The 55,916-nt window shown below is 65.5% G+C and carries 55 protein-coding genes and 1 pseudogene (1 of these 56 running past the window's edge); 27 read left to right on the top strand and 29 right to left on the bottom strand.

Annotated features, from left to right (window positions below; translation table 11 throughout):
• Both trpA and accD read left to right on the top strand, forming a co-directional pair.
• On the top strand, nt 1-613 hold the 3' portion of the coding sequence (gene trpA, locus DTS01S_RS05200) for a tryptophan synthase subunit alpha (protein ID WP_016447770.1). It extends 197 nt beyond the left edge of the window; 613 of the gene's 810 nt are visible here — the last part of the coding sequence; the start codon falls outside the window, past its left edge; its stop codon occupies nt 611-613.
• A gap of 65 nt (nt 614-678) precedes the next feature.
• Nucleotides 679-1,554 carry an acetyl-CoA carboxylase, carboxyltransferase subunit beta gene (gene accD, locus DTS01S_RS05195; RefSeq protein WP_016447771.1) on the top strand — a complete coding sequence of 292 codons (876 nt, stop codon included), beginning with the start codon at nt 679-681 and terminating at the stop codon, nt 1,552-1,554.
• 77 nt (nt 1,555-1,631) lie between these two features.
• Here the strand turns inward: accD and DTS01S_RS05190 are convergent, their stop codons facing one another.
• Nucleotides 1,632-2,189 (bottom strand): YggT family protein, encoded by a 558-nt coding sequence (locus DTS01S_RS05190; RefSeq protein ID WP_061287419.1) that lies wholly within the window; start codon nt 2,187-2,189, stop codon nt 1,632-1,634.
• Nucleotides 2,190-2,279: 90 nt separating this feature from the next.
• On the opposite strand from DTS01S_RS05190, the gene DTS01S_RS05185 reads away from it, so the two are divergent.
• The 5 genes from DTS01S_RS05185 to DTS01S_RS05165 all read left to right on the top strand — a co-directional run bounded on the left by DTS01S_RS05185 (nt 2,280) and on the right by DTS01S_RS05165 (nt 7,838).
• Nucleotides 2,280-2,954 carry an LON peptidase substrate-binding domain-containing protein gene (locus DTS01S_RS05185; RefSeq protein WP_017405349.1) on the top strand — a complete coding sequence of 225 codons (675 nt, stop codon included), beginning with the start codon at nt 2,280-2,282 and terminating at the stop codon, nt 2,952-2,954.
• 246 nt (nt 2,955-3,200) lie between these two features.
• Nucleotides 3,201-4,760 carry a lysine--tRNA ligase gene (gene lysS / locus DTS01S_RS05180; protein WP_016447774.1) on the top strand — a complete coding sequence of 520 codons (1,560 nt, stop codon included), beginning with the start codon at nt 3,201-3,203 and terminating at the stop codon, nt 4,758-4,760.
• Between the two features lie 91 nt (nt 4,761-4,851).
• Complete coding sequence (locus DTS01S_RS05175; protein WP_017405348.1) at nt 4,852-5,868, top strand: hypothetical protein; 1,017 nt, start codon at nt 4,852-4,854, stop codon at nt 5,866-5,868.
• A 119-nt stretch (nt 5,869-5,987) separates the two neighbouring features.
• Nucleotides 5,988-7,061: a GGDEF domain-containing response regulator gene (locus DTS01S_RS05170; protein ID WP_016447776.1), complete on the top strand. Its 1,074-nt coding sequence runs from the start codon at nt 5,988-5,990 to the stop codon at nt 7,059-7,061.
• Between the two features lie 108 nt (nt 7,062-7,169).
• Entirely contained in the window at nt 7,170-7,838 is a 669-nt protein-coding gene (locus DTS01S_RS05165; RefSeq protein ID WP_174538860.1) for a mechanosensitive ion channel family protein, read from the top strand.
• 67 nt (nt 7,839-7,905) lie between these two features.
• On the opposite strand, the gene purT is transcribed toward DTS01S_RS05165, so the two are convergent.
• The 24 genes from purT to DTS01S_RS05045 all read right to left on the bottom strand — a co-directional run bounded on the left by purT (nt 7,906) and on the right by DTS01S_RS05045 (nt 30,554).
• Nucleotides 7,906-9,123 carry a formate-dependent phosphoribosylglycinamide formyltransferase gene (gene purT / locus DTS01S_RS05160; RefSeq protein ID WP_016447778.1) on the bottom strand — a complete coding sequence of 406 codons (1,218 nt, stop codon included), beginning with the start codon at nt 9,121-9,123 and terminating at the stop codon, nt 7,906-7,908.
• Between the two features lie 110 nt (nt 9,124-9,233).
• Nucleotides 9,234-9,896 carry an HD domain-containing protein gene (locus tag DTS01S_RS05155; protein WP_061287418.1) on the bottom strand — a complete coding sequence of 221 codons (663 nt, stop codon included), beginning with the start codon at nt 9,894-9,896 and terminating at the stop codon, nt 9,234-9,236.
• Nucleotides 9,897-9,914: 18 nt separating this feature from the next.
• Nucleotides 9,915-10,574: a DUF1294 domain-containing protein gene (locus DTS01S_RS05150; protein ID WP_017405345.1), complete on the bottom strand. Its 660-nt coding sequence runs from the start codon at nt 10,572-10,574 to the stop codon at nt 9,915-9,917.
• A 7-nt stretch (nt 10,575-10,581) separates the two neighbouring features.
• Nucleotides 10,582-11,688: a 6-phosphofructokinase gene (locus DTS01S_RS05145; RefSeq protein ID WP_017405344.1), complete on the bottom strand. Its 1,107-nt coding sequence runs from the start codon at nt 11,686-11,688 to the stop codon at nt 10,582-10,584.
• Between the two features lie 109 nt (nt 11,689-11,797).
• Complete coding sequence (nagZ, locus tag DTS01S_RS05140; RefSeq protein WP_016447782.1) at nt 11,798-12,889, bottom strand: beta-N-acetylhexosaminidase; 1,092 nt, start codon at nt 12,887-12,889, stop codon at nt 11,798-11,800.
• Between the two features lie 49 nt (nt 12,890-12,938).
• Nucleotides 12,939-13,334 carry a holo-ACP synthase gene (acpS, locus tag DTS01S_RS05135; protein ID WP_016447783.1) on the bottom strand — a complete coding sequence of 132 codons (396 nt, stop codon included), beginning with the start codon at nt 13,332-13,334 and terminating at the stop codon, nt 12,939-12,941.
• Between the two features lie 20 nt (nt 13,335-13,354).
• Nucleotides 13,355-14,128: a pyridoxine 5'-phosphate synthase gene (locus DTS01S_RS05130; protein WP_017405343.1), complete on the bottom strand. Its 774-nt coding sequence runs from the start codon at nt 14,126-14,128 to the stop codon at nt 13,355-13,357.
• The gene (recO, locus tag DTS01S_RS05125; RefSeq protein WP_016451180.1) at nt 14,125-14,895 is read right to left on the bottom strand and encodes a DNA repair protein RecO; all 771 of its coding nucleotides are present in this window, start codon (nt 14,893-14,895) and stop codon (nt 14,125-14,127) included. Before recO ends, DTS01S_RS05130 begins: the two co-directional genes overlap by 4 nt.
• A 27-nt stretch (nt 14,896-14,922) precedes the next feature.
• Entirely contained in the window at nt 14,923-15,957 is a 1,035-nt protein-coding gene (gene era / locus DTS01S_RS05120; RefSeq protein WP_017405342.1) for a GTPase Era, read from the bottom strand.
• The gene (gene rnc / locus DTS01S_RS05115) at nt 15,954-16,637 is read right to left on the bottom strand and encodes a ribonuclease III (RefSeq protein WP_012207060.1); all 684 of its coding nucleotides are present in this window, start codon (nt 16,635-16,637) and stop codon (nt 15,954-15,956) included. The genes era and rnc overlap by 4 nt, the downstream gene beginning before the upstream one ends.
• Nucleotides 16,638-17,000, bottom strand: coding sequence for a DUF4845 domain-containing protein (locus tag DTS01S_RS05110; protein ID WP_016451179.1), 363 nt, complete (start codon nt 16,998-17,000; stop codon nt 16,638-16,640).
• 70 nt (nt 17,001-17,070) lie between these two features.
• Nucleotides 17,071-18,048 carry a signal peptidase I gene (gene lepB, locus DTS01S_RS05105; protein ID WP_016451178.1) on the bottom strand — a complete coding sequence of 326 codons (978 nt, stop codon included), beginning with the start codon at nt 18,046-18,048 and terminating at the stop codon, nt 17,071-17,073.
• Entirely contained in the window at nt 18,048-19,856 is a 1,809-nt protein-coding gene (lepA, locus tag DTS01S_RS05100) for a translation elongation factor 4 (RefSeq protein ID WP_016447789.1), read from the bottom strand. Before lepA ends, lepB begins: the two co-directional genes overlap by 1 nt.
• Nucleotides 19,857-20,285: 429 nt before the next feature.
• Nucleotides 20,286-21,755, bottom strand: a complete 1,470-nt coding sequence (locus DTS01S_RS05095) for a DegQ family serine endoprotease (protein WP_026062374.1) — start codon at nt 21,753-21,755, stop codon at nt 20,286-20,288.
• Nucleotides 21,756-22,060: 305 nt separating this feature from the next.
• Entirely contained in the window at nt 22,061-22,774 is a 714-nt protein-coding gene (locus DTS01S_RS05090) for a sigma-E factor negative regulatory protein (protein ID WP_016447791.1), read from the bottom strand.
• A gap of 73 nt (nt 22,775-22,847) precedes the next feature.
• Nucleotides 22,848-23,477 carry an RNA polymerase sigma factor RpoE gene (rpoE, locus tag DTS01S_RS05085; protein WP_016447792.1) on the bottom strand — a complete coding sequence of 210 codons (630 nt, stop codon included), beginning with the start codon at nt 23,475-23,477 and terminating at the stop codon, nt 22,848-22,850.
• A 644-nt stretch (nt 23,478-24,121) separates the two neighbouring features.
• Nucleotides 24,122-25,366, bottom strand: a complete 1,245-nt coding sequence (gene fabF, locus DTS01S_RS05080; RefSeq protein WP_061287417.1) for a beta-ketoacyl-ACP synthase II — start codon at nt 25,364-25,366, stop codon at nt 24,122-24,124.
• 39 nt (nt 25,367-25,405) lie between these two features.
• Nucleotides 25,406-25,645 carry an acyl carrier protein gene (gene acpP / locus DTS01S_RS05075; protein WP_003058049.1) on the bottom strand — a complete coding sequence of 80 codons (240 nt, stop codon included), beginning with the start codon at nt 25,643-25,645 and terminating at the stop codon, nt 25,406-25,408.
• Nucleotides 25,646-25,794: 149 nt separating this feature from the next.
• Entirely contained in the window at nt 25,795-26,541 is a 747-nt protein-coding gene (gene fabG, locus DTS01S_RS05070; RefSeq protein ID WP_016447794.1) for a 3-oxoacyl-ACP reductase FabG, read from the bottom strand.
• Entirely contained in the window at nt 26,538-27,482 is a 945-nt protein-coding gene (gene fabD, locus DTS01S_RS05065) for an ACP S-malonyltransferase (protein WP_026062373.1), read from the bottom strand. Before fabD ends, fabG begins: the two co-directional genes overlap by 4 nt.
• A 57-nt stretch (nt 27,483-27,539) precedes the next feature.
• On the bottom strand, nt 27,540-28,517 hold the full coding sequence (locus tag DTS01S_RS05060; protein WP_016447796.1) for a beta-ketoacyl-ACP synthase III: 978 nt from the start codon (nt 28,515-28,517) through the stop codon (nt 27,540-27,542).
• Between the two features lie 5 nt (nt 28,518-28,522).
• Nucleotides 28,523-29,563 (bottom strand): phosphate acyltransferase PlsX, encoded by a 1,041-nt coding sequence (gene plsX / locus DTS01S_RS05055; protein WP_016451174.1) that lies wholly within the window; start codon nt 29,561-29,563, stop codon nt 28,523-28,525.
• Between the two features lie 113 nt (nt 29,564-29,676).
• Nucleotides 29,677-29,859, bottom strand: a complete 183-nt coding sequence (gene rpmF, locus DTS01S_RS05050) for a 50S ribosomal protein L32 (RefSeq protein ID WP_012207072.1) — start codon at nt 29,857-29,859, stop codon at nt 29,677-29,679.
• 137 nt (nt 29,860-29,996) lie between these two features.
• Nucleotides 29,997-30,554 (bottom strand): YceD family protein, encoded by a 558-nt coding sequence (locus DTS01S_RS05045; RefSeq protein WP_016447798.1) that lies wholly within the window; start codon nt 30,552-30,554, stop codon nt 29,997-29,999.
• Between the two features lie 25 nt (nt 30,555-30,579).
• Between DTS01S_RS05045 and DTS01S_RS05040 the strand changes: the two genes are divergently transcribed.
• Together DTS01S_RS05040 and DTS01S_RS05035 are read left to right on the top strand one after the other, a co-directional pair.
• Nucleotides 30,580-31,200 (top strand): Maf family nucleotide pyrophosphatase, encoded by a 621-nt coding sequence (locus DTS01S_RS05040; RefSeq protein WP_026062372.1) that lies wholly within the window; start codon nt 30,580-30,582, stop codon nt 31,198-31,200.
• Nucleotides 31,197-31,988: an SAM-dependent methyltransferase gene (locus DTS01S_RS05035; protein WP_017405336.1), complete on the top strand. Its 792-nt coding sequence runs from the start codon at nt 31,197-31,199 to the stop codon at nt 31,986-31,988. The genes DTS01S_RS05040 and DTS01S_RS05035 overlap by 4 nt, the downstream gene beginning before the upstream one ends.
• An 80-nt stretch (nt 31,989-32,068) precedes the next feature.
• On the opposite strand, the gene DTS01S_RS05030 is transcribed toward DTS01S_RS05035, so the two are convergent.
• From DTS01S_RS05030 to DTS01S_RS05015, 4 genes are read right to left on the bottom strand one after another with little or no spacing between them, the layout of a single operon-like run.
• Complete coding sequence (locus tag DTS01S_RS05030) at nt 32,069-33,115, bottom strand: S49 family peptidase (RefSeq protein ID WP_061287416.1); 1,047 nt, start codon at nt 33,113-33,115, stop codon at nt 32,069-32,071.
• Between the two features lies 1 nt (nt 33,116).
• Nucleotides 33,117-33,485: a Rieske (2Fe-2S) protein gene (locus tag DTS01S_RS05025; protein ID WP_016451170.1), complete on the bottom strand. Its 369-nt coding sequence runs from the start codon at nt 33,483-33,485 to the stop codon at nt 33,117-33,119.
• 49 nt (nt 33,486-33,534) lie between these two features.
• Nucleotides 33,535-34,221, bottom strand: coding sequence for an HAD family hydrolase (locus DTS01S_RS05020; RefSeq protein ID WP_016451169.1), 687 nt, complete (start codon nt 34,219-34,221; stop codon nt 33,535-33,537).
• A gap of 24 nt (nt 34,222-34,245) precedes the next feature.
• Nucleotides 34,246-35,307, bottom strand: a complete 1,062-nt coding sequence (locus DTS01S_RS05015) for an RluA family pseudouridine synthase (protein ID WP_026062977.1) — start codon at nt 35,305-35,307, stop codon at nt 34,246-34,248.
• A gap of 535 nt (nt 35,308-35,842) precedes the next feature.
• On the opposite strand from DTS01S_RS05015, the gene DTS01S_RS05005 reads away from it, so the two are divergent.
• The 18 genes and pseudogenes from DTS01S_RS05005 to DTS01S_RS04915 all read left to right on the top strand — a co-directional run.
• Nucleotides 35,843-38,965, top strand: a complete 3,123-nt coding sequence (locus DTS01S_RS05005) for an Rne/Rng family ribonuclease (RefSeq protein ID WP_061287415.1) — start codon at nt 35,843-35,845, stop codon at nt 38,963-38,965.
• Nucleotides 38,966-39,072: 107 nt separating this feature from the next.
• Complete coding sequence (gene yaaA, locus DTS01S_RS05000; protein ID WP_016447806.1) at nt 39,073-39,858, top strand: peroxide stress protein YaaA; 786 nt, start codon at nt 39,073-39,075, stop codon at nt 39,856-39,858.
• A 78-nt stretch (nt 39,859-39,936) separates the two neighbouring features.
• Complete coding sequence (locus DTS01S_RS04995) at nt 39,937-40,821, top strand: 2OG-Fe(II) oxygenase (protein ID WP_016447807.1); 885 nt, start codon at nt 39,937-39,939, stop codon at nt 40,819-40,821.
• 155 nt (nt 40,822-40,976) lie between these two features.
• Nucleotides 40,977-41,825 (top strand): NADPH-dependent 7-cyano-7-deazaguanine reductase QueF, encoded by an 849-nt coding sequence (gene queF / locus DTS01S_RS04990; protein ID WP_016451166.1) that lies wholly within the window; start codon nt 40,977-40,979, stop codon nt 41,823-41,825.
• 748 nt (nt 41,826-42,573) lie between these two features.
• Nucleotides 42,574-42,840: a Flp family type IVb pilin gene (locus tag DTS01S_RS04980; RefSeq protein ID WP_016447810.1), complete on the top strand. Its 267-nt coding sequence runs from the start codon at nt 42,574-42,576 to the stop codon at nt 42,838-42,840.
• A gap of 12 nt (nt 42,841-42,852) precedes the next feature.
• The gene (locus DTS01S_RS04975) at nt 42,853-44,340 is read left to right on the top strand and encodes a pilus assembly protein TadG-related protein (RefSeq protein WP_061287414.1); all 1,488 of its coding nucleotides are present in this window, start codon (nt 42,853-42,855) and stop codon (nt 44,338-44,340) included.
• On the top strand, nt 44,337-45,149 hold the full coding sequence (locus tag DTS01S_RS04970) for a S24/S26 family peptidase (RefSeq protein ID WP_061287413.1): 813 nt from the start codon (nt 44,337-44,339) through the stop codon (nt 45,147-45,149). The genes DTS01S_RS04975 and DTS01S_RS04970 overlap by 4 nt, the downstream gene beginning before the upstream one ends.
• A gap of 14 nt (nt 45,150-45,163) precedes the next feature.
• Complete coding sequence (locus tag DTS01S_RS04965) at nt 45,164-45,895, top strand: hypothetical protein (protein ID WP_254787843.1); 732 nt, start codon at nt 45,164-45,166, stop codon at nt 45,893-45,895.
• Nucleotides 45,892-46,071, top strand: a complete 180-nt coding sequence (locus tag DTS01S_RS04960; RefSeq protein ID WP_061287411.1) for a hypothetical protein — start codon at nt 45,892-45,894, stop codon at nt 46,069-46,071. Before DTS01S_RS04965 ends, DTS01S_RS04960 begins: the two co-directional genes overlap by 4 nt.
• A gap of 10 nt (nt 46,072-46,081) precedes the next feature.
• Entirely contained in the window at nt 46,082-47,098 is a 1,017-nt protein-coding gene (gene cpaB / locus DTS01S_RS04955; RefSeq protein ID WP_061287410.1) for a Flp pilus assembly protein CpaB, read from the top strand.
• A 51-nt stretch (nt 47,099-47,149) separates the two neighbouring features.
• Nucleotides 47,150-49,378, top strand: coding sequence for a pilus assembly protein N-terminal domain-containing protein (locus DTS01S_RS04950; protein WP_254787841.1), 2,229 nt, complete (start codon nt 47,150-47,152; stop codon nt 49,376-49,378).
• Nucleotides 49,375-51,114 (top strand): ATPase, T2SS/T4P/T4SS family, encoded by a 1,740-nt coding sequence (locus tag DTS01S_RS04945; protein WP_061287408.1) that lies wholly within the window; start codon nt 49,375-49,377, stop codon nt 51,112-51,114. Before DTS01S_RS04950 ends, DTS01S_RS04945 begins: the two co-directional genes overlap by 4 nt.
• Entirely contained in the window at nt 51,111-51,980 is an 870-nt protein-coding gene (locus DTS01S_RS04940) for a type II secretion system F family protein (RefSeq protein ID WP_016447818.1), read from the top strand. Before DTS01S_RS04945 ends, DTS01S_RS04940 begins: the two co-directional genes overlap by 4 nt.
• A gap of 10 nt (nt 51,981-51,990) precedes the next feature.
• Nucleotides 51,991-52,923, top strand: a complete 933-nt coding sequence (locus DTS01S_RS04935) for a type II secretion system F family protein (RefSeq protein WP_061287407.1) — start codon at nt 51,991-51,993, stop codon at nt 52,921-52,923.
• A 5-nt stretch (nt 52,924-52,928) separates the two neighbouring features.
• Complete coding sequence (locus DTS01S_RS04930; protein WP_223275333.1) at nt 52,929-53,309, top strand: DUF192 domain-containing protein; 381 nt, start codon at nt 52,929-52,931, stop codon at nt 53,307-53,309.
• Nucleotides 53,310-53,466: 157 nt separating this feature from the next.
• Entirely contained in the window at nt 53,467-54,630 is a 1,164-nt protein-coding gene (locus DTS01S_RS04925) for a hypothetical protein (protein WP_016447821.1), read from the top strand.
• Nucleotides 54,631-54,689: 59 nt separating this feature from the next.
• Nucleotides 54,690-55,610, top strand: a complete 921-nt coding sequence (locus tag DTS01S_RS04920) for a TadE/TadG family type IV pilus assembly protein (protein WP_061287406.1) — start codon at nt 54,690-54,692, stop codon at nt 55,608-55,610.
• Nucleotides 55,610-55,916, top strand: a pseudogene (locus DTS01S_RS04915) (hypothetical protein); the annotation flags it as partial. The gene DTS01S_RS04920 and the pseudogene DTS01S_RS04915, both read left to right, overlap by 1 nt.

The raw sequence follows: 55,916 nt of genomic DNA, 5'->3' as shown, positions 1-55,916 counted from the left end.
GGCTGGCGACCGTGCCATCGCCAACGGCGTGGGCCTGGTGCAGGTGCTGGCCTATGTGCGCGAGTTCCGCCAGAAAAACCAGACCACGCCCGTGGTGCTGATGGGCTATGCCAACCCGGTGGAGCGCTACGACCAGATCCACGGCAAGGACCGCTTCGTGGACGATGCGGCCGAAGCCGGCGTCGACGGCCTGCTCATCGTGGACTACCCGCCCGAGGAGTGCGAGGCATTCGCCGCGCAACTGCGTGCGCGCGACATGGATCTCATCTTCCTGCTGGCACCCACGTCCACCACCGAGCGCATGCAGCAGGTGGCGCGCGTGGCCAGCGGCTATGTCTACTACGTCTCGCTCAAGGGCGTGACCGGCTCGGGCGCGCTCGACACGGCAGCCGTGGAAGCCATGCTGCCGCGCATCCGCGAGCATGTGAGCATTCCCGTGGGCGTGGGCTTCGGCATCCGCGACGCGGCCACGGCACAGGCCATCGGCCGCGTGGCCGATGCGGTGGTGATCGGCAGCCGCATCATCGAGATGCTGGACGGCCAGCCCCACGAAAAGATCGTCCCCCTGACCATCGACTTCCTGCGCGGCGTGCGCAAGGCACTCGACGCGTAGGTCGCATAATGCAGCCCTTGCATGCGGCCCGGTGCCGCATGCCCTGCGCCTGAAAAGGAAACACCATGTCCTGGCTTGAAAAACTCCTGCCTGCCAAAATCCAGCAAACCAACCCTACGGATCGCCTCCAGCAGATCCCCGAAGGTCTGTGGATCAAGTGCCCGAGCTGCGAGACCGTGCTCTACAAGGCCGATCTGGAGAAAAACCAGAACGTCTGCCCCAGCTGCAGCCACCATCACCGCATCGGCGCGCGCGCCCGCCTGAACCATTTCCTGGATGCCGAAGGCCGCTATGAGATCGGCCAGGAAGTCATTCCTGTCGACGCCCTGAAGTTCAAGGACAGCCGCAAGTACCCCGAGCGCCTCAAGGAAGCGCTGGAGAACACCGGCGAGACCGATGCCCTGGTCGTCATGGGCGGCGCCATCAAGAGCGTCAATGTGGTCGCAGCCTGCTTCGAGTTCGAATTCATGGGCGGCTCCATGGGCTCCGTGGTCGGCGAGCGCTTCGTGCGTGGCGTCGAGACCGCCATCGAGCAGAAGGTCCCCTTCATCTGCTTCACCGCCACCGGCGGCGCGCGCATGCAGGAAGGCCTGCTGAGCCTGATGCAGATGGCCAAGGCCAATGCAGCGCTCACGCGCCTGGCCAAGAAGGGCCTGCCCTACGTCTCGGTGCTGACCGACCCCACCTTCGGCGGCGTCTCCGCCAGCTTCGCCTTCGTAGGAGACATCGTCATTGCCGAGCCCAAGACCCTGGTCGGCTTCGCCGGCCCGCGCGTGATCGAGACCACCGTGCGCGTGAAGCTGCCCGAAGGCTTCCAGCGCGCCGAGTTCCTGCAGGACAAGGGCGCCGTGGACATGATCGTGGACCGCCGCGAGCTGCGCGACCGCATCGCCGCATCGCTTGCCATGCTGCAGCGCCTGCCGGCCGACGCTGTTCAGTAAAGCCTCGCGCAGACACAAAAAAGCCGCCGCAGGTGGGTGCCTGCGGCGGCTTTTTCACGTCCGGGAAACTGGGGAAATCAGGCCAGCAACATCAGGCCCGAGCCCTGGATATAGCCCAGCACCATCAGCGCAATCTGCAGCAGCACCAGGGCCACCAGTGCCGACAGATCGATACCGCCGATCAGGGGCACGATGCGGCGAATGGGCCGCAGCATGGGCTCGGACAGGCGCTGCAGCACGCCGTACATCGGCGACTGCGGCTGCACCCACGACAAGATGACATAGATCAGCAGCACGCCCACCATGCCCGACAGCGCCACGCGCACCAGGCCGCACAGGGCCAGCCACGGCAGGGCGACCACATTGGACTGCCCGCCCATCAGCAGCCACAGCAGCACGAACTGCAGCATCTGCAGCAGGAAGGCCGCGATCAGGCTGGACATGTCCCAGCGCCCGGCCGGCTTGATGACGCGGCGCAGCGGCATCACGATCCAGTCGGACAGCGCAAACACCAGTTGGCCGACCGGGTTGCCGAAGGGAATGCGCTGGGCCTGCATGTACATGCGCAACAGGCAGACGCCGGTCAGCAGGCCAACGACCACGTCGAGCAAAAAGGAAACGATCTGAAAAAGCATGGCGTTGTAGGACTGCGAGAGGAAGATCGGACCACGGCCAGCCGGCCTTGGCACAGCATGGGATGATAGCTGCCGCATCCCGCCCATCACATGACCGCCCATACCGCACTGCACTCCCTGCCGCTTTTCCCCCTGGGCAGCGTCCTTTTTCCCCAAGGCCTGCTGAGCCTTCGCGTCTTCGAGGTCCGCTACCTCGACATGATCCGCAAGTGCGAGCGCACGGGAGCCCCCTTCGGCGTGGTGGCATTGCAGGCCGGCAGCGAAGTGCGCAAGGCCGGTGCGGCCGCCGAGCAGCTGCATGCCGTGGGCACGCTGGCACGCATCGTCCAGCTGCAGCAGCCCCAGCCCGGCCTGCTGCACCTGCAGTGCGAGGGCACGCAGCGCTTTCGCATGCAGGATCACCGGCAGCTGCCCCACGGCCTGTGGGTGGCCGATGTGCAGTTGCTGCCTGCCGACACCGCCGTCCCCGTCCCCGATCACCTGCTCGCCACGGCCCAGGCCCTGGCCCAGGTGCTGATGCAGCTGCACGCACGATCCACCGACGCCGACCATGCCCGGCTGCCCAGCGCCGAACAGATGGGCGACTGCGGCTGGGTGGCCAACCGCTGGACCGAGCTGCTGCCCCTGCCCGTGTCCATCAAGCAGCAACTGATGGCCTTGGACAGCCCGCTGGTGCGGCTGGAGCTGGTGGCGGATGTGCTGGAACGCAGCGGCATAGGCAATTCGCAGGGGACGGCGCCCGGCCCCCCGCCCGCCGCGCACTGACGAATTGGCGGTCCTGCGGCGTCATACCGCAGCAAGGTCCGGCACATTGACGGCACCACGCACCGAAAGCGCGGCAAAAAACTTAAAATCGCGGATTCAGCCCGCCAGCTGCGGGGCCTGCCGGTGGCATTTGCTGCTGCCGCTGCATTTTCCAGCCCTTCCCGCCTGGCTTTTTTTCGGCTTTCCCCGATTTTCCCCTCCGGCTTTTTTCCGGCCCCTCGGCGTTTTGCGCTGGCGCTCATTGTCATGACCGAACACAACACACCATCTGCAGCGGACCAGACCGCTCCCCAGGACGAAAACCAACTCATCGCCGAGCGCCGCGAAAAACTCAAGGCCCTGCGCGAACAGGTGCGTGAACAGGGCGGCGTGGCCTTCCCCAACGACTTCAAGCCGGCCGACCGCGCCGAGGCCCTGCAGCAGGCCCATGCCGACAAGAGCGCCGAGCAGCTCGACGCCGAATCCGTGCAGGTCAGCCTGGGCGGCCGCATGATGCTCAAGCGCGTCATGGGCAAGGCCAGCTTCGCCACCATCCAGGACGGATCGCTGGGCCCCACGCACGGCCGCATCCAGCTGTACATCACGCGCGACACCGTGGGCGAGGAGGTCTATGCGGCCTTCAAGCGCTGGGACCTGGGCGACATCCTGGGCGCCGAAGGCACGCTGATGAAGACCAAGACCGGCGAGCTGTCGGTCAAGGTGCAGACGCTGCGCCTGCTCACCAAGAGCCTGCGCCCCATGCCCGACAAGTTCCACGGCATGGCCGATCTGGAGCAGAAGGTGCGCCAGCGCTACGTGGACCTGATGATGGACGAGCAGGCCCGCCGCCGCTTCATCGCGCGCAGCAAGGCCGTCTCGGGCATCCGCGAATTCATGGTGGAGCATGGCTTCCTGGAAGTGGAGACGCCCATGCTGCATCCCATTCCCGGCGGCGCCAACGCCAAGCCCTTCGTCACCCACCACAACGCGCTGGACCAGGAGATGTACCTGCGCATCGCGCCCGAGCTGTACCTCAAGCGCCTGGTGGTCGGCGGCTTCGAGCGCGTGTTCGAAATCAACCGCAACTTCCGCAACGAAGGCATCTCGGTGCGCCATAACCCCGAGTTCACCATGATGGAGTTCTACGCGGCCTACTGGAACTACCGCGACCTGATGGACTACACCGAGGCACTGGTGCGCGACGCCGCGCAAAAGGCCGTGGGCACGCTGCAGCTGACCTACGGCGGCAAGCCCGTGGACCTGTCCCAGCCCTTCCAGCGCCTGACCATTCCCGAGGCCATCGTCAAGTTCACCGAAGCCGGTGACAAGGTGGCCGACCGCGAATGGCTGACCAATGCCCTGCGCAAGCTGGGCATGACGGAAGAAAAGGACCGCCTGTCCACCCGTACCCTGGCCAGCCTGCAGGTGCTGTACTTCGAGGAAGTGGTCGAGGAAAAGCTCTGGCAGCCCACCTTCATCATGGAGCACCCCACCGAGATCTCGCCGCTGGCACGCGCCAATGACGAGCGCCCCGAAGTCACCGAGCGCTTCGAGCTGTACATCACGGGCCGTGAATTCGGCAACGGCTTCTCCGAACTCAACGACGCCGAGGACCAGGCCGCGCGCTTCAACGCCCAGGTCCAGGCCAAGGACGGTGGCGACGACGAAGCCATGTACTTCGACCACGACTTCGTGCGTGCCCTCGAGTACGGCATGCCCCCCACGGGCGGCTGCGGCATCGGCATCGACCGCCTGATGATGCTGCTGACCGACAGCGCCAGCATCCGCGACGTGATCCTGTTCCCCGCCCTGCGCCGCGAACAGTAACCCCCCGGCATCCAGCGCCTGCGCGCATGGCCAACTGAAGCCGCCTGCGTTCCCTTGGGAGCCAGGCGGCTTTTCCCTATACTGGCTCGCCATGCACATCCCCACCTACTGGGCGCAGGCGCGCCTGCGGCATGAAAGCCGCCCCACCCACGGCATCACCGTCCAGCGCTGGGGATGGTCCGACACCAGCCAGGAGGCTGCCCAGGCCCACGCCCAGGAGCGTGCCGCCAAGGCCCTGCAAGACGCCCGCAATGCGGCGCTGCCCCCAGGCGAGCCGCGCATGGAATGGAAGAACGAGTACGCGCTCGACGGCTTCAGCACCCCCATACGCGAAGAAGTCCTGCAGCGGCGCGACGGCACGGTGATGACGCGCAACAGCTACGGCGCCCACTGCCTGAACACCGAGCGCGTGGCCATCGCCGATATCGACCTGCCCGAGCCGCCCAGCGCTGTGCGCTTTCCCGTCGTGACCCTGCTTTTGTTGGCTTCGGCCGCCACCTGGCTGGCCCGGCTGGCACCGCACAAGAACAATTCGAGGATGGTGGCCACAGCGCTGGTCGTGCTGCTGCTGTTCCTGGCCATGCGGCGCGTGCAGCGCTGGTGGGAGGCGCGGCAGGCGCGCCGGCGCGCGGCCACGGACTCGCCGTCCGCACGCGCCATGGAGCGCGTGCAGGCCTTCCACCAAAGCCATGCCGACTGGGGGCTGCGCGTCTATGAAACGCCCAAGGGCCTGCGTGTCATCGTCACGCATACCGATTTCGCACCCGACGACCCTGCCGTCACGCAGCTGTTCGACGCCTTGCAGGTGGACCCGCTCTATGCCCTGCTGTGCGAGCGCCAGCAGTGCTTTCGCGCCCGCGTATCGGGCAAGCCCTGGCGCATGGGCCTGACCGGACTGTCCACCTCGCTGCGCCGCTGGCCCCAGCCCGAGCAGACGCGGCAAGAGCGCCGCCAGTGGGCGCTTGCCTATGACGAAAAAGCCCAGGGCTTTGCAGCTTGCAGGCTGCTGCAGCAACTGGGCAACCCACGCCTGTGTGCGGCCGCCGACGCCTTCGTGCAATGGCACGACGAAGCCAGCCGGGCCCGCACGGACCTGCCCCTGGCCTGAAGAAAGCCGGGCATCCACAATCGCACACGAATACAACGACCGACTTACACTGGCGCCACCCCCATGCCGCGTACTGCGCAGCCCCCTGACCCATTTCTGGTCTCACAACCCTGAAGGCCATGCCCGCTGCCCCACCACCTTCGCCCACCGACAGCACCGACTCTCCCGCCATCGAGCCCACCGGAGCGCGCTTCGCCAAGCCGACGGACGAGGCATCGCCGTTTTGCGTGCTGGTCGTGGAAGACCAGGCCTCGGTACGCACCAGTCTGGTCAGCGAGCTGCTGCATGCGGGCGTGACCCGCGTGCTGGAGGCTGCCGATGGCCCCAGCGCCCTGGCACTGTTCCGCGAGCAGCGCCCCGACCTCGTGCTGCTCGACATCCGTCTGCCGGGCGAGGACGGCTACTGGGTGGCCCGCCAGCTGCGCGAGGCCGAGCCCGGCGAGTGGACGCCCGTCATCTTCCTGTCCGGACTGGACAATGACCTGGACGTGTGGCGCGGCATCGAGGCCGGAGGCGACGACTACCTGGTCAAGCCCGTCAAGCCCATCGTGCTCGTGGCCAAGCTGCGCGCCATGCGCCGCCTGCTGGACATGCGCCGGCGCCTGGTATCGCTGTCGGCCGAGCTGCATGAGGCCAACCAGAAGCTCAACGAAATGGTCGAGCTCGACCAGCTCACGGGCCTGGTCAACCGCCGAGGCTTCGACCGCATCCTGCATGCCGAGATCGCCTCGGCCCGCCGCGAGGGCCAGCCGCTGACGCTGATGCTCTGCGACCTGGACCATTTCAAGCGCTACAACGACACCTATGGCCATGTGCATGGCGATGAATGCCTGAAACAGATAGGCCGCCTGCTGCGCGAGGTCTGCGTGCGCCCGCGTGACGTGGCGGCGCGCTATGGCGGCGAGGAATTCGCGCTCATCCTGCCGCGCACGCCACGCTCGGGGGCCATGACGTTCGCGCGTGCCGTGGGCCAGATGCTGCGCGTGCTGCGCATACGCCACCCCGACTCACCCCATGAATCGGGCCTCACGCTGTCGGGCGGCATCACCACCTGCGTCCCCGACGAATACACCAGCGCCGAAGCCATGCTCATGCGCGCCGACCAGGCCCTGTACGCGGCCAAGGCGCAGGGGCGCGACCGCTTCTTCAGCTTCGAGATGCAGATGGACACGGTGGAGCAGCGCCGCACCTGACTGCCGGGCCTTGCGCCTGCGCTTACGATCGCAGCTCAATGCCGGGCGCGCGCAAGCCGCGCATCCGGGTCCTGAATGCGGATTGCTGTTTCCTGAATGTTTGAAGTTATGCGTCGTTTTCAAGCGCACCTGCCCGCATGGATGCAGGATTGGCTGGAGTTCATCATCCCCGGTGCCCAGATCCTGCTGATCATCGGTGCGGCTTGGCTGCTCAATCGCCTGGTTCGCCGGCTGATCGCACGCGCGGGCAGGCACTACGGCCTGCCGCCGGAGCTGCTGGTGCCGCTGCGCGGCGTGTTCCGCTGGATTCTCATCGCCGCCACCGTGCCGCTGGTACTGGAGCGCCTGGGCGTCTCGGCCACCGTGCTGTGGACGGCCTTCACCGGCTTTGCCACCGTGGGCGCCGTGGCCTTCTTTGCGGCCTGGAGCGTGCTGTCCAACCTGTTCTGCGCCCTGCTCATCGTCATCGTCGGGCCCTTTCGCCTGGGCGACTACATCGAGGTGCTGGACACGGCCGAAAAGCCCGGTGCCAAGGGCCGCGTGATCGACATCAACATGCTCTACACCACCTTGCAGGATGCCCATGCGCCCGATGGCTCGCCCAATCTGCTGCAGATCCCCAACTCGCTGATCTTCCAGCGCGTGGTCCGGCGCTGGAAGGGGGGCCTGGGCGCGGATGGCGAGCATGCCAGCCATGGCGAGGAGGAGCGCGCCATCCGGCTGACCACGCCGCATGATGCCCAGCCCTCGCAGCCTCCCATGCACACGACCAACTAAGGCCGGTACCCCATGAAAAAAGCCGCCGCCCGGCAAAGGGACGGCGGCTTTGTCATTGGGCAGCGCCTCAGGGCTTGCGCGGCCGGACCTTGCTGGCGGCCAGCTTGGCGTTGGTTCGCGCCTGCTCCACATCCTGGGCGCGCGCCAGGGCCACGCCCATGCGGCGCTTGACGAAGCTCTCTGGCTTGCCGAACAGGCGCAAGTCCGTGCCCGGCACGGCCAGGGCCTCGTCCACGCCGTCGAACACCAGGCCTTCGGCATCCTGCCCGCCATAGATCACGGCGCTGGCGCCGGGATTGCGCAGCGAGGCATCCACGGGCAGGCCCAGGATGGCGCGCGCATGCAGCTCGAACTCGCTTTGCCACTGCGTGGCCAGCGTGACCAGCCCCGTGTCGTGCGGGCGCGGCGAGACTTCGCTGAACCAGACCTGCTCGCCCTTGACGAACAGCTCCACGCCAAACAGGCCCAGGCCGCCCAGGTCGTCGGTCACCGCCTTGGCGATGTCGCGCGACTTCTGCAGCGCCGCCGGGTGCATGGGATGGGGCTGCCAGCTTTCCACATAGTCGCCGGACTGCTGGATGTGGCCGATCGGATCGCAGAAATGCGTCTGCACCTGGCCGTCCGCACCCTTGGCGCGCACCGTGAGCTGGGTGATTTCGTAGTCGAAGTCGATGAAGCCTTCGACGATCACACGGCCATGGCTCACGCGGCCGCCGGCCATGGCGTAGTCCCAGGCCTTGGCCACGTCGTCCGGGCCGTCCAGCTTGCTCTGGCCCTTGCCCGAGCTGCTCATCACGGGCTTGACCACGCAGGGAAAGCCGATGGCGGGCTGGCCATCCGTGCCGTCGATGGCAGCCTGCAGTTCCTGCTGCGAATCACAGAAGCGGTAAGGGCTGGTGGCCAGGCCCAGCGTCTCGGCGGCCAGGCGGCGAATGCCTTCGCGGTCCATGGTCAGGCGCGCGGCGCGGGCCGTGGGGATCACGGTGACCACGCCTGCCGCTTCCAGCTCTTCGAGCATGGGCGTGGCAATGGCCTCGATCTCGGGCACGACCAGGTGGGGTTTCTCGGCCTCGATCAAGGCCTTGAGCTGGGCCGGATCGCTCATGGTGATGGTGCGTGCGTGGTGGGCCACCTGCTGACCGGGCGCGTTCTCGTAGCGGTCCACGGCAATGGTTTCCACGCCCAGGCGCTGCAGCGCGATCAGCACTTCCTTGCCGAGTTCGCCGCTGCCCAGCAGCATGACTTTGGTGGCATGGGGGGAGTAAGGGGTTCCAAGGGTGGTCATCTGCGCGTCCGGTGAGCCAGGCAGAGCCTGGGCAAGATAAGAAAGAAAGGGAGGCAGGCCTGCACGGCCCGCAGCAGCCCCCGATCATAGGATGCCGACGCAGGCGCCGCCTACAAACCCAGCGCCTGCGCGAGGTTGCACCGCGCCCGCGCCTCCAGCCGTTGCCGGAACCAGTCAGTGCAGTAGATGGCCTCGCGCTGCATGAAGCCCTGCAGCACCTCGCGGCGCTTGGTGCGGTACAGCGGCAAGGGCACCCATTCGTACTCGGCCCGCACCTGCAACTCGTATTCGGCAAACCGCAGAGGGTCGGCCGCGAGAATGCCCAGGTCGGCATCCACCAGCAGTTGGGCGTCGATCCCGGACGGCTGTGCAGTGTGGCAGGTCGCCATGATCAGGCCGTGCACGCGCCCGGCCACCTCCGCCGGCAGGCCCTGCCCGCGCACCACGGCCACGGCCCAGTCGGCGCTGCGCGCCTCGTTGTCCTTGGCCTGGGTTTCGTAGACGGCATCATGGAACCACAGCGCCAGCGCCACCTCGCCGGGGTGCGCGGCCAGGCCCAGCGCCGGCTGCAGCAGGCCCATGGCCTCGCCCAGATGCTGCAGCGTGTGGTAGTGGCGCTGGGGCTCGCTGTAGCTTTGCAGCAGCTCGGCCAGCACAGGCTGCGGCGCGCTGGCGCCCAGTGCGGACCAGGCATGCTGCCAAGATGCCTGCCAGGTCTGCAGCGATGCATCGTTTGCGCTGGGCATTTCGGCCCCTGGTCCAACCTGGGTCATCGCCTGCTCCTTGGGTCTTCAGAAGATGCCGGGTGCCAGAGCCCGCAACGGCGCACCCGCCGGTGACAGCAGCCAGGCCAGCAGGCAGCAGTTGATCCCCACGGTGATCCAGAACACCAACTGGAACGAGGCCTTGCTGGACTTGTGCCGCAGCAGCCCTTGCGCGAGCAGCGCGCCAGGCCAGCCGCCCAGCAGCGCCAGCAGGTGCAGGCGGCCTTCGCTGGTACGCCAGCGGTCGTGCACGGCGGCGGACTTGTCGAATCCGTAGACCATGAAGGTCACGAAGCTTGCCGCCGCATACAGGCCGACCAGTGCCCAGGGCATGCGGCCAATCCAGGCAACGGCCATCAGCACGCAGAAGAAGGCAGCGGCCAGCCCCACTGCCACCTGGCCTCGCACAGTTGACTGAGGCCGCGAGGACATGCCGGCACGGCGTCGCCGCGCAGGCTGCGGATGGCCGCTACTGGACTCGCCAATGAAGGCGACATCCTGGGCGCGCCATTTCCCTTGGGCGTTGCGGCCGGGTACGTAGCTGACGCGCTCGCCGCCCTCGGGCCTGCGGCGGCGATCGGTGAAGGACTTGATGTGGACAAAGACCGGCGCCCCGCCGCCATCGGGCTCGATGAAGCCGAAGCCCTGCTCGTCCTTCCAGCCGGTGATGCGCCCCTGTTGCCGCATGGCGGGCTCAGTGGCGGCCAGCGCGGCCAGCGGCGGCCGGCGACGCAGCAGGCTTGCGGGGCTCGCCCAGGCAAATGCCTATGTCGCGCGCCATGGTGAGCAGGCCGTGGTCCAGCGGCACGGTGCGCTGGGTGTTGGCCACGCGTGAGATTTCCACGCTGCCGATCTGCCCGCCCTGCAGCGTGACCATGCGCCCAAAGCCGCCGGACAGCACCAGCTGCGCCGCATGGTGGCCGTACTGCGTGGCCAGCACGCGGTCAAAGGGAGTGGGGTCGCCCCCGCGTTGCACATGGCCCAGCACCGTGGTGCGCACCTCGCTCCTGAGATGGGGCTGCAGGCGCTCGCGCAGCACATGGCCGACGCCGCCCAGGCGTACGGGGTCCGGGCTTTGCTCTATGCGCTCACGCACCGTGAGGCTGGCACCGCTTTCCTTGGCGCCCTCGCCGATGCAGATGATGGTGTAGCGCTGGCGCTGCTCGCGCATGCGGCAGAAATCCACGATGGCCTGCAGGTCGTAGTCGATCTCGGGCAGCAGGATGACGTCGGCCGCACCGGCAATGCCGGCCTCCAGCGCCAGCCATCCGGCATGGCGCCCCATGGTCTCGACGATCATCACGCGGTGGTGGCTGTTGGCTGTGCTCTCGATGCGGCGCAGCGCCTCGGTGGCCGTGGCCACGGCGGTGTCGAAACCAAAGCTGCGCTCGCAGTTGGCAATGTCGTTGTCGATGGTCTTGGGCACGCCCACGCAGGTCAGGCCCACCTGTTCGGCCAGGCCATGCGCCAGGCTCATGGTGCCGTCGCCGCCGATGGCCACCACCACGTCCAGTCCCAGCGCCCGGACGTTGCGACCCACATGCTCCAGCGTGGCCTCATCGCGCAGGGGATTGGCGCTGTTGCTGGTGCCCAGGATGGTGCCGCCCACATGCAGGATGCCCGAGACCTCGTCCCAGCCCAGGGGCTTGACGCCGGGCGGGTCGAGCATCAGGCCCTCGAAGCCGTCGGCAATGCCCAGCACCTCGCACTGGCCGTGGTTGATCAGGGACTTGGTGACCGCACGGATCACCGCATTCAGGCCGGGGCAGTCGCCACCTCCGGTCAGCACGCCAACGCGCATGGGAAAACTCTCCTGTGAAAACACTTGGCGTGCGCGTCCTCCATGGCCCGCACAGCCTTTGCAAAGCCCGCCAGGCCTCAGCCGGCCAGCCGCTGCGCTCGTCAATCCATCAAGGCAGCAGGTCCAGCGCCTGGAGGTAGGCCGGCTGGCGCATGAGGTCGTCCCAGGGCTGGGGCACGGTCTCCGGCAGCAGGGCCAGGCGGCGCGATTCGCTGTCGGCATCGGGCTGCCAGCGGCCACTGCGCTGCGCGGCCTCCATGCCGGCCAGCAGCTCGTCCACATGCTCGCCCAGGCCCAGGCTCTGGTTGCACAGCAGCACCATGTCGCAGCCGGCCTCCAGCGCGGCCAGGGCTGCGTCGGTGTAGCCGATGAGTTGCCCGTCGATGCGGCGCGCGCCCTCCATGCTCAGGTCATCGCTGAAGATGGCGCCGTCGTAGCGCAGGCGGCTGCGCAGGATGTCCTTGAGCCACTTGGCGGAAAAACCGGCCGGGCGCCTGTCGACCTTGGGGTAGATCACATGGGCCGGCATCACGGCCGTGAGCACGCTGGACAGCCAGGGATAGGGCGCGGCGTCCTCGCCCAGGATGGCGGTGAGGCTGCGGCCATCGACCGGAATGTCCACATGCGAGTCGGCCTTGACGAAGCCGTGGCCGGGAAAGTGTTTGCCGCAGTTGCCCATGCCGGCCTGCAGCAGGCCGTGCATTAGGCTGCGGGCCAGCGCCGCCACCACGCGCGGGTCGCGGTGGAAGCTGCGGTCGCCGATGACGCTGCTGGCACCGTAGTCAAGGTCCAGCACCGGGGTGAAGCTGAAATCCACGCCGCAGGCACGCAGCTCGGTGCCCAGCACGTAGCCGGCCGCCGTGGCGGCGTTCATGGCGGCCAGGGCGCCACTGCCTTCGCGCTGCTTGCTGCCCTTGCCGTCGTCCATCCACATCTGGCCGAAGGCGCGCATGGGCGGCAGATGCGTGAATCCGTCGGCACGAAAACGCTGCACGCGCCCGCCCTCGTGGTCCACGCAGATCAGCAGGTCGGCTTTGACGCCCTTGATATCGGCGCACAGCTGCACCAGTTGCTCGCGGCTTTCCCAGTTGCGGGCGAAGAGGATGATGCCGCCGACCAGCGGATGCGCCAGGCGCCGGCGGTCCGCGTCGGTGAGCGCCTTGCCGGCGATGTCGATGATCAGGGGTGCGTGCTCGGTCATGCTATGAATCCTGTGGAGTCAAAAAAGCCAGCGCTGCGCCGGCCGGGTGTCAGGCGCGGCGCTCGACCACGCAGAAGCTGGCCGCATAGTCGCTCTCGTCGGTCACGGACAGGTGAACCTGCAGGTTCCGTGCCTCGAACCATTCCTTGAGCGCGCCGTGCAGCACGATGGCTGGCTGGCCACTGGGCAGCTTGACGACCTCGCAGCTGCGCCAGGTCATGGGCATGACCATGCCCATGCCTATGGCCTTGGAAAAGGCCTCCTTGGCGGAAAAGCGCGTGGCGACGAAGCGGATGCCGCGCTCGGGCCAGCGCGCGCGGCGGGCTCGCCAGGTGGACAGTTCGCCTTCGGCCAGCACCTTCTCGGCGAAACGGTCGCCATGGCGCTCCAGGCTGGCGCGGATGCGGCGCACGTCGCAGATGTCGGTACCGATGCCGTAGATCATGGATTCGCTCCGCGAAAGCTTCAGGCGCGCGCCGCCATGCCCTGGTCTATGCACTGCTGGTAGGCGCGCACGGTTTGGGCGTAGCCCAGCTCCAGCGCGTCGGCGATCAGCGCATGGCCGATGGAGACTTCGAGCAGGCCCGGCACGCGCGCCACGAAGGCGGCCAGGTTGTCGCGGCTGAGGTCATGGCCGGCATTGATGCCCAGCCCGGCGTCCAGCGCAGCCTGGGCCGCCGCCGCGTAGGCCTGCAGTTGAACTTCCTGGTCTGCCGTGCCCCAGGCGGCCGCATAGGGCTCGGTGTACAGCTCGACCCGGTCGGCGCCCACGGCGCGCGCAGCGGCCATCTGTGCGGGAACCGGGTCCATGAACAGGCTGACGCGCACGCCGAGTTGGCGGCATTCGGCGATCAGCGGCTTCAGGCGCTCGGCGTCCTGCGGGAAGTTCCAGCCATGGTCGCTGGTGAATTGGTCCTCGCTGTCGGGCACGAAGGTGGCCTGGTGCGGGCGCGTGGCCCGGATGAAGTCCATCAGGTTCTGCGTCGGGTTGCCCTCGATGTTGAACTCCGCCTGCGGCCACTGCTTCATCAGCGCATGCAGTTCATAGACATCTTCGCTGCGGATATGGCGCTGGTCGGGACGCGGATGGATGGTGATGCCCTGGGCACCGGCCTCCAGGCAGATGCGCGCGGCGCGCGTCACGCTGGGAATGCCCAGATGGCGCGTGTTGCGCAGCAGCGCAACCTTGTTGACATTGACCGACAGCGCCGTGCGCTGCGAAGCGTGGGAAAGATTCATAGCGATTGCAGATCCATCATCAGCTGGCGGGTGCGCAGCATGGGACTGCCGCAATGGTATTGCAGCAAGGCCCTCAGTTGGGGCTTGAGGGCCAGCGCCGCCTCGGGCTGGGCCACCACATGCAGTGTGGCGTTGAAGGCCTGCCGTGCCTGCAGCGCGCTTTCAATGGCCTGCCATTGCGCAGCGCCCAGCACGGCGCGCTCGCCCTGCAGCGCCGGGCGCAGGCCGCCTTCGGCCACCAGCGCATAGCGACGCCCCTCGGCCAGCGGAGCCAGCGTGGCGCTTTCCTCATTCAAGGCAGGCAGATGGCCCAGTTCGCGCAGCAGCAGCAGCTCGAAGGTGCGCAGCACGGGCTCGATGGCATCGCCATGCTGGCCTGCCAGCACGCGCACCACGCCGGCATAGATGTCGAACAGCGCCGCGTAGGGATCGTCGCGCGCCAGCAGGCGCATCAGCAGCTCGTTGAGGTACAGGCCCGACAGCAGGGCGTCACCCTGGGGCATGACATGCCCGCCCACCCACTCTGCGCCCTTGAGGGTATGGATCTCGCCATTGCCCTCGCCGCCCAGGCTGTAGCTCAGGCTCAGCGGCTGCAGCGGCAGCAGCACGGGGCGAAAGTTCGAGGTCGGCCGCTTGACGCCCTTGGCCGCCAGCGCCACGCGGCCCCGGTGACGCGTGAAGACCTCAAGGATCAGGCTGGACTCGCTCCAGTCGTAGCTGTGCAGGACGAAGGCCGGCTCGTCCGAGACACGCTTGGCGCTAGCCATGGACGCAGGGCCTTGCGGTAAGGGTGCTCACTCGTAGCCGAACGAACGCACGCGGGCTTCGTCGTCGGCCCAGCCGGAGCGGACCTTGACCCAGACTTCGAGGAAGACCTTGGCATCCATGAGCTTCTCCAGCTCCTGGCGCGCCTCGGTGCTGATGCGCTTGAGGCGCTCGCCCTTCTCTCCGATGATCATGGCCTTGTGGCCGTCGCGCTCGACCACGATGGTGGCCGCCACGCGGATGAAACGCTTGTGCTGCTTGCTGGCCTCTTCCTCGAACTTGTCGACGACCACCGTGGAGGTGTAGGGCAGCTCGTCGCCCGTGAATCGGAACAGCTTCTCGCGCACGGTCTCCGAGGCGAGGAACTTCTCGCTGCGGTCGGTCAGCTCGTCGGCGGCGTACATCCAGTCCTGCTCGGGCAGGTACTTCTCGCAGATGCCGAACAGGCGCTCGATGTCTCCCTTGTTCTTGGCCGACATGGGCACGAACTCGGCGAACGGATGGCGCTCCTGCATGCCCTTGAGCCAGGGGGCGATCTCGGCACGGCGGCCCACGGTGTCCAGCTTGTTGGCAATCAGCAGCGTGGGGATGCCAGGCTTGAACAGCGACAGCACCTTGGCATCGGCCAGCGTGAACTGGCCGGCTTCCACGACGAACAGGATCAGGTCCACGTCGCCGATGGCGCCCATCACGGTCTTGTTGAGCGACTTGTTCAGTGCCGTGCTGTGCTTGGTCTGGAAACCCGGCGTATCGACAAAGATGAATTGCGTCGCGGCGCGCGTGCGAATGCCCGTGATGCGGTGGCGCGTGGTCTGCGCCTTGCGCGAGGTGATGCTGATCTTCTGGCCCACCAGCGCATTCATCAGCGTGGACTTGCCCACATTGGGCTTGCCGACGATGGCGATCAGGCCGCAGCGCTGCGGGCCGGTCGGCACCTCGGGTGCCGGGGTGTCATCAGCAGCGGATGCCGTGCGAGCTGCGCCAGCGCCGGGCTTGGCCGCAGCCAGCAGGGCATCGAGTTCGGCGGCGGTCTGTGCCGGCGCCGGGGGTTTGTCTTGGTTCATGCGTGTCTTGCTTTCAATAGTTCCAGCATGGCTGTGGCAGCCGTCTGCTCGGCGGCCCTGCGCGAGGCACCCGTTCCCCGGGCCTGCAGTTGCAACTCGGCAATCGCGCAGGCCACCTCGAAGGTCTGGCGATGGGCGGCGCCCGTGGTGGCAACCACTTCGTACTGCGGCAGCTTCATGCGCCGCCCCTGCAGCCATTCCTGCAGGGCCGTCTTCGCATCCTTTTCGGCTGCGCGCATGTGGGGGTTGATGTCCACGCCCTCGAAGAGATGGTGTACCACCTTCTCGCCCGCAGCGTAGCCGGCGTCCAGATACACTGCGCCGATCAGGGCCTCGACCGCATCGGCCAGGATGGAGGGGCGTTGCTTGCCGCCCGACTTGGATTCGCCTTCGCCCAGGCGCAGCAGATCGGGCAACTGCAGCCTCAGCGCGATCTGGTGCAGCGTGCCTTCCTTGACCAGGTTGGCGCGCACGCGGGACAGATCGCCCTCGGGCATGGAACTGAGCCGCTGGTAGAGCAGGCTGGAAATGGCAAGATTCAGCACCGAGTCGCCGAGGAATTCCAGGCGCTCGTTGTTGTCTGCCGAGAAGCTGCGGTGCGTGACGGCACGCTGCAGCAATGCAGGCTCGGCAAATTGATGCTGCAGCCTCAGCTGCAGCGCATTCAGTAAGGGAGGCACCTATTGGGTCTGCTTCTTAAAACGGTAAGTCAGGTAGGCGGGGCCCACGAGATGGATCTCGCGCGAATATTCGAACCCCACCACCACACGGTCATTGATTTTGGTCACCTCGAGGTCTGCGCCCTTCACGGATGTGAAGTCATCAATGGCGGCGGAACGCTCGAAGCTGGCCTTGACCTCGGCCACGGAATTGCCTTCGCGGGCCGCCTTGTTGGCGGCCTTGACGATGGCCTGGTACTCCAGGAAGACCGGCACTGATTGTGCGCCCACGGCCACCACACCCACGCCCAGGGCAATCACAAACACCAGTCCCAGAAAGGACAGACCGCGCTGGCGCGAACGCCGGTTGTTCGATGTCAACATGCTTTTTCCTCCTCCGATGTGAATCCCTCGCGCATGCCTGGGGGCATCTGGCCCTCAGGCATGCATGTGATCAATGGAAGCCGCCGATGCGCTTGAAATCCCCGAAGTTCATCCAGACGAAGAAGGCCCGGCCAACGATGTTCTTGTCGGGCACAAAGCCCCAGTATCGGGAATCCAGCGAATTGTCGCGGTTGTCTCCCATCATGAAGTACTGGCCCTCGGGCACCTTGCAGGTGATGCCTTCGACGCTGTAGCGGCAGTTCTCGCGGAACTCGAAGCCGCTGGCACCCTGGATGAATGCGGGCACGTCCTGGTTCACGATCATGCGGTGCGGCTTGTCGCCCAGCGACTCCTCGTACTGCTTGAAGTAGCGCATCGCGTCCTTGTCGAAGAAGTCCGGCAGTTCGCTGACCGGGACTTCCTTGCCATTGACCGTCAGCCGCTTGTTCAGATAGGAGATCTCGTCACCCGGCAGGCCCACCACGCGCTTGATGTAGTCCAGGCTGGGTTGCGGAGGATAGCGGAACACCACCACATCGCCGCGCTGCAGCGGCTGGCCCTGGGTGATCTTGGTGTTGATCACCGGCAGGCGCACGCCGTAGGTGAACTTGTTCACCAGGATCAGGTCGCCCACGAGCAGCGTGGGAATCATGGAGCCCGAGGGAATCTTGAACGGCTCGAACAGGAACGAGCGCAGGACAAAGACGATGGCGATCACGGGGAACAGGCCCGCGGTCCAGTCAAGCCACCAGGGCTGCATGAGGATGCGGCCCTTGGCCTCTTCCGACACCTCGATGTCGGTCTTGGCGATGCCCATGCGGTCGAGTTCTGCGCGGCGCGCCACGGCAGCCTCCTCGATGGCCACGGCGGCGCGGCGGCGGCGGGGCAGGAAATACAGCCGTTCGGCCACCCAGTACAGGCCAGTGACCACGGTGGCCAGGAACAGCAGCAACGCGAAGTTGCCCTCGATGAAGCCCGTGTACCAGGCGCCGATATAGCCCACGAAAGCCGCCAGCACGACGGCCGTAATCCATTGCATGGCTTGCATCAATCCTCCACTTGCAAGATGGCCAGGAAGGCCTCCTGAGGCACTTCCACCGAACCGATCTGCTTCATGCGCTTCTTGCCGGCCTTTTGCTTCTCCAGCAGCTTGCGCTTGCGGGTGATGTCGCCGCCATAGCACTTGGCCAGCACGTTCTTGCGCATGGCCTTGACGGTTTCCCGAGCAATGATGTTGGCGCCGATGGCGGCCTGGATGGCCACGTCGAACATCTGGCGGCTGATGATCTCGCGCATCTTCGCCACCACGGCCCGGCCGCGGTACGTGGCCTGGGAGCGGTGCACGATGATGGACAGCGCATCGACCTTCTCGCCGTTGAGCAGGATGTCCACCTTGACCACGTCGGAGGCGCGGTACTCCTTGAACTCGTAGTCCATGGAGGCATAGCCGCGCGAGACCGACTTGAGCTTGTCGAAGAAGTCCAGCACGATCTCGCCCAGCGGCATCTCATAGGTCAGCATCACCTGGCGGCCGTGGTACTGCATGTTGATCTGCACGCCACGCTTCTGGTTGGCCAGCGTCATCACCGGACCCACATAGTCCTGCGGCATGTACAGGTGCACGGTCACGATGGGCTCGCGCACCTCCTCGATACGGCCGGCATCGGGCATCTTGGACGGGTTCTCGACCTGGATGACCTCGCCATCGCCCTTGACCACTTCGTAGACCACGCTGGGCGCGGTGGTGATCAGGTCCTGGTCGAATTCGCGCTCCAGGCGCTCCTGCACGATTTCCATGTGCAGCAGGCCCAGGAAGCCGCAGCGAAAGCCGAAGCCCAGCGCCTGAGAGACTTCAGGCTCGAACTGCAGGGACGAATCGTTGAGCTGCAGCTTTTCCAGCGCATCGCGCAGCTGGTCATATTCGCTGGCTTCGGTGGGGTACAGACCCGCGAACACCTGGGGCTTGATTTCCTTGAAGCCGGGCAGGGCCTCGGTGGCAGGGCCCAGATTGTTGGGAAGCTTCTTTTCCAGCGTGATGGTGTCGCCCACCTTGGCTGCCTTGAGTTCCTTGATGCCGGCGATGATGTAACCCACCTCGCCGGCGCGCAGCGCGTCGCGCGGCACGTCGGCCGGAGTGAACACGCCCAGGTTGTTGGCTTCGTAGGCAGCGCCCGAAGCCATCATCTTGAAGCGCTCGCCACGCTTGAGTTCACCATCGACCACGCGCACCAGCATCACGACGCCCACGTAAGTGTCGAACCAGCTGTCGATGATCATGGCGCGCAGTTGGCCATTGGGATTGCCCTTGGGCGGCGGCACCTTGGCAACCACGGCCTCCAGGATCTCGTCGATGCCCATGCCGGTCTTGGCCGAGCAGGGAATGGCATCGCTGGCATCGATGCCGATGACGTCCTCGATCTCTGCCTTGGCGTTGTCGGGGTCAGCCTGCGGCAGATCCATCTTGTTGAGAACGGCCGTTACTTCCACGCCGAGATCCAGCGCGGTATAGCAGTTGGCCACGGTCTGTGCCTCTACGCCCTGAGAGGCGTCCACCACCAGCAGCGCTCCCTCGCAGGCCGACAGGGAACGCGAGACTTCGTACGAGAAGTCCACGTGGCCGGGCGTGTCGATGAGGTTGAGGTTGTAGACCTGACCATCCTTGGCCTTGTACTGCAGGGCAGCCGTCTGCGCCTTGATGGTGATGCCGCGCTCTTTCTCGATATCCATCGAGTCCAGCACCTGGGCTTCCATGTCACGGTCAGCCAGGCCTCCGCAACGCTGGATCAGGCGGTCGGCCAGCGTCGACTTGCCATGGTCGATGTGCGCAATGATGGAAAAATTTCTGATGTGGTTCATCAACGAGAAGGACTGCTAGTGAAAGTGGAAAACGACAGGGTCGGCGCGCAAGAAAAAAGGGCGCGTCCATGAACGACGCGCCCCGAACCAACAATCTCTGGCAACTGCGATAGTTGGGACTTTATTGTAGGCAAAAAGGGCTGGAAACCAAGCCCTGACAAGGCCTGCAAAGCTCCGGGCTTGATCTGTCACAATTATTTATCAACAGTTTATCAACAGACCCGACAAGCCATTTCTAGCCCGTCGATCACCGGATAGTGCGGTGCTTTTGCACCGCAACAATCCTCTTTGAAAACAGGTTTCTGACGCCTTGAGCCGTCACGCTTTGGTGGGGCATTTTACCCAATGCCCCAAGGGGCATGGGCAGGCCTTGGTCCGGATTCCGAGGGTATTCCCCAGGACCCCGAAAAACCGACCTGCCCCAGCCCCTCAGCGGGCAGGACGGATGAGCACGTACTGAGCCCATTCGCCGCGGCGCACCAGAAGGTTCACCGGCTTGCTCTTGTCCACCTTGGCCAGCGTGGCCTCGAAGCTCTTGAGCCCCGTGATCTCGACATTGGCCAGTTGCAGGATCACATCACCTTCGCGCAGGCCTGCGCGTGCTGCCGCCTCGACAGCGGCCGTCACGCGGACACCGCCCTTGATGCCCAATTCCCTTTTCTGGGCATCCGTGAGTTCGGCCAGCGTCAGGCCCAGCGACTGGGAGACCAGGGTGCTGCCCTTGCCTGCAGCCTTTGCCTGGGGAGCGCCATCGGGCTCGACTTCGGCGATCACCATGGTCAGATCCTTGGCGGCTCCGCGGCGGAATACCGTGATGGTGCTGCGCGTTCCGGGCTTGGTATTGCCCACCAGACGCGGCAGGTCGGCGACCTTCTCAATGGCCTTCCCATCGAACTTGATGATCACGTCACCCGCCTCGACGCCGGCCTTGGCGGCTGGGGAATCGGGTTCCACGGCAGAGACCAGCGCACCCTGAGCCTTGCCCAGGCCGATGGATTCGGCAATGTCCTTGGTGACCTGCCCGATTTGCACGCCGATGCGCCCTCGCGTGACCTTGCCGGTGGCGCGCAGCTGGTCGCTGACGCGCACGGCCTCGTCGATCGGAATCGCGAAGCTGATCCCCATGAAACCGCCGGAACGCGAATAGATCTGGCTGTTGATGCCCACGACCTCGCCGCGCATGTTCAGCAACGGGCCGCCCGAGTTGCCGGGATTGATGGCCACATCGGTCTGGATGAAGGGCAGATAGTCTCCCGTGTCGCGCTGCTTGGCGCTGACGATGCCTGCGGTGACCGAGTTGTCGAGGCCGAAGGGCGATCCGATGGCCATCACCCACTCACCGACCTTGAGACGGTTCACGTCGCCGATCTTCACGGCGGGCAGTCCGGTGGCATCGATCTTGACCACGGCCACGTCGGTGCGCTTGTCGCTGCCCACGATCTTGGCCTTGAACTCACGCTTGTCGGTCAGCGTGACGATGACCTCGTCAGCGCCTTCGACCACGTGGGCATTGGTCATCACAAAGCCGTCCGCCGTCAGGATGAAGCCCGACCCCACGCCACGCGGCTGTTCCTCGTCAGGCTGTGAACGCGGCTGGGGGCGTTGGCGCGGCACATTGGGCACGGGCAGGCCGAAGCGGCGGAAGAACTCGAGCATGTCCTCATCCATGCCCAGCGCCTCGGCAGAGTTGGCCGACGCCTTCTCCAACGTGCGGATGTTGACCACGGAAGGCCCTACCTGCTCGACCAGGTCGGTGAAGTCCGGCAGACCCCGCACCACGGCACCGCTTTGCGCATGAGCGGCACTCACCGGCACCAGCATTGAGGCGCTGCCAGCAGCCAGCGCCAGAACGCCTGCCAGTGTGCAGGACTGCAGCGTCTTCCATCGAACTGTGGTCATGGTGATCCTTTCCTTCTCAATCATTGTGTTGCCCCCGTTCCCATTGCGCACGGGCGGCCTGTTCAGATACGCGGTGCCGACTTGCATCTCGGACGAACGCCACATTCTGGCGCAGTCCCGGCATGCACCGGCCAGACGATGGCTCAGAAGCCTGAAAGACGCTGTTAGTTCCCGAATCGGCAGCATGCATGCGGCGCGAACCGCCGTGCATGGGCCACAAATGACTGCACCCGCGTCCATTTCAATGCCGAACGGCTGGACGCGGGTGCAAAAGAAGGCAGGAGAGCCATGCTCTCCTGCGGGATTCAGCGCTGGTTCGCGCGCGGTGCCGAGGCGAAGTTGGCATTGCGCAGGAAGCTGGCCGGCATCTGCAACGTGGCCGGACCACTGTATTGCGGATGGGAGGCCAGCAGCGCATCCAGGCGCGGATCACGCAGCATGACGCTTTGGCCGTAAGGGCCTGCCACAGCCACCACCGAAGAGGATTGGGCCGTATCTCCGAGAGGGAAGTCCTGGGCATTTCCAGCGACAGCAGCCGCTGCAGGCGCCCCCGTTTCAAGGGCGGCCAATGCCCGGCCCGGCGCCGCGCCGGGGCCTGCAGGCGCGCCGAGCATCACGCTCCAGCCAATGGCAGCCACGGCCGCCACGGAAGCAAAACCCGCAGCCATCTTCCAGCGGAATACCGACGCATTGGCTGCATCGTGCAGCGGCGCGCCATTGACGACGGCCCTGCCGTGCGCCGGGCGCGCGACCTGCTCCAGCTCGTCTGCGGCGACGGGAACCAGGGGGCGGCGCGGCTCGTTGGCCAACTGGGAGCGGATTCCGGAAAGCAGATCGTGCCGGCTGTGGTGCGCCAGCTCAGGGGAGCGCAGCACATCGCCCACCAGGTGGTACATGCGCCATTCCTGCTGGCCTGCATCGCTTTGCGCATAGGCCAGCGCGGCCTGCAGCTCCGCGGCAGAGAGTTCGCCATCAGCCAATGCCGACAATTGTTCGCGCTTCGTCAGATCGTCATTCATGATCAATCACCTGCCTGTCTGCTCTGAGACCCTGTACCCAAAAAATGCGCCACCCGATGGCCATCACCCGTTGCTACCACCGCTTGCCAGACTGGCGCTCCAGCAAAGGCTTGACTCTCGCTGAAATCGCTTCGCGTGCACGGAAGATGCGTGAACGCACGGTGCCTATGGGACAACCCATGGCGTTCGAGATTTCCTCGTAGCTCAGGCCTTCGATTTCCCGCAACGTGACGGCTTGACGGAGATCTTCGGGCAAGGCCTCCATGGCGGCGTTGACTGCCTGGGCAATTTCCTGGGCCGCCAGGATCGTTTCGGGTGTTTCTTCGGTGGTTAGTTCCTGGCTGAGCCGGGAAGTTTCATCATCGTCATCCCCGTTGTGTAACGCGCTTTCGGTGATCAGCGGCGAGCGCTTCATGTCCAGCAGCGCCTTCTTGGCGGTATTCACGGCGATGCGATACAGCCAGGTGTAGAACTGGGCATCACCCCGGAACTGGTGCAGCGCCCGATAGGCCCGGATGAAGGTTTCCTGCGCAATGTCAGGCACCAGGTCCACGTCGCGCACCATGCGGCCAATGAGGCGCTCGATGCGGCGCTGGTACTTGATGACCAGCAGCTCGAAGGCCCGCATGTCTCCTGCGTTGGTGCGCTCGACCAGAGCCAGGTCGCTGTCGGCAGAAGAAGGCGGGAATTCGGGAGGCGTCATGAAATCGGTGAAGACGGGCCGTGGCGGCCCTGGCGCAGTCACTGCGCGCGTTCTGTAGGTCTGGGCGGGAAATATACAGCACGCCGCAAATCACCCCAGGTTTCAGGACTCTGCCTGTAAGACAGCAGCAGCCAGCGGGAGCTTCGCCAGCGCAAAGACCCCGTCGTAACGGGTCTGGCCTGCGCCCATAGCCATTGACCACCGTCAGCGCGCACCTGCAGCAGCACCGGCTGCGCATCGTGGGCAGCGGCTGCCTCACCAAGCCACCACTGCGCGCCATCCCATGCAACAAAGCCTCTGCCCAGGGCGCGCCATCCATGCCACATGCCTGAAGCTGCAACCAGAGAACCCGTGACAGCCACGACGGCAGGCCCCCATCCGGACTGAAGATCAAGCGCCCACGCCAGCAAAAGCATGGCCGCCAGCAGCCAAAGCGCGCACAGGCATGCGACCGACCCACGCGGTGGATTCAGCGGATGGCGGACTGCGGGCGGGGCATGGCGTGACGTCATGCCTGCAGTGTCGCAAAACCGCAGCATGTCTGACATGCGTTCCACCCCTGCCGGACGCGCCCTGACCCATGGGAGAAATAAAAAAGCCCGCTCCCTTGCGGGGCGGGCTTTTCATGGTGAGGCGTGCAGGCCTCAGATTCGCTTGAACACCAGCGTTCCGTTGGTGCCGCCGAACCCGAAGTTGTTTTTCACTGCCACTTCGATCTTCGCATCCCGTGCCGTGTTGGCGCAGTAGTCGAGATCGCACTCGGGATCCTGGTTGTCCAGATTGATGGTCGGGGGAATCTTCTGCTCGTGCAATGCCAGCACGGTGAAGACGCTCTCGATGCCGCCAGCGCCACCCAGCAGGTGACCGGTCATGGACTTGGTCGAGCTGACAACGATTTTCTTGGCGTGATCGCCCAGAGCCGCCTTGATGGCATTGGTCTCGTTGAGGTCGCCCAGCGGCGTGGATGTGCCGTGCGCATTCAGATAGTCGATCTGGTCGGCGTTGATGCCGGCGTTGCGCAGAGCTGACAGCATGGCGCGGCGCGGGCCGTCCATGTTGGGCGCCGTCATGTGGCCGGCATCGGCACTCATGCCGTAGCCGCACAGTTCAGCATAGATCTTGGCACCGCGGGCCTTGGCATGCTCGTACTCTTCCAGCACCAGCACGCCTGCACCTTCGCCCAGCACAAAGCCGTCGCGGTCCTTGTCCCAGGGACGCGAGGCGGCCTTGGGATCATCATTGCGCGTGGACAGTGCGCGCATGGCGGCAAAGCCGCCGACGCCCAGCGGGGAGACCGTGGCTTCCGTGCCACCAGCCACCACCACATCGGCATCGCCGTATTCGATCATGCGCCCTGCTTCGCCTATGCAGTGCAGCCCGGTCGTGCAGGCAGTCACCACGGCGAGATTCGGCCCCTTGAAGCCAAACCGCATGGACACATGGCCAGCCACCATGTTGATGATGGAGGCAGGCACGAAGAACGGCGTGATGCGGCGCGGTCCGCGCGCAGCCAGTTCTGCGTGGGTGTTCTCGATCAGCGGCAAGCCGCCGATGCCCGAACCGATCACACAGCCGATGCGCGTAGCCAGATCATCCGACAAGGCCTCGCCCGTGGGCAGACCTGAGTCCTGCACGGCTTGCGCCGCAGCAGCGATGCCGTAATGGATGAAGGTGTCCATGGAGCGCGCATCCTTGGCGCTCATGTACGACTCCACATCGAATCCCTTGACCTCGCCCGCAATCTTGCAGGCAAAGTTCGAGGCATCGAACTTGGTGATGAGGTCAATGCCGGACTGGCCGGCCAAAAGATTGGCCCAGGCGTCGCCCGCCGTGTTACCCACGGGGGAGATGCAACCCAGGCCGGTCACGACAACGCGACGACGGCTCATGCGTAAAACCTTCTGCTGATCGCTCGGGTCAGGGCCCTGTCAGGCCTTCTGGTGGGTGTTGGCGTAGTCGATGGCGTTTTGCACCGTCGTGATCTTTTCCGCGTCTTCGTCGGGGATCTCGATGCCGAATTCATCTTCCAGGGCCATCACCAGCTCCACCGTGTCCAGGGAGTCAGCACCCAGATCAGCCACGAAGGCCTTTTCGTTGGTGACTTGAGACTCTTCAACGCCGAGTTGTTCGGCAATGATTTTTTTGACACGTGCTTCGATATCGCTCATGGTTTCCCTCTGGGGGTTGTGAATGAACCCGCGATTCTAGCCGTTTCGGACCTTACGCCCTCTTCAGCCGGCCGTCGCGAGGAAACGGCCTCTTCGGTTGCAAGCAACGGCGGCTTCTGGCAGGGATCTGCCCGCAGCCGCCGCAGCGCTTACATGTACATGCCGCCGTTGACGTGCAATTCCTGGCCGGTGACGTAGCCTGCGCCCGCCGATGCGAGATAGGCCACGGCATGGGCGATGTCGCTGGGCTGGCCCAGATCACCCATGGCGATCTGCGATTTCAGGGCATTTTTCTGCTCTTCAGGCAGCTCCGCCGTCATGTCGGTGGCGATGAAGCCCGGAGCCACGCAATTGACCGTGATGCCGCGGCTGCCCAGTTCACGGGCCAGCGCACGCGTCATGCCGGCAACGCCGGCCTTGGCAGCTGCATAGTTGGCTTGACCGGGGTTTCCGGAGGCACCAACGACGCTGGTGATGTTGATGATGCGTCCGAAGCGCTGCTTCATCATGGGCCGAATGGCCGTACGGCTGACTCGGAAAACCGCCTTGAGATTGGTGTCGATCACCGCATCCCAGTCATCGTCCTTCATGCGCATGGCCAGGGTGTCGCGTGTGATGCCGGCATTGTTGACCAGCACATGCAGGCCACCGTCATTCTTGACGATGCTGTCGATCAGGGCATCGACGGCGGTCACGTCCGTGACATTGAGGTTCACGCCACGGCAGCCTTCATGGGCCGACAGGGCCTGGCTGATCTTCTCGGCACCACCATCGGTGGTGGCCGTGCCGATCACGCGGTAGCCGCGTGCTGCCAGCTCCTGGGCAATGGCGGCACCGATGCCGCGCGAGGCACCCGTCACCAGGGCAACCTGGGGCTTGTTCTGGTTGTCAGTCATGCGAGGGATTCTTTCACGTCAGCCAGCGTGGCCGGGTCATAGAGGGCAGCGGCCGTCAGGTCCGCGTCAATCCGCTTGGTCAGGCCCATCAGCACCTTGCCGGGACCGCACTCGACGAGGTGGACGACGCCGCGGGCCTTCATGGCCTGAACGCATTCCACCCAGCGCACCGGGCCGAAGGCCTGGCGATACAGCGCATCGCGAATGGCGTCGGCATCCTGCTGCACAGTCACATCGATGTTGTTGAGCACTGGGATGCGCGGTGCAGCCAGCACGGTGGCAGCCAGCGCCGCCTTGAGCTTTTCGGCCGCAGGCTTCATCAGGCTGGAATGGAAAGGCGCCGACACCGGCAGCGGCAGCGCGCGCTTGGCGCCTGCGGCCTTGAGGGCCTCGCAGGCCTTCTCGACAGCCGCCTTGCTGCCGGCAATCACGGTCTGCGAGGGGTCGTTGAAATTCACGGCCTCGACGACTTCCGCACCACCCAATGCCGCCGTGACTTCTGCGCAGCCTGCGCGCACCTTGTCGGCATCCAGCCCCAGGATGGCAGCCATGGCACCGGTTCCCACGGGAACGGCCTCCTGCATGGCAGCCGCGCGCAGCCGCACCAGCGGCGCAGCCTGGGCCAGGGTCAGCACACCTGACGCGACCAGGGCCGAGTACTCACCCAGCGAGTGGCCCGCCACAACGTCGGGCAGCGCGCCGCCTTCGGCCTGCCAGACGCGCCAGGCAGCCACACCGGCCACCAGCATCACAGGCTGGGTATTGGTGGTGAGCGCCAGAGCTTCCTTCGGCCCCTGCTGGATCAGCTGGCCGATGTTTTCGCCGAGGGCATCGGAGGCTTCGACCAAGGTCTGGGCCACGACGGGATGGTCACCCCATCCGTCGAGCATGCCTACCGATTGCGAACCCTGACCAGGAAAAACGAATGCAAACTTCTTCATGATTTTCAAAAAAAAAGGCCGCGCCATGGGCGCCTGCCCTCAGGCAGGCATCCCGCATCACATCTTGAGAAGTACCGCGCCCCAGGTGAAGCCGCCGCCAACACCTTCCAGCAGCACGGTCTGACCGGGCTTGACCTGGCCACTGCGCACGCCGTGGTCCAGCGCCAGGGGGATCGAGGCAGCCGACGTGTTGCCATGCTGGTCCACCGTCACCACCACCTTGTCCATGGACAGCTTGAGCTTGCGCGCCGTGCTTTGCATGATGCGGATATTGGCCTGGTGGGGGATCAGCCAGTCGATGTCGGCATCGGTGAGCCCTGCCTTGTCCAGCGTGGCGCGAGCAGCCTTCTCCAGCACGCCGACCGCCAGCTTGAACACGGCCTGCCCATCCATCTTCAGCAGCGGATCACCGAGGATCTGGCCACCGGAGACATTGCCTGGCACGCACAGGATGCCGACATGCTTGCCGTCGGCATGCAGGTCGGAAGCCAGAATGCCTGGCTGCTCGGACGCCTCCAGCACCACGGCTCCGGCACCGTCACCGAACAGCACGCAGGTCGTCCGGTCGTTGAAGTCCAGGATGCGGCTGAATACTTCGGAGCCCACCACCAGCGCGCGGCTCGCAGCGCCGGACTGGATCATGGCGTCGGCCACGGTGAGGGCGTAGACAAAGCCGCTGCATACGGCTTGCACATCAAAGGCCGCACAGCCATTGGCGCCGAGCTTGTTTTGCAGGATGCATGCCGTGGACGGGAAGACCATGTCCGGCGTCGATGTGGCGACGATGATCAGATCGATATCCTGCGGCTGGCAGCCGGCGGCTTCCAGCGCCTTCTTCGATGCCTCCAAGGCCAGATCGCTGCTGGCCACTTCTGGCGCGGCAAAGTGTCGGGCATGGATGCCGGTGCGCTCGACGATCCACTCGTCCGAGGTCTCGATGCCGCGCTGGGCCAGTTCGGCTGCCAGATCGTGATTGGTGAGTCGGCGGGGTGGCAGGTAACTGCCCGTGCCGGTGATGCGTGCGTAGCGTCTCATCTGTATTAGGGCGCCGACGGTCCCGATTCCGACTGCGCAGCCAGCAACAGAGGCAGGGCTGCGGAGATACGGGTACGGACACGGTCGAGCAGGTTGTTGCGGGCCGCATCATACGCGCGCTTCAGCGCGTGCTCGAAAGCCAAGGCATCGGCCGATCCATGGCTTTTGAAGACCAGCCCGCGAAGGCCCAGCAGCGCCGCGCCGTTGTAGCGGCGATGATCCACGCGCCTCATCAAAGCAGTTAGCACCGGATAGGCAACGATGGCCGCCATTTTGGTGAAGATGTTGCGCTTGAACTCCTGCTTGAGGGCATTGGAGATCATGGACGCCACCCCCTCGGAAGACTTGAGAGCCACGTTGCCCACAAAGCCATCACAGACCACGACCTGGGTCGTGCCCTTGAAGATGTCGTTGCCTTCGACGTTGCCGTAGAAATTCAGATGACCGGCCTTGCCGGCCGCGCGCAGCAGTTCGCCAGCGCGCTTGATGACCTCGCTGCCCTTGATCTGCTCCTCGCCAATGTTGAGCAGACCCACCGAGGGCGCCTCTTCGTTGTTCAGGGCAGACACCAGGGCCGAGCCCATGACGGCGAACTGCAGCAGATGCTCGGCCGAGCAGTCCACATTGGCACCCAGGTCCAGCACCGTGGTGGCCTCGCCCTTGGCATTGGGCAACTGGGGCGCGATGGCAGGGCGATCAATGCCATCGAGTGTCTTGAGCAGGTAGCGCGAGATGGCCATCAGCGCACCCGTGTTTCCAGCCGACACAGCAGCGGCAGCCGCGCCATCCTTGACTTGCTGGATGGCGATGCGCATGGAGGAATCCTTCTTCCTGCGCAGCGCCATCTCGATCGGATCATCCATGCCGACCACTTCCGAGGCCGGCACCACACTGGCGCGCTCATGCGCAAAGCCAGCCAGCGCATCGGGCTGGCCGACCAGCAGCAGCCGGGCATCGGGGTGGGAATCGAGGAACTGGCGGCACGCCGCAAGCGTGACGCGGGGGCCGTGATCACCCCCCATGCAGTCAACGGCCAAAGTGATCATGTGCGACTGGCAAGCCTGTTGCAAGGCCTGGAAAGATAGGAGCAACCATCAGAAAAAACAAAAGCCCGCGCTACGAAAACTGTAGCCGCGGGCCCTGCGGGAACGGTCGAAGATCAGGCTTCGGACTTGTTCTTCAGCACTTGACGGCCGCGGTACACGCCGTTGGGGCTGATGTGGTGACGCAGATGGGTTTCACCGGTGGTGGGTTCCACGGCAATGCCAGGCACATTCAGTGCGTTGTGCGAACGGTGCATACCGCGCTTGGAGGGGGACTTCTTGTTCTGCTGAACAGCCATGATGGCTCCTGTGTATCTGAAAAGGGTTGGTAAAAAACGCGATCAGCCCATTAAAGACACGAGGGGGTTTCGCGCGAAGCCCTTGATTATAGCGCAATCGCTTTTCCCGGCCTCGGCCTTTTTTCCGGACATCGCAATCAGTCGGCTGACTTGCCCACATCCAGCCCGCGCAGCACGGCAAATGGATTGGGCTTGTCCTCGCTGGCCTGCTCGAAGTCTGCGTCGCTGGACTGCATGCTCACCGGCTCGGGGCAGCTGTCGTGGCGTGGCACCACGGGCAACTCCATGAGCAGCTCATCCTCTATGAGTTCAAGCAGGTTGAATTCGCGGCTGAGCACCAGCAGGTCCTCGTCGCTCTCGTCATCCTCGGACTCGGCCGTGGTCTCGTCCGCAACAAAGCGGAAAGACCTATCGACCTGGAGGGAGATGGGTGCCACAGTGAGGCAGCGTTGGCACACCATCGGAACGACAGCATCGGCCTGCAGATGCAGCCAGACCTGGCCCGAACCGCCGGTTTGCTCGACCAGTTCGCCGTCAGCCTGCCAGTGCACCTCGCCGTGCCCATCAGCGGCATCCGGCTGCGCATCCTCGGCCAGACGAGGAAAGGCCGAAAGCGCCGACTGACCCTGGAGATGGCCCGCCGATTGCGCAAAAGCGCGAACATCGAGACGGACCGCAGAAAATTCCTTGCTCATGCGGGCAGTGTAAGAGAATCCGGGCATGCAAGCTTCCCACCTCGCCTTAGCCCAGGCTCCCGGCCTGGCACGCCCCCTGATCCTTGGTTCCACCTCACGCTACCGCCGCGAACTTCTGGAACGGCTGCAACTACCATTCCAGGCCGTGTCCCCGGAAGTCGATGAGACACCGCTGACCGGCGAAACACCGCATGCACTTTCGTTGCGACTGGCCCTGGCCAAGGCACAGGCCGTGGCGGCGCTGCACCCGGGCGCCGTCGTCATCGGCTCCGACCAGGTACCCGAGCTGGATGGCATGCCGCTGTCCAAGCCCGGCACCCACGAGCGCGCCACCGAACAACTGCGCCAGATGAGCGGGCGCCAGATGAATTTCCACACCGCCGTGAGCGTGGTCTGCCGGGAAAGCGGCTTTGCCGAGACCGATGTGGTCACCGTCCAGGTCCGGTTTCGTGATCTCAACGACGCGGAGATCGAACGCTACCTGCGCGCCGAACAGCCCTATGACTGCGCAGGCAGCGCCAAGAGCGAAGGACTGGGCATCGCGCTGCTGGATGCCATCGTCAGCGACGACCCCACGGCGCTGATCGGCCTGCCGCTGATCCGCACCTGCCAGCTGCTGCGCGCCGCAGGAGCCGTGCTGCCATGAACGATGCTGCAACCCAACCCACCAAAGGAACGCTCTATCTGGTGCCCGCGCCGCTGGACTTCGGCTGCGACGAGCAAACGCCGCTGACGCAGGTCCTGCCCGATGGAACACTGCGCACCGCTGCACGCCTGACCCACTGGATCTGCGAAAACGCCAAAAGCACGCGCGCCTACCTGAAGCGCATTGACGCACTGCACGCCCTGGCCCAGCCCTTGCAAGCCCAGCAGATCACAGAACTGCCGCGCGAGGCCCACAAGAAGGGCGACCACGGCGACAAGGGCGCGGCGGTCTTCGATGCCAAGCCACTGCTCGCCCCCTTGCTGCTGGGCCACGACATGGGACTGGTCAGCGAGGCCGGAATGCCCGCCGTGGCCGACCCCGGCAGCTCCATCGTGCGCGCCGCGCATGATCTGGGCATACGGGTCGTGCCCCTGATCGGTCCGGTGTCGTTGCTGCTGGCCCTGGCCGCCAGCGGACTCAACGGACAGAACTATGCCTTTGTGGGGTACCTGCCGCAGGACGCTGGCGGGCGGGTTCAGCGCATCAAGGAGCTTGAAGCCCTGGCATTGCGCCAAGGCCAGACCCAGCAGTTCATAGAGACGCCCTACCGCAACGCCGCGCTGTGGCAGGCCCTGCTGCAGACGCTGCAACCCCATACGCGCCTGGCGCTGGCCTGCGGCCTGACACTGGAGAGCGCCCGCATCGAAAGCCGTCTGGTGCGCGAATGGCGCCAGCACAAGGAAGTGCCGGACAACCGCACGCCGGTGGTGTTTTCCATCGGTCGCTGAGACTGTCTTCCTCGATGAACAAAAAAGCCCGCCTTCCACAAGAAGGCGGGCTTTTTGCATCTTGGCAGACGCCAGGGAAATCAGCGCAGAGACGGAAGGCTGGAGCGCAGCGCCTGAACGGCACCTCCACCGAAGGCCGCGCCAAAACGCTTGGCCAGGCGCTCGGCCACGTTGTCGCGGCGCGTGTAATCCACCACCTCTTCCGCCTTGACCACCTCACGGGCCACGTAGTCAAGACTGCCCAGCTTGTCGGCCAGGCCCATCTCCACGGCCTGCTGACCCGTCCAGAACAGGCCGCTGAACGTCTCGGGCGTCTCGTGCAGGCGATCGCCACGGCCGGCCTTGACCACATTGATGAACTGCGAGTGGATCTGGCCCAGCATCTGATGGGCATGGGCGCGCTGTGCTTCGGACATGGGACTGAACGGGTCCAGGAAGCCCTTGTTCTCGCCAGCCGTCAGCAGGCGGCGCTCCACGCCCAGCTTTTCCATGGCGCCCGTGAAGCCGAAGCCATCCATGAGCACGCCGATGCTGCCCACGATGCTGGCCTTGTCGACAAAGATCTCGTCGGCCGCCGCAGCAATGTAATAAGCAGCCGAAGCGCAGGTTTCCTCCACCACGGCATACAGGGGCTTGTCGTACTTGCCCTTGAGCCGCACGATTTCGTCATTGATGATGCCGGCCTGCACCGGGCTGCCGCCTGGCGAGTTGATCAGCAGCACGACGGCACGCGAGCCCGAGTCCTCGAAGGCGCTGCGCATGGCGGCCACCACGAATTCCGCGCTGGCGTCGGCGCCTGCAGCGATCTCGCCCTTGACCTCGACCACTGCGGTATGCGGAGAGGAGCTGGTCGTGGTCGCCGTGTCCTTGGCAAACAGCACCCACAGGACCACCAGGATGAGTGCCGTCCACAGCAGGCGGCCGAAGAGTCGCCAGCGGCGCGAGGCGCGCTGCTCGTGGATGGTGGCGAAGACCAGCTTTTCCAGCACGTCCCGCTCCCAGCCGCTCGATGCCGCCGTTCGCGCATCGGCAGCCGCCGCGGCGGGCGTGGCCCGGGCCCACAGGTCCGCACCCGGGGAAGGGTGCGATGCGGAGCCAGGATTTTCCGGGGGTATGGGGGAAGTCATGTCAGAACTCGACGGGTTTCAGGTTATCGGCAGTATGCCAGTGCACCACCCCCGCGCTTTCGCTCAGGGAGATTTTCACCAGGCCGCCACGGCAGGGGCCGCCAGCGCAGGCGCCGCTGTCCGGCGCATAGACCGCACCATGGGTTGCGCACAGCAACCAACGCCCGGAATCATCGAAAAAGCGGTCTGGCTGGTAGTCCATCTCCATGGCCACGTGCGTGCAGCGGTTCAGATAGGCATGCGCCTGTCCCTCGAAGCGGATGGCGAATGCGCGGCAGGCATGCCCCGCGTAGACCACGTCGAAAGGCACGGCATTCGCACCTTCCTGCAAGGCCTCGCTGGCACACAAAACGATGCGATCAACGGTCACCAGCGCACCTCACAAGCATGGATTCCCGCGCTGACGCGGGCATGACGACTCAACCATGGGCCAGCAGCCACTGATGCAAATCCGCAACACTCTGCGCCACATGCAACGGCTGCAGCACGCCAAAGCCGTCGGTGGGATGCGCGCCATAGCCCACGCCCACACTGGCACAGCCAGCATTGCGGGCCAGTTCCAGGTCGTGCGTGGTGTCGCCGATCATCAGCACGCGGCCAGGCTCCACGCCGAATTCGGCCATCAGCTCCTGCAGCATCAGCGGGTTGGGCTTGCCGGCGGTTTCGTCCGCCGTGCGCGAGCTGTCGAACATGCCGCGCAGTTGCGGGTCCTGCAGCGCATCGTTCAGACCGCGCCGGCTCTTGCCCGTGGCCACGGCCAGCAGGTGGCCGCGCTCGCGCAGCGCCGCCAGCATGGGCAGCACGCCGGCGAACAGGCTGATGTCGTCCTGGTGCTTGATGAAATGGTGGCGATAGCGGTTGCCCAGCTCCGGGTATTTCTCGGGCGATACATCGGGCGCCGCACGCGCCAATGCCGGCATCAGCGCCATGCCGATCACATAGGAGGCCGCCTCATTGCTGGGGGGCGTGCCTCCCACATCGGCCACGGCCGCCTGAATGCACTTGACGATCACCGCGGTGGAATCCGACAGCGTCCCATCCCAGTCGAAGGCAATGAGGTCGAAGCGGCGCGCACGGTATATCTCGGAAGAACCAGGAGTTGTCATGTCTGCAAGGAGTCAAATCCGGCGTCAGCCGGCGAAACGGGCCAGCTCCTCGGGAAGCTCGGCGCGCAATTCCACCCGCTCACCACTGGACGGGTGTGTGAACTGTAGCCGCCATGCGTGCAGGAACATGCGTTTGAGCCCCTGTTTCTGCAACCGGCGGTTCAGGTCGAAGTCCCCGTACTTGTCATCCCCCGCAATCGGGTGCCCCTGGCTGGACAGGTGCACGCGGATCTGGTGCGTGCGCCCGGTCTTGATGGTCACCTCCAGCAGGCTCATGGCCGGCAGACCCAGCAGGGGCTGGGGCGCCAGCGTGCTGCGAACGCGCACCAGCGTGACGGAGCGCATGCCGTCAGGATCATCGGCCGTGGTCACCCGCACGCGGCGCTCGCCGTCGGCCTGCAGGTATTTGTGCAGCGGCAGATCAATCACCTTGCGGTTGGCAGGCCAGGTGCCCTGGACCAGCGCCAGATAGGTCTTGCCGGTTTCGCGCTCGCGGAACTGGTCCTGCAGATGCGTCAGCGCCGAGCGCTTCTTGGCCACCAGCAAGATGCCGGATGTCTCGCGGTCGAGCCGATGCACCAACTCCAGAAAGCGGCTTTGCGGCCGCGCCTGGCGCAATTGCTCGATGACGCCAAAACTCACGCCCGAGCCCCCGTGCACGGCCACACCGGCAGGCTTGTCGATGGCTATCAGATGCTCGTCTTCCAGCAGACTGGGGAAATCCCTGGCGGGTGCAGGCCGCTCGGCCTTTTCGGCGGCTTTTTCGGAAATGCGCACGGGCGGCACGCGAACGACATCGCCGGTCGAGACGCGGGTTTCCGCACTGACGCGCCCCTTGTTGATGCGCACTTCTCCACTGCGGATGATGCGATAGACATGGGTTTTGGGAACGCCCTTGAGATGGCGTATGAGAAAGTTGTCCAACCGCTGTCCGGCCGAATCGTCATCGACTTCGATCAGCCGCACTGCGGCAGTGGCTGCGTTCAGGGAACGGTCGTCTGCCGGTTTGCCCTCTATAATGTGTTTCACCTGTGCCGAACTATTTATAAGTGGTTGATTCTCATGGAGTTTAGTCCAAACAACCATTTCCCCGCACAGGCAGGTCGATGCCATCCGGTGTCATGCACGCGAAACAGCAGGAAAAGATGGCCTGCGAAGTTCGTCGTTGCATCGGTTGTGGCTGACGAATTGAAACACTGATACGGAATCTCAAGCTGGCAGAAGGGGTCGGACCCGGCGTCCGCCGCTGCCAGCGGATCAAAAGCGAGCATGTGGATCTTTTGGGCATGGATGGTCACGCTGTGGAGCAGGAAAACGCCTGCGCCCAGGATCATTGCCGCCCCCAAGCCTCCCGCCTGCCCTGCACGTGCAGCAGCTTCGCTTGAAGCTGGACGGCGTGCCTCTCTCATCGCTCTCGTCCCCCTGCCCTTGCCCCCATTGCTGACTTGAGCCAGGTCTCAAGAAGCAAGGCATTCGGCGATTCCTTTCGTTTCAATGCGTCAGTCCGGCATCTCGGCTCCCTCGCGAGCCTGTCTTTGATTACAAGTCAAAGGCGTGACGGTCTGGCAGCAGAGGCTGCACCCCGGCGCGCCCCAGAGAAAACGAATAAAGGAAACGCATCATGAAACGGATGCTCATCAACGCCACGCAGTCGGAAGAGCGGCGCCTTGCCATCGTCGATGGACAAAAGCTCCTCGACTACGAGATCGAGATCGAAGGACGCGAGCAGCGCAAGGGCAACATCTACAAGGCCGTGGTCACGCGCGTGGAGCCCAGCCTTGAGGCCTGCTTCGTCGACTACGGCGAAGACCGCCACGGCTTCCTGCCCTTCAAGGAAATCTCCAAGCAGTATTTCGCCGAAGGCGTCTCGCCCAGCCAGGCCCGCATCAACGAAGTCATCCGTGAAGGCCAGGAACTGATCGTCCAGGTCGAGAAGGAAGAGCGCGGCAACAAGGGCGCGGCCCTGACCACCTTCATCTCGCTGGCCGGCCGCTATGTGGTGCTGATGCCCAACAACCCGCGCGGCGGTGGCGTCTCGCGCCGCATCGAGGGCGAGGACCGTGCCGAACTCAAGGAGGCGATGGACCAGCTCGAGTACCCCAAGGGCATGTCCATCATTGCCCGCACCGCCGGCATCGGCCGCACCGCGCCCGAGCTGCAGTGGGACCTGAACTACCTGCTCAAGCTGTGGAACGCCATCGACGGCGCAGCCAAGTCGGCCAAGGGCGCCTTCCTGATCTACCAGGAATCGAGCCTGGTGATCCGCGCCATCCGCGACTACTTCAACGGCGACATCGGCGACATCCTCATCGACACCGACGACATCTACGAGCAGGCGCAGCAGTTCATGCAGCACGTCATGCCCGAGCATGCCGCCCGCGTCAAACGCTACCGTGACGATGCCCCCCTGTTCAGCCGTTTCCAGATCGAGCACCAGATCGAATCGGCCTACGCGCGCACCGTGACCCTGCCCTCGGGCGGCGCCATCGTCATCGATCACACCGAGGCCCTGGTCTCCATCGACGTGAACTCGGCCCGCGCCATCAAGGGCGGCGACATCGAGGAAACCGCCACCCGCACCAATCTGGAAGCCGCCGACGAAGTCGCGCGCCAGATGCGCCTGCGCGACCTGGGCGGCCTGATCGTCATCGACTTCATCGACATGGAGGAGAGCAAGAACCGCCGCGAAGTCGAGAATCGCCTGCGCGACGCGCTGCGCCAGGACCGTGCGCGCGTGCAGTTCGGCACCATCAGCAAGTTCGGTCTCATGGAAATGAGCCGCCAGCGCCTCAAGCCCGCCCTGTCCGAAGGCGCGCACATCAACTGCCCGCGCTGCGGCGGCTCCGGTCATATCCGCGACACGGAAAGCTCTGCGCTGCAGATCCTGCGCATCATCCAGGAAGAGTCCATGAAGGACAACACGGCCGCCGTGCACTGCCAGGTGCCCGTGGAAGTGGCCAGCTTCCTGCTCAACGAAAAGCGCGGCGAGATCACCAAGATCGAACTCAAGCAGCGCGTCAACGTGATCATGGTCCCCAACAAGTCCATGGACACGCCGCACTACAAGCTCGAGCGCCTCAAGCACGACGATGCGCGCCTGGAAAGCATGGAAGCCAGCTACAAGCTGGCCGAAGAGCTGGACACCGAAACCACGGTGACACGCCGCTCGCAGGAGCCCACCAACAAGCAGACACCCATGATCAAGGGTGTGCTGCCGGACATGCCGGCTCCCATTGCCGAGCCTCGTCCCGAAGGCAGCCGCAACCGCCCGGCCAACGGCCAGCAGCGCGACGCCAAGCCTGCAGCCACGGCGGCAGCGCCCGCACCGGCCGCCGCCCCCGTCGTGGTCCGCGAACAAGGCTTCTTTGCCTGGCTCAAGAGCCTGTTCGGCTTTGGCGCGGCACCTGCGCCGGTCGCAGCGCCCGTGCCGGCTGCCGAAGCCCCCGCACGCGAAGGTCGCCGTGACGGCCGCAACGACAGCCGTGGCCGCCGCAACGAACGCAATGGCGAGCGTGGTGGTGAGCGCACCGAGCGCAGCGGTGAGCGCGCCGGCGCCCCCAACGCCGAGCGCCAGGCTGGCGGTGGCGATCGCAACCGCCGCAATGCCGAGCGTGGCGAGCGCACGGAACGCGGTGAACGTGGTGAGCGCCCGGATCGTGGCGAGCGCGGTGAACGCACCGACCGCGGCGAACGCCGCGGCCGAGGCGAGCGCAGCCGCGACGGCGAAAACCGCCAGCCGCTGGAGGCCGTGAACGCCTCCGCAGCCCTGGCGGCAGATGGCAGCACCCTCGAGCAGCGTCCCGAGCGCGCGCCGCGTGGCGACCGCCAGGAACGCGGCGAAGGCCGCCGCGAGCGCGGTGAACGAGGCGAGCGTGGAGATCGCGCCGAACGCGGTGAACGCAGCGAGCGCCAGCCCCGTCAGTTCGAAGTCGCGCCCGAGTCCGAAGAAAAGCTGGACAACCAGGCCCAGCAGCAGGACCAGTCCCTGGACAACGCTGCTCCCGCCTCCGGCGAAGAGCAGCCGCGCCAGCGTCGTTCGCGCGACCGCTACGGCCGTGACCGCCGCGAGCGTGGCGATCGCGGTGACCGTGCAGAGCGCGCGCCGCGTGAAGCCGAAGGCGAAGCCGTGCAGTCCTTCGAGGCCTCCGTGCCCGAGCAGGACCAGCAGCCAGCCCGTCGCAGCTACTTCAACGCCGCCAACTCTGCTGCCGAAGTCCAGGCCCCCGAAGCCGTGGCCGAAGCCCCAGTGGCCGCACAGCCTGCGGTAGTTGTGGAAGTGCAGCAACCCGTCGCGGTGCCCGAGCAGCAGAGCGCGGCCTTCGCGCCGGTCGCACCGGCCCCTGTGGCGGCCCCTGCCGTGACGGCAGACGTGCCAGCACCTGCTGCACCTGCTGCACCTGCCGCTTCTGCTGCTTCTGCCGCAGCCGAGCCCGCTGCAGCCAAGGCCGCTGAGGCAACCGCAGAACGCGGCCTGCCCAAGGTCCAGGCCTACCAGTTGCCCGTGTCCGAGCTGCAGGCGCTGGCCGCCGCCTCGGGCCTGCAATGGGTGGGCTCCGATGCCGACAAGGTGGCCGCTGCGCAGGCAGCCATCGCGGCCGAACCGCAGCCCGAGCGCGTCGTGCGCGAGCGCCCGCCCATGGTCGTGCTGGATGATGGTCCTCTGATCCTCGTGGAAACACGCAAGGACCTGAGCGACCTGCAGCTGCCATTCGAGCAGCAACCGCAGGGCGTGGCCCATGTCTGACCACAGACAGTGACGACACAGGGGCCCTCGCGGCCCCTGTTTGTTTCTGCCGCCACCCCCGTCCATCTGTCTTTCCTCCCTCTCTATCCTGGAGCTTGCGTCCCGCCATGCTGTTGCTGCTCTCCCCCGCCAAATCGCTGGACTACGACACACCGCTGCCGCCGAAGCTGCCACACACGCTTCCCGTCTTCTCCGAACAGCCGCTGGAGCTGATCGAAGTGCTGCGCCGCCAATCGCCGCAGCAACTGTCGGAACTCATGGGCATCAGCGACAAGCTGGCTGCGCTCAACGTGGCGCGCTACGAGGCCTTCAGCCCTCGCTTCACGGCCACCAATGCCCGCCAGGCGCTGCTGGCCTTCAACGGTGATGTCTATGAAGGCCTGCAGGCGCGCAGCCTGGACGCCGAAGACCTGGACTGGGCGCAGCAGCACATCGCCATCCTCAGCGGCCTGTACGGCGTGCTGCGTCCGCTGGACCGCATGCAGCCCTACCGCCTGGAAATGGGCACCCGGCTGGAGACCGCGCATGGCAGCAACCTCTACCAGTTCTGGGGCAGCCGCATTGCCGAGTACCTGAACCAGCGCGCGGCCCGGCAGCCGGCGGGCGAGCGCGTCGTCGTCAACCTGGCTTCGCAGGAATACTTCAAATCGGTAGACTTGAAGCACCTCAAGCCCCCGGTGGTGGAATGCGCGTTCGAGGATTACAAGAACGGCGCCTACAAGATCATCAGCTTCCATGCCAAACGCGCGCGCGGGCTGATGGCACGATTTGCCATACAGCAACGCGCTCGCAGCGCGGCTGAACTCGAAGCCTTCGATCTGGAAGGCTACGCACTGGCGCCAGCTTCCTCGACGCCTGCGCGCCTGGTGTTCCGCCGCAAGACCGCTGACTGAGCCTCGCCGGCCACCGGCCGGCCCCGGCCTCGATGCCTTTGGAGTCCATTCACTGCGGCAAGGGCCGCACTGCACGCCATGAGCCTCAAATCCTCACCAGATTCCCCGAGCACCGCGCAGGACCTGCCGGCGGGTCTCACGCCTGAACTCATGCAATGGGTACGCGACCAGCGCGCATCCGGCATAGGGCCTGCGGCCCTGCTGCGCTCCATGCGCGACGTGGGCTGGAGCGAAGAACTGGCCCGGCGGGCGTTGGACCTGCCCCACCAAGGCGAAGCGGCGCCACCGGCCGTCGTCGTCTCGGCCTCCTCGCTGCCCGAGCCGGACCTCTCCCAGGACCCCACCAGCATCGATGTCGGCGACCGCAAGGTCCAGGTACTGGTCAGCATGCGCAACCCGCGCATCGTGGTCTTCGGCAACCTGCTCTCGCATGAGGAGTGCGACGCCATCATCGCCGCCGCGCGTCCGCGCATGGCGCGCTCGCTCACCGTGGCCACGCAAAGCGGCGGTGAAGAGATCAATGACGACCGCACCAGCAACGGCATGTTCTTCCAGCGCGGGGAAACCGGCATCGTCCGCCAGCTGGAAGAACGCATCGCCCGCCTGCTGCGCTGGCCGCTGGACCACGGCGAAGGCCTGCAGGTGCTGCACTACGGCCCGGGCGCCGAGTACAAGCCCCACCACGACTACTTCGCGCCCGGCGAACCCGGCACGCCTACCATCCTCAAGCGCGGCGGCCAGCGCGTGGGCACCCTGGTCATCTACCTGAACGAGCCCGAGCGCGGCGGCGCCACCATCTTTCCCGAAGTGCCACTGCAAGTGGTTCCGCGCCGGGGCAACGCCGTCTTCTTCAGCTACGAACGCCCCGACCCCTCCACGCGTACCCTGCACGGCGGCGCGCCCGTGCTGGCCGGCGAAAAATGGATTGCCACCAAATGGCTGCGCGAACGCGAATTCCACTGAGCACCATCGGACCCGGGCGCACCCACCCTTATTGACCTTATATGGCCGCCCATGCCTGCGGGCATGGAAATTCAGTTAGCTTCAAAGCCTGGGTCCACGCGCTCCGCGCGGACCGTCCAGGCCTGACCAGCGCCGGCACGGCCGGCCCTTTTTCCATGAACACTCCCGAACAATCCCAGCTGGGCAAAAGCTCTGCCTACGTCGACCAGTACGCCCCCTCGCTGCTGTTCCCCCTGCCCCGCGCGCCCAAGCGCGAGGAAATCGGCATTCAGGGCAGCCAGATGCCCTTCTTCGGCGCCGACCTGTGGACGGCGTTCGAACTGTCCTGGCTCAACCTGCGCGGCAAGCCGCAGGTGGCGCTCGTGCATTTCACGATCCCCTGCGAGACCCCCAATCTCATCGAAAGCAAGTCGTTCAAGCTCTACCTCAACAGCTTCAACAACACCCGCCTGGCCGACGCGGCCGAAGTCCAGGCACGCCTTCGCACCGACCTGGCCGAAGCGCTATGGCGAGGCAGCGAGCAAAAGGGCAGCATCGGCGTGAAGATCATCGGCCTGGACCGCTTCGACCAGGAAATGGTGCAGGAACTGGACGGCCTGCTGCTGGACCGCCTGGACGTGGAATGCACGCAGTACCAGCCCGCCCCAGAGCTGCTGCACGCCAACCACGAGGAAGCGCCCGTCACCGAGACCCTCGTCAGCCACCTGCTCAAGAGCAACTGCCTGGTCACGGGCCAGCCCGACTGGGGCAGCGTGCAGATCCGCTACAGCGGCGCGCAGATCGACCAGGAAGGCCTGCTGCAATACCTGGTGAGCTTCCGCAACCACAACGAATTCCATGAGCAATGCGTGGAACGCATCTTCATGGACATCTGGACCCGCTGCCGCCCCATCAAGCTCTCGGTGTACGCACGCTACACGCGCCGTGGCGGCCTGGACATCAACCCATTCCGCACCAGCCATCCTGGCGCGCTGCCGGCCAACGTGCGCTCTGCACGGCAGTAAAAGAGGCGGCCGGCCATCCTCAGGCCGGCCGTCATTTCAAGCTTTTCACCGGCATGCCGACGCCGCAGCGGCATGCCCGCACTCCTGCCCATCGAGCCCCGCGCCCAGGCTCCTGTCGGCGGCCCGCACCTGAATTCTGAAAAATAGGAATCGTCCTGCATCGATTCAGATTGACTTTTCAGATCACCCAATTTGAGCCTATTTCGCCTCGATTTATCTGCCACGGATGGATCGTCGAAAACACGGAATTCACTAAATAGCTTGCTATTGAAATGACAGCAAAAATCTCCGTCGATGCATTCAGAAACATCGTCAGGAGTTGTCTTAGAGACAAGCGAGAAAAAAGTTCATAGGCTTGGCGGCACAAGAAATGACTTCAGGCAGCAATGAATCGCCGCCGGAAAGTCAGGCATAGGCAGGTGCCTTTTTCCTGCCAATGCCCCACGCAGAACTGTCCTGGCGCGCAGCGCCAAAGCGGCAGTCCACCGCCAACCTTGAGGGAGAGACCATCCATGCATCGCTTTCATTCAGCGCCTTGACGCAGTGCGCTGACGCCAAGGCCCTGTGCCTGGGCACGGCTGATTCCCTGCACATGCGCAATTCGGAAGAACCGCCAGCCACCGCTCTGGTGCCCGCTTATTCCTGAATTGCGTTTTCCCTTTTTCCCGTTTCCGTGATGCACGGCTGCAGCCCTGCGTCCGCCTGCTTACGTCCCTACAGATTCTTCCACCAGCACAGGAGCTTTTGCATGACCACCTTCAATACCTCACTTCAATCTCGCAAGCAACGCGGCCAGGGCATGACCGAGTACATCATCATCGTGGCCCTGATTGGCGTGGCCGCCATTGCCGTCTACCAGTACTTTGGCGAAACCATCCGCGCCCAGACTTCCGGCATTGCCAATGAAGTGGCCGGCAAGTCAGCCAAGAAGGCCATCCAGGCGGCAGAAGCTGCCGCCGGCAAGGCTGATGGAGAGCGCAAGGAAAAGGGCCTCGACGCCTACGAGAACAAGTAAGCGGGCCTGCCCATGCACACCATCACCACCCTGCGCGGCGGTCGGATACGGATACGGAGGCGGGACGGGCAACGCGGGCAGGCACTGATCTACGGCATCTTTGTCCTGATCGGCGCACTGGCCTCGCTGTTCTTTCTGTTCAACACCGGCCAGCTCTCCCAGGAAAAAACCAAGCTCGTCAGCACGGCCGATGCCGTGGCCTACAGCGCCGGCGTGATGCACGCGCGGGCGCTGAATTTCACGGCCTACGGCAATCGCGCCCTGATCGCCAACGAGGTGCTGGTGGCGCAGATGGTGAGCCTGTCCTCGTGGGCGCAATACGCCCAGACCCATGCGGAGAACCTGCCCACGCAGTTCCCCGAATGCAACGACCCCTATGGATACGGCGCAGCCATTGGGGCAGCGTTCAAATACGGCCCGGTGTATGCGCTCATGTGCTACGGCACCGTTCAGTATGCAGGCGAGTACATCCAGCGGATAGCCAAGACCGTGCCGCCGCTGGCCTCCGCCACAGTCTCTGCGGTGGAGGTCAACAAGCTGGCCATACAGCAGGCCCATAACCTGCTGCATCGCCCGCTTTACCTGCAGAGCATTCGCCGCAGCGTTATGCAGGCCGTGGCCCAGGCCAACTACGCGGGCGACGGCAGCGTGAAGGTGCTGCCCCTGGGCCCTGGCATCGCCGTGGCGCTGACTGACGACCTGGATGGATTTACCCAAAGCTATACCGGCAAGGACCGGGGCCGCATGGCAGAGCTGGCCGTGTATGCGGCCCATAGCGACAGATTCACCAAGGAACGCGTCTGGACGGCCGAGGCAGAAGTGCCCGGCCCAGACGAGATCTGCATTGCGAGAGAGCGCAAAAGCGAGGTGCGCCGACGCGGCGGCACCGAACTGGTCAACTACGACGAGTGGATCGCCGAAGACACCGAGTCCTTCTGGCGTGCCCAGCGAAGGGGTGGACTCATCCCACGCTGCCGGCTCAGGGAGGAGCCCATTGCCTGGGGCGAACAGCAGGCCCACCCCGACGACCTGGACCAGAATGACTCGTCCGCCTGGCTCGGAGGCTCCCGCAACAACAGAAGGGCCTCTGCCAGAGCCTCCTCCGCGCACTGGACCCACTACACCGGCCTGCCCAGCTACTACGACCTGAGCCAGCCGCAACTGGACAAGAACGACCCCACGCTGCGGTTCAGCGTGCGCCTGTCGCGGGCGCACAGCCAATTGCGCACCTCCGATAGCGCCAGCCAGATAACCAGCACTTCAGACAGCCGCATCAACGCCTATCAGAGCCAGGTCGCCCAAGGCGAAATGGTGGCCGTTGCCACGTCCGAAGTGTTCTTCGAACGCCCTCTGGCACAGCGTCAGAACCGCTATGGCGCAAGCCAGGGTCTCCCCCTGGAGCTGCCCAGCCTGTTCAACCCGTATTGGCAGGTGCGCCTGATCCACTCCCAACCCGATGTACTTGGCCAGCAGATGCGCCAGCGAGGGCAGATCCCATGAACCTCCTGAACCGCGCCCGCTACCCAAGGCGGCAGGCAGGCCAGGCCCTGGTCGAATTCCTGGCCATGGCAGCGCCCCTGCTGGGCCTGTTCCTGCTGATGCCCATGATCGGCAAGTACCAGGACATTGCCCATGCCACCCAGATAGCCAGCCGCTATGCGGCCTTCGATGCCACGGTGCACAACGACGCGGCAGGCAGCTCCAAGCAGCCTGACCAACTGGCAGCCGAAGTGCGCAGGCGCTACTTCAGCCGCCCCGATGCCCCCATCAAGACGGGCGACACGGCAGGTGATTTCGACGCGCACCGCAATCCGCTGTGGACGGACCCTGCAGGCAATCCGCTGATCCCGCGTTTTTCAACCATCTCGGTCAGCTTTGGCGAAAGCCAGTCCACAGCGCACAGCAATGCCTTCAAGGCCAGCAGGGACGGCGTGCCATTTCGCATAGTCCCCCTGGCCAGCCACACACAGCTTGACCTGCGCGCCCAGGGCATATACCGCGCCAACATCTCCGTGCCCCTGGCCAACCTGCCCGCAGGCATCCAAAGCTACACCCCCTTCGACCAACTGAACCTGCGCGTCACACGCCACACCAGCGTGCTTATCGAGCCCTGGGCCTCGCGCTCCGTGGAGCAGACCATGGATCGGTTCGGCCGGCTGGCGCCGCTCAACAGCCTGTTCTCCCCGGTGGAGACACTGCTGGATGTGGCCATACCGGTCTTCGAGTTGATGGAAGTGCCGGCCCCCAAGTTCGGACGCCTGGACCGGTGGCAGGACATCGTTCCGGCAGACAGGCTGAGGGCCGAATGATGACAACGGCCCGCATGCTCCGCTCCATCTGCCTGGGCCTGCTGACGCCAGGGCTCACCCATGCCTTGGCCCAGGCCAACTGGCCCGAGATCCCGCTGCCCGAACACGCCAGGAGCTACCACATCGGCCAGCAGATGGACCTGGACGGCCTGCCCATGCGGCTGACCGGCTTCGCCACCCGCAGCACACCCCGGCAGACCGGCGACTGGTTTGTTCGCACCCTGGGCCAGCCCCTGATGGACGACCAGCGCGATGGCCAGCGCATTCTGGGCCGCGCCCAGGGCGAGCACTACCTCACCATCCGACTGGAACCCGCCCCCGACGGCGGCACGCGTGGCCTTGTCGCTGTCACCCACCTGCGCGCAGCCTTGAGCGGCAAGGCCCGCAGCCAGGGGGAAAGAGCCCGATGGCGACGCCTGCTGCCAGCGGGAACCGAGATCGCCAGCCTGCTGAACACCCAGGACGGTGGCCAGCTGTCCACCCATCTCGTTGCTACGAACAGGCACGGCGAGGCGCTCAATGCGCAACGCCTCACTGCGGCGCTGCAGGAGCAGGGCTATGCGCTGGAACGCCGCTTCGACGCCGCCACAGACACCAAGGCCCACGCGTTCGGCTCTGAGACCGGCGCCATCACGGTGCTGATGCGCGGCCCGGGCAAAGAGGCGACGGCCGTCATTTCCCGCAATGCGCTGGGCCTCACCAGCATCGTTCTCGTCACCAGCGTGGCGGTGGAGACCGCGCCATGAAGATTGCCCATCGCCTGCGCGGCCAGTCCTCGGTGGAGTACGCCGTGGTCTGCGCGGCCCTGGCCTTCGCGCTGGGCGTCGGCATGGTGGACAGCAACAGCGTGCTGCACCAGTTGCTGCTCGCCCTGCAGGCTGCCTACCAGAAGTTCAGCTTCGCCCTCTCCCTGCCCATTTGACCCGTCAGCCATGAACTCCGCACTCGCCCGAATCACCGCCCTGCGTCCCAACAAAACCTGGGTCGCTCTTGCCATGGCCCTGGCCATCGGCCTGGGCGCAGCCGTCATTGCACGCAGTTACCTGCATCGCCAGATGGAGGCCATAGAAGCGCGCGGAAAAAGCAAAACCCGGCCGCTGATCGTTGCCAAGCGCAATCTCAGCAAAGGCGAGCCCATATCCAAGGAGACCATTGCCGTGCGCGACGTTCCCCACGACTACGCGCACTCGCTGGCCATCGGCCCCGAGGATTTTTCCCGCATTGCAGGCCGCGCGCTGGAGCATGGCATGCAGCACGGCGACATCCTGCTGTGGAACCTGCTCGAAGGCGACAAGGTGCCGACCTTCTCGGCCCGCATCGAGGTAGGGCGGCGCGCCATCACCGTGCATGTGGACGAGATCAACTCCATCTCGGGCCTGCTGGAGCCGGGGGATGCCATCGACCTGATGCTCACCCTGGATCAGAAAGGCCGCAAGACCACCTTTCCACTGCTGCAGAACGTCCAGGTCATGGCCACCGGCCAGCGGTCCGTGGATGACCCCAGAAGCGGTGAGCGGCGCCAGTACTCCACGGTCACGCTGGACACCTCCAAGGCGCAGGCCCGCAGCGTGATCATCGCGCGAGAGGCGGGAAAGATCACCGCCTTGCTGCGCAATCCCAAGGACTCGGAGGTTGTCGAAGAAGACAGCGCTGCCATGGCCGCCCTGCTGGGCCTGGCAGGCGACGTGCAGTCCCTGATTCAGACAGCGGGCGCAGCGCAATCACCGGGCCGAGCCGTTCCCGTGCTCTATGGCGGACGCCGCATGGACTTCAAGCCCGAAGACCTGCTGCTGCGCCAGGACAAGGCCCACGATGCCGGCGAAGGCCCGCCCGAGGCAGCCGCAGCCCCCACGCCTGTGCAGCCAGCCCCGCAAGCCGCACTGCAACCAGGCCAGGCTCCTCTTTTCCCTGCGTCCTTCCCGATCCAGCCAAGCGCGTTGCCTCGCTGAAGGCGTCTCACCCGCTCCTGCCTTTTTCATCGCTCCATGCGCCTGATCCCAATGTCCATCCGTTCAGCCCACACTGCATCCCTGTCCGCCCGCTCCAGTCCAACGCCCTTACTGCAGGCCTTGCGCTGCGGCTTCGTGCTGACCCTGGGCTGGAGCCTGGCCGGCCCGGCAACAGCCCAGATACCAGAGGATGCAACAAGCTCTGCGCAGTCCCTAGGCATGCCGGGTGGATTCGCGCCCATGCTGCAGGGCGTGCCCAGCCGCGAGGCAGCGGCGGGCCAGCCGTACCGCCCCATACAGAAACCGGACGACCAGGCTCAGGTGCCGGAAATCGAGATGTTCGTGGGCGAATCGCGCGTCTTCCCCAGCCCCGGCGTGGCGCGCATTGCCGTGGGCAATGGCCGGGTGCTGACGGCCGCCGCGCTGGACGAGCGCGAGGTCATCATCTTCGCCAACGAGATCGGCACCTCCTCGCTGTTCGTGTGGAACGCCGACGGCCGATATCAGCGCGTCAAGATCCATGTGGTGCGCGGCGACACAAGCCGCCATGCGCGCGAGATCGCAGCCTTTCTCAGCACCATCCCCAACGCGCGGGCCTCCATCATTGGAGACAAGGTGGTGGTCGAAGGGGACCATCTCAGCGATGTCGATCTCAAGAAGATCGAAGACCTCAGAAAGCACTACCCGCAGATCATCAACTTCACCAACCAGATCGGCTGGGAGCAGATGGTGCTCATGGACGTGAAGGTGGTCGAATTCCCGGTCAATGAGCTGCGCGAATTCGGCTTGCGCTGGACCGCCCAGGGCGGGGCCAGCGTGGGAGGCATCTGGTCGCCGGCGCGGCGCGGCCATCAGCCCGGTCTGGTCATCGGCGTCCAGAACCCACCGATCACCCCGGAAAGCGGTGACAAAGGCCCGCTGCCCCGAGGCCTGAACGTCCTCACCGCCGTCAACATGGGCCTGACAGCCAGGCTGGACCTGCTGGCCCGCGACGGAAAGGCCAGCATTCTTGCCCAGCCCCAGCTGTCGGCGCGCAATGGCTCCAAGGCCGAGTTCCTGGCCGGTGGCGAATATCCGTACTCCGTGGCCACGATCTACGGCCCCGTGGTCATGTTCAAGCCCTACGGCGTCAAGCTGCGCATCACGCCGCGCGTGGACCGCAACGGCGTCATCAGGGCCGAGATCGACAGCGAGGTCAGCAACATCGACCCATCGTTCTCCACGCCCTCGGGGCCCGGGTTGAGCACTCGGCGCACCTTCACCGAATTCAACGTCCAGGACGGCGAGACCATGGTGCTGGCCGGCTTGCTGTCGCGCAAGGGTGGCGACAACGTCGACAAGGTTCCCTTCCTGGGAGACCTGCCCGTGCTGGGTGCCCTGTTCCGGTCCCAGCGATTCCAGAACGAAGAGACCGAATTGGTGGTCTTCGTCACGCCCACGGTGATCAACAGCCGATCGCCGGGCCTGCTGCAGCGCGTGGAAGACGCCGGTGCGCGCCTGGGCCAGCGCTACGGTCCCCAGCCCTACCTGACCGAACCCGGCCCTGCGCCCGAGCATCCTCCCCGGCTGGTGCCCCTGCCTGTGGCCAGCGCAAGCGCCAGCATCGCGGCGCCTGTGCAGGAACTCCCCGCGCCAGTGCGGCCCCTGCCCGCACCGGCCACCGCGACCCTGCCCGAACACTGGCCCGCCCTGCCGCACACCGGCAACCCGCTGGCCTCCGCGGCAGCAGCGGACCAGCCGCTGGTCAACCACTGGCGCGTGGTGCATGACGGGCTGGCCTTGCATGCCGAACCTCGGGCGCAAAGCGACACCCTGCTGCAACTGGGCCAAGGCAGTTTCGTGCGTGCCGCACCCGGTTCATCTGCCGCCCACAACCCGCACTCCGGCTGGCGCGCGGTGGCGGTCGCAGCCCTGACGGGCTGGGTGCGCGATGAAAGCCTGCAGCCCGTCGCGCACGTTCCCGGCATGAAGCCCGCACCCGACGGACCCCATGCGCGCCAGGCGCGGCAAGGCCGGGCTCTCACGCCCCATGAATCCGGCGCCACCACGGGCCACTCCGCACCAGGCACCTACCGTGTGGGCCTTGATCGGCTTGCCCTTCGCGTGTCCCCCGACATCAACGCCCCCGTCCTCCAGAACCTGCCCGTGGGCAGCCTTGTGCAGGTGCTGCCCCAGGCCCCGCAGGCCCAGTTCTCGGCCGTGCGCATCAATGACCGGCTGGGCTGGGCCGAGACCCAGTGGCTTTCTCCCCTGACCTCCGCAACCGGCAGCCCCCCATGATCGACCTTGAAATCATCCACCCCGACGGCCGGCACCAGCCGTTGAGCGTGCCCGATATGTGCTCCATCGGCAAAGGCTCCCAGTGCGAAGTCCGCCTGGACAACTGGCGCCTTGCCAAGGAGCATGCACGCCTTTTCACCAGCCCCTCGGGCGTGCTGATCGACGACGCAGGCAGCTTCGGCGGCGTGCTGGTCAACGGTCAGCGCATCACCGCCCAATACGGCCCGCTGCAAAACGGCGACCTCATCGGCATTGGCCCGTTCCAGTTGCGCATCCTGAACAGCGGTGAAGAGCCGCAAGCCGCGCCTTTTCCTGTACCGGCCGCAGCGCCCATGCAGAGCACACAGGACACGGCGCTGGCAGCGCCTGCCGACGCGCCCGAGCCTGCGGCAGCCGAGCCCGGGGACGCCCACTTTCAGGCGCTGCAATTCGAATGGCGCAAGCGCCTGCACACCAAGCTCATCGACACCATGGACCTGCGCCGCCATGACGTCTCCAGCATGTCCGACGAACACCTGCGCGCCGAGGCGGACCGGCTCATCGCCAGAACGCTGCAGGACATGGACGACGAGATACCGGCCCAGCTGGACCGCAACGCGCTGCGCAGGCAGGTTCTGGACGAGGCCGTGGGGCTGGGGCCGCTGGAGGAATTGCTGGCCGACGAAACGGTCAGCGAAATCATGGTCAACCGCTTCGACGAAATCTATGTCGAGCGCGCGGGGCGCCTGCAAAAGCATGCCCTGAGCTTCACCAGCGATCGCGCCGTCATGGGCGTGATCGAGCGCATCGTGGCACCGCTGGGCCGGCGCATCGACGAATCCTCGCCCATGGTCGATGCACGGCTCAAGGACGGCTCGCGCGTCAACGCCATCATCGCGCCGCTGGCGCTCAAGGGCTCCACGCTGACCATCCGCAAGTTCGCCAGGCGCAAGCTCAATGCCGCCGACCTTGTGCAGTTCGGCGCGCTCAGCCCGGCCATGGCCGACTTCCTGCGCATCTGCGTGGAGGCCCGCAAGAACATCATCGTCTCGGGCGGCACGGGGTCTGGCAAGACCACGCTGCTCAACATCCTGTCCAACTTCATCCCGTCCGGCGAACGCGTGATCACCGTCGAGGACGCCGCCGAACTCAAGCTGGCCCACGAGCACCTGATCAGCCTGGAGTCGCGCCCCGCGAATGTCGAAGGCAAGGGCGGCGTGCCCATCCGAGAACTGGTGCGCAACACCCTGCGCATGCGCCCGGACCGCATCGTGGTCGGCGAATGCCGCGGCGCCGAGGCGCTGGACATGCTCCAGGCCATGAACACGGGCCATGAGGGATCTCTGACCACGCTGCACGCCAACACCCCGCGAGACGGGCTCGCCCGGCTGGAGACCATGGTGCTGATGGCCGGCATGGAACTGCCCTTGGCGGCCATACGCGAGCAGATCGCCAGCGCCGTGGACATCATCGTGCAGCAGACCCGCTTTGCCTGCGGCACACGCCTGGTCACCCACATCTGCGAAGTCAGCGGCATGGAAAGCGGAAAGATCCAGCTGCAGGAGCTGTTCCGCTTTGCCAACAAAGGCTATGCCGCCCAGGCCAACGGCCTGGCCAAGGTGCAGGGCCTGTTCACCGGCTGCGATGTCGTTCCCCACTTCTACGACGAACTGCGCGCCAGCGGCCATGCGCTGGACCTGGATATCTTCCGTCCGGGCTCCGAGAGCGCGGACCTGCATGCCGGAGAGCGGCCATGAGCGGGCTCTCGCCAGACACCGTCCTGGCCCTGATCACGGCCGTGGTCGCCCTCTGCGTCGGTCTGCTGACATGGCTGGCCTTGGACCTGGGTGGCTCCACGCTCAGGCGCTACCGGGCCGGCTTCACGGAGCGCGCCGGCTTTCAGGCCGCGGAATTCTTCCTCTTCATCGACCCGCGCAAACTCTTCCTGGCCAACCTGGCAGTCATGTCGCTGGGCGGCGTGCTGGTGTGGCTGGTCAGCGGCAGCCATCTGCTGGCTGTGCCCGCCTTCTTCGCGCTGGGGCTGCTGCCCCGGCTGCTGTACCGGCACATGCGCAAGCGCCGGCTGCGCAAGTTTGAAGAGCAGTTGCCCGATGCGCTGATGATGCTCAGCGGCGGCCTGCGCGCCGGCATTGGCCTGAGCAGCGCCATCGCCCAGCTTGTGGCCGAGTCCCGCCCGCCGCTGAGCCAGGAGTTCTCGCTGATGCTGCGCGAGCAGCGCCTGGGCGTATCCCTGGAACAGGCACTCAATCACCTGAGCCTGCGCGTGCCCACCCAGAGCACCGTGCTCATCACCTCGGCCATGCGCATCGCCAGCGAAACCGGAGGCGGCCTGGCCGAGACCATGGAACGCACGGCCTCCACCGTGCGCAGCCGGCTGCAAATGGAAGCCAAGATCGGCTCCCTCACCGCCCAGGGAAAACTGCAGGCCTGGGTCGTCGGCGCCCTGCCCCTCGTCCTCATGCTCATCCTCGACCGGATGGAGCCGCAAGCCATGTCCATGCTCTGGCACTCCCGCGTGGGCTGGGGGGCGCTGGCCGTGATCGCCTGCTTCGAGGCCATGGGCATCTATGTCATCCGAAAGATCGTCGCCATCGACGTCTGAAGGCCGCACCATGGACTCCAACACCGTGATACTCGCCCTGATCGCTGTGGCAGCCGGACTCAGTGCTGCCCTGGTGGCCTGGCTCCTGGGCCACTCGATGAGCAGCGTTCCCGCCGAGGACCGCAGCTACAAGGATCCGCCGCCACTGGCCCTGCGCATGGTCTGGTGGCCCATCCAGTGGATCAGCCACCACCTGTCGCCCCGGCTCGGAACGGGCAGAACCGCGCAAGCCGTGCAATTGCGGTTGCGACAGGCGGGACTGGACTATGCGCTCAGTCCTGCGCAGTTCATCGCCAGCCGCATCGTCGGCGCCGGGGTGGCCGCGCTGGCGGCCTGGTGGCTGGTCTCCAGCTTCGACGGCCTGTCCCGGGGCGCCGATGGCGGTGCGCGCCACATCGCCCTGCCCATCTATCTGCAGGCCATGGCCGCAGGCGCACTGCTGGGCTGGGCCTACCCCGCCATCTGGCTCAGGGATCGCATCGCCGTGCGCCGGCGCGAACTGCTGCGCATGCTGCCCTTCTTCCTGGACATCATCACGCTGTGCGTGGAAGCCGGCCTGAACATGCAGGGCGCCATGACCCAGGCCGTGGCCAAAGGCCCCCAGGGACTGGTGCGCGACGAATTCCAGCGCGTGCTGCGCGATATACGCGCCGGCAAGGCGCGTGCCGAAGCACTGCGCGGCATGGCCGAGCGCCTGAACGAGCCGAGCGTCGCCAACTTCACCTCCGCCGTGATCCAGGCAGAGAGCATGGGCATGAACCTCGGCCCCGTGCTGCGGGCACAGGCCGATCAGCGCCGCTCCGAACGCTTCATGCGCGCGGAAAAACTCGCGATGGAAGCGCCCGTGAAGATGCTCTTTCCGCTGATCGCCTTCATCTTTCCCTGCACCTTCATCGTCTTGCTGTTCCCCATAGCGATGAAGCTGTTGAACTCGGGACTGTGATGCAGATGCCGCCCTCCCCCTTCCTGGTGCGCCAGGCCTGCGGCTTCTGGCAGCGCCTTGCCGGCCTCATGGGCCAGGCCCAACCCGCCGCCCGCTGCGCATTGCTCATCGCGCGCTGCACCAGCGTGCACACCTGCTTCATGCGGCAGGCCATCGACATCGTCTACCTCGATCGGCAGGGCCGCATCACCGGCCTGCGTCCAGGCGTTGCGCCCTGGCGCCTCAGCCGGGGCGAACGCGGCAGCAGGCATGTGCTGGAGATGCGTGCAGGTGCCATCGCCTGCCAGGGCCTGGTGTCGGGCATGCAGTTGCAGCCCTGGCCCATCGAAGGTGCCGGGGCTGCGCTGAACGTCTGCGCCTTCACCCCTGACGGGTCCAACTCCTAATGCAACGCCGCGGAGGTGCCCACACAACGCATTGCCCAGAACACACCAAAGTGAATTGCCAGCCGGCCCTGCCGGCCTTCCTCCACTACGCATTGAAAAACCGACGGACATGCACCATCCATCCATCACCTCTCCCACAGACCACGGTGCCACGCACATGCGGCTGACACACCCTTCATCCTGGCTACTGGCCTGCGCCGCTGGTCTGGCCCTGACCGCCTGCGGTGGCGGCTCCGGCAACGAAGGCGGCGCGGGAGACCCAGGCCCCGGAGGCACCGCCAGTTCCGGCGTCTTCATCGCCCCCTCAGGCCCGCTGTGCACCAAACTCAGCAGCACGGGCAGCTGTCTGCAACCCACCTCATCGGCCATTGAGGAGTCTGACCTGATCAAACTCATCACCGATCCCGATGCACAAACGTCGTTGATCGATTTCAGCGGCATGGGTGTGATCCACAACACCACACTCACCTATAGCCAGCAGCCGGGCCAGGCCATCGAAAGCAGTTTCATCTACAGCTCCTACGGCATGGCAAGGCGCGACTTCCAGGTAGGGCGCAACACCTTCATCGTGCAGGGCAGGCAGTACCCGCAAGTCACGCACTACCCGGAGGCGGGCCAGAGCCACTACAAGAACATCAGCGGCGATGCAGGCGTCATCTTCCTCGTAGGACCACCGGACCAGCACGAGGAAGGCATCTGGGGCACCACCTTCTCGGAAGGCCAGAACCTCAGCATGGTCGGCCGCATGCCCAACATGCGCAGCGAAAACACCAACTGGATTTCCGCCATCAGACTGCTCACCGACCAGAGCCAGGCGCCGAGCGAGCCGACCGTGACCTATATCGGCAGTGTCAGCACGCTGGCCGGCACGGCACAACGGCTGGACCCGTACACCACCGACATACTGGACACCGGCGTCAACTACGAGGCGGAATTCAATACGGCCACGGGCAAGCTCACTGGCGTAAAGATCGACTACACAGACCCCAAAAGCCAGAGGCGCACAGTGATGGAAGTGCCAGAGCTGACGTTTGTGAACTCGCAGTTGATCCCTGACTCGCGCAGCCAACGCATCAACGTCGTGCTGGAAGGCCCTGCGAGCGACGTCCGCGCAGATGCTCCACGGCCCGACACACCCCTCACCCGGCAGGACTACACCCTCGATGGCCTCGAAGGCGAAATCACCGGCAAGCAGGCCGAGATCATCCACATCCTCGGCGCCGGCCCCCAGGGCACCATGCAATTGATGCTGATGCGCAAGGACAAGGCCGGACCGGACGTGCCCATCCACATCCCCCTGCCACACCCAAACAGGCCCTGAAGCATGGCCAGCGGGTGGATACAAGCCCGTCCGCTGGCCGCAAACCTGCAGGCATCCTCATGCGCCAGAGCACCTCATTCCGCAGGCCGCGCCAGCGCGGCAGCGCCATGGTCGAGTTCACCGTGGTCGGCCCCATCATCACCCTGCTGGGGCTGGCCCTGCTGCAGTACGGCCTGGTTTTCTTCAACAAGAACCAGATCAATCACGCCAGCTTCATGGCCGCCCGCGCGGGCACCATGGCCCATGCGCGCATGGACGATATCCGTGACGCCTATCTGCGCGCCATGGTTCCGCTGTATGGCGGTGGCAGCAACAGCACCGAACTGGCGGATGCCAAGGCCAAGGCCAAGGCCGACCTTAAAGACCACCTGCGCATCGACCTCATCAACCCCACGCGCGAGAGCTTCGAGGACTGGAGCGAGCCCCACCTGAAAGAGAAATATGGCGTGCCCGCCATCCCCAACGCCGGCCTGGCGCACCGGGACAAAAAAGACATTGGCAGCAAGTCGGGCCAGAGCGTGCAGGACGCCAACCTGCTCAAGATCCGCGTCACCCACGGCTACGAACTCAAGATCCCGCTGGTGCGCGGCATCTACCAGCACTACCTGCGCTGGCTGGACGACGGAAGCGACCCCTTCCACACCGAACTCATCCAGCACGGTCGACTGCCCATCGTCGCGCAGGCCACCTTGCACATGCAAAGCGACGCTATGGAAAGCGATGCCACGGTATCCATCCCCGACACAGGCAACAAGGGCAATCCGCAGGACCCAGGCCAGCCCGATACATCGGAACCCGGTGAACCGCCCGATTGCGAAACCGTGGGCTGCACCACGGTCGGGCCGCCGGGGCCGGGCGATGAGGGCGATGAAGACGACGGCGGCGATGGCACCGGAGATGGAGGAGATGGAGGCAATGGAGATGGAAACGACAACGACTGTAAAGGGGCTGACTGCCCCAACTGCACGGGAGACGCATGATGTTGAATAGACCCCATCTCACCCCCCTGCTGGGCAGCGCCCTGCTGTGCATCGCCTCACTGCTGGCCCAGGCCTCCCCCGCAGCCGCCGCCCCCAACCTGGGCGGCGGCTCCAGCAAATGCGACCCCACCGTGCAAAGCTGCGCCCCCGGCACGGGCGGCGGCATCGACCTCGGCGGTGGCGGTGGCGGCTCGGGCGGCGGCACCTGCACCCCCACGCCCGGCGGCAGCCCCTGCGGCGGCGCCGGCCCCGCCACCCAGGGCAACTCCAGCAGCACCCACCAGGGCGCAGGCAACCCCATCCACC

The sequence above is a fragment of the Delftia tsuruhatensis NBRC 16741 genome (genome assembly GCF_001571325.1).
Lineage (GTDB): Bacteria > Pseudomonadota > Gammaproteobacteria > Burkholderiales > Burkholderiaceae_C > Comamonas > Comamonas tsuruhatensis.
Note: the sequence above shows the minus strand (reverse complement) of the source record. Positions and strands in the feature narration are given on the sequence as shown.

Excerpts from the sequence above, each read along its gene's own strand:
- accD (WP_016447771.1), top strand. The coding sequence starts at position 679 with ATGTCCTGGCTTGAAAAACTCCTGCCTGCCAAAATCCAGCAAACCAAC.
- DTS01S_RS05190 (WP_061287419.1), bottom strand. The coding sequence starts at position 2,189 with ATGCTTTTTCAGATCGTTTCCTTTTTGCTCGACGTGGTCGTTGGCCTG.
- DTS01S_RS05185 (WP_017405349.1), top strand. The coding sequence starts at position 2,280 with ATGACCGCCCATACCGCACTGCACTCCCTGCCGCTTTTCCCCCTGGGC.
- lysS (WP_016447774.1), top strand. The coding sequence starts at position 3,201 with ATGACCGAACACAACACACCATCTGCAGCGGACCAGACCGCTCCCCAG.
- DTS01S_RS05175 (WP_017405348.1), top strand. The coding sequence starts at position 4,852 with ATGCACATCCCCACCTACTGGGCGCAGGCGCGCCTGCGGCATGAAAGC.
- DTS01S_RS05170 (WP_016447776.1), top strand. The coding sequence starts at position 5,988 with ATGCCCGCTGCCCCACCACCTTCGCCCACCGACAGCACCGACTCTCCC.
- DTS01S_RS05165 (WP_174538860.1), top strand. The coding sequence starts at position 7,170 with ATGCGTCGTTTTCAAGCGCACCTGCCCGCATGGATGCAGGATTGGCTG.
- purT (WP_016447778.1), bottom strand. The coding sequence starts at position 9,123 with ATGACCACCCTTGGAACCCCTTACTCCCCCCATGCCACCAAAGTCATG.
- DTS01S_RS05155 (WP_061287418.1), bottom strand. The coding sequence starts at position 9,896 with ATGACCCAGGTTGGACCAGGGGCCGAAATGCCCAGCGCAAACGATGCA.
- DTS01S_RS05150 (WP_017405345.1), bottom strand. The coding sequence starts at position 10,574 with ATGCGGCAACAGGGGCGCATCACCGGCTGGAAGGACGAGCAGGGCTTC.
- DTS01S_RS05145 (WP_017405344.1), bottom strand. The coding sequence starts at position 11,688 with ATGCGCGTTGGCGTGCTGACCGGAGGTGGCGACTGCCCCGGCCTGAAT.
- nagZ (WP_016447782.1), bottom strand. The coding sequence starts at position 12,889 with ATGACCGAGCACGCACCCCTGATCATCGACATCGCCGGCAAGGCGCTC.
- acpS (WP_016447783.1), bottom strand. The coding sequence starts at position 13,334 with ATGATCTACGGCATCGGTACCGACATCTGCGACGTGCGCCGCATCCGC.
- DTS01S_RS05130 (WP_017405343.1), bottom strand. The coding sequence starts at position 14,128 with ATGAATCTTTCCCACGCTTCGCAGCGCACGGCGCTGTCGGTCAATGTC.
- recO (WP_016451180.1), bottom strand. The coding sequence starts at position 14,895 with ATGGCTAGCGCCAAGCGTGTCTCGGACGAGCCGGCCTTCGTCCTGCAC.
- era (WP_017405342.1), bottom strand. The coding sequence starts at position 15,957 with ATGAACCAAGACAAACCCCCGGCGCCGGCACAGACCGCCGCCGAACTC.
- DTS01S_RS05110 (WP_016451179.1), bottom strand. The coding sequence starts at position 17,000 with ATGTTGACATCGAACAACCGGCGTTCGCGCCAGCGCGGTCTGTCCTTT.
- lepB (WP_016451178.1), bottom strand. The coding sequence starts at position 18,048 with ATGCAAGCCATGCAATGGATTACGGCCGTCGTGCTGGCGGCTTTCGTG.
- lepA (WP_016447789.1), bottom strand. The coding sequence starts at position 19,856 with ATGAACCACATCAGAAATTTTTCCATCATTGCGCACATCGACCATGGC.
- DTS01S_RS05095 (WP_026062374.1), bottom strand. The coding sequence starts at position 21,755 with ATGACCACAGTTCGATGGAAGACGCTGCAGTCCTGCACACTGGCAGGC.
- DTS01S_RS05090 (WP_016447791.1), bottom strand. The coding sequence starts at position 22,774 with ATGAATGACGATCTGACGAAGCGCGAACAATTGTCGGCATTGGCTGAT.
- rpoE (WP_016447792.1), bottom strand. The coding sequence starts at position 23,477 with ATGACGCCTCCCGAATTCCCGCCTTCTTCTGCCGACAGCGACCTGGCT.
- fabF (WP_061287417.1), bottom strand. The coding sequence starts at position 25,366 with ATGAGCCGTCGTCGCGTTGTCGTGACCGGCCTGGGTTGCATCTCCCCC.
- acpP (WP_003058049.1), bottom strand. The coding sequence starts at position 25,645 with ATGAGCGATATCGAAGCACGTGTCAAAAAAATCATTGCCGAACAACTC.
- fabG (WP_016447794.1), bottom strand. The coding sequence starts at position 26,541 with ATGACTGACAACCAGAACAAGCCCCAGGTTGCCCTGGTGACGGGTGCC.
- fabD (WP_026062373.1), bottom strand. The coding sequence starts at position 27,482 with ATGAAGAAGTTTGCATTCGTTTTTCCTGGTCAGGGTTCGCAATCGGTA.
- DTS01S_RS05060 (WP_016447796.1), bottom strand. The coding sequence starts at position 28,517 with ATGAGACGCTACGCACGCATCACCGGCACGGGCAGTTACCTGCCACCC.
- plsX (WP_016451174.1), bottom strand. The coding sequence starts at position 29,563 with ATGATCACTTTGGCCGTTGACTGCATGGGGGGTGATCACGGCCCCCGC.
- rpmF (WP_012207072.1), bottom strand. The coding sequence starts at position 29,859 with ATGGCTGTTCAGCAGAACAAGAAGTCCCCCTCCAAGCGCGGTATGCAC.
- DTS01S_RS05045 (WP_016447798.1), bottom strand. The coding sequence starts at position 30,554 with ATGAGCAAGGAATTTTCTGCGGTCCGTCTCGATGTTCGCGCTTTTGCG.
- DTS01S_RS05040 (WP_026062372.1), top strand. The coding sequence starts at position 30,580 with ATGCAAGCTTCCCACCTCGCCTTAGCCCAGGCTCCCGGCCTGGCACGC.
- DTS01S_RS05035 (WP_017405336.1), top strand. The coding sequence starts at position 31,197 with ATGAACGATGCTGCAACCCAACCCACCAAAGGAACGCTCTATCTGGTG.
- DTS01S_RS05030 (WP_061287416.1), bottom strand. The coding sequence starts at position 33,115 with ATGACTTCCCCCATACCCCCGGAAAATCCTGGCTCCGCATCGCACCCT.
- DTS01S_RS05020 (WP_016451169.1), bottom strand. The coding sequence starts at position 34,221 with ATGACAACTCCTGGTTCTTCCGAGATATACCGTGCGCGCCGCTTCGAC.
- DTS01S_RS05015 (WP_026062977.1), bottom strand. The coding sequence starts at position 35,307 with ATGGTTGTTTGGACTAAACTCCATGAGAATCAACCACTTATAAATAGT.
- DTS01S_RS05005 (WP_061287415.1), top strand. The coding sequence starts at position 35,843 with ATGAAACGGATGCTCATCAACGCCACGCAGTCGGAAGAGCGGCGCCTT.
- yaaA (WP_016447806.1), top strand. The coding sequence starts at position 39,073 with ATGCTGTTGCTGCTCTCCCCCGCCAAATCGCTGGACTACGACACACCG.
- DTS01S_RS04995 (WP_016447807.1), top strand. The coding sequence starts at position 39,937 with ATGAGCCTCAAATCCTCACCAGATTCCCCGAGCACCGCGCAGGACCTG.
- queF (WP_016451166.1), top strand. The coding sequence starts at position 40,977 with ATGAACACTCCCGAACAATCCCAGCTGGGCAAAAGCTCTGCCTACGTC.
- DTS01S_RS04980 (WP_016447810.1), top strand. The coding sequence starts at position 42,574 with ATGACCACCTTCAATACCTCACTTCAATCTCGCAAGCAACGCGGCCAG.
- DTS01S_RS04975 (WP_061287414.1), top strand. The coding sequence starts at position 42,853 with ATGCACACCATCACCACCCTGCGCGGCGGTCGGATACGGATACGGAGG.
- DTS01S_RS04970 (WP_061287413.1), top strand. The coding sequence starts at position 44,337 with ATGAACCTCCTGAACCGCGCCCGCTACCCAAGGCGGCAGGCAGGCCAG.
- DTS01S_RS04965 (WP_254787843.1), top strand. The coding sequence starts at position 45,164 with ATGCTCCGCTCCATCTGCCTGGGCCTGCTGACGCCAGGGCTCACCCAT.
- DTS01S_RS04960 (WP_061287411.1), top strand. The coding sequence starts at position 45,892 with ATGAAGATTGCCCATCGCCTGCGCGGCCAGTCCTCGGTGGAGTACGCC.
- cpaB (WP_061287410.1), top strand. The coding sequence starts at position 46,082 with ATGAACTCCGCACTCGCCCGAATCACCGCCCTGCGTCCCAACAAAACC.
- DTS01S_RS04950 (WP_254787841.1), top strand. The coding sequence starts at position 47,150 with ATGTCCATCCGTTCAGCCCACACTGCATCCCTGTCCGCCCGCTCCAGT.
- DTS01S_RS04945 (WP_061287408.1), top strand. The coding sequence starts at position 49,375 with ATGATCGACCTTGAAATCATCCACCCCGACGGCCGGCACCAGCCGTTG.
- DTS01S_RS04940 (WP_016447818.1), top strand. The coding sequence starts at position 51,111 with ATGAGCGGGCTCTCGCCAGACACCGTCCTGGCCCTGATCACGGCCGTG.
- DTS01S_RS04935 (WP_061287407.1), top strand. The coding sequence starts at position 51,991 with ATGGACTCCAACACCGTGATACTCGCCCTGATCGCTGTGGCAGCCGGA.
- DTS01S_RS04930 (WP_223275333.1), top strand. The coding sequence starts at position 52,929 with ATGCCGCCCTCCCCCTTCCTGGTGCGCCAGGCCTGCGGCTTCTGGCAG.
- DTS01S_RS04925 (WP_016447821.1), top strand. The coding sequence starts at position 53,467 with ATGCGGCTGACACACCCTTCATCCTGGCTACTGGCCTGCGCCGCTGGT.
- DTS01S_RS04920 (WP_061287406.1), top strand. The coding sequence starts at position 54,690 with ATGCGCCAGAGCACCTCATTCCGCAGGCCGCGCCAGCGCGGCAGCGCC.